This is a genomic window from Lysinibacillus sp. A4 (genome assembly GCF_024919535.1).
Classification (GTDB): domain Bacteria; phylum Bacillota; class Bacilli; order Bacillales_A; family Planococcaceae; genus Lysinibacillus; species Lysinibacillus capsici.
Window position 1 is genome coordinate 1 of the sequence record NZ_JANWTB010000002.1, and the last position, 57671, is coordinate 57671.

Below are 57671 nucleotides of genomic sequence, written 5' to 3' on the forward strand. Positions count from 1 at the left end.
AAACCTTCTATCCACCATTTCAACCATAAAAATAGCGAGGATACAATTATGCATCCTCGCTTTATACATTATTTAAAGTTTTTTAGTTTATCGCCAATCACATCACCAAATGAGAAGCCTGTATTCTCTTCAGGTAATTCATAGTCGATTACTTCTTCTGCTTCAGGATTTTCTAGTAATTCTTTAATACTAAGGGCTAGACGACCTTCGTCAGCATTGACATCAAGGACCTTCACCTGTACTTCTTGTCCCTCTTTTAATGCTTCATGAGGCGTGTTAATGTGCTTATGCGCAATTTGCGATATATGCACTAAACCTTCAACGCCTGGGAATACTTCCACAAATGCACCGAATGAAGTAAGTCGCTTCACTCTACCGTCTAAAATAGTGCCTTTCGCGGCACGTTCTTCTATATTAGACCATGGTCCAGGAATAGTTTCCTTAATAGATAAAGAAATACGTTCATTTTCTGGGTCCACTGATAGAACTTTTACTTTTACATCTTGTCCTTCAGCTAAAACCTCACTCACATCACTCACATGCTCATGTGATACTTGCGAGATGTGTACAAGACCATCAATACCACCTAGGTCGATAAATGCACCAAATGCCGCGAGACGCTGTACTTTACCATCCAATACATCGCCAGCTTTTATTTGATTAATCACATTTTTCTTTTGTGAAGCTTTCTCTGCTTCAACCACTGCTCGGTGAGATAAAATAAGGCGATTCTTATCCTTATCAAGCTCAACAATTTTAAAGCTTAATGTTTGCCCTTTATAGCCTTCAAAATCATCAACAAAATAGTCCTCTACAAGCGATGCTGGTACAAAGCCACGTACACCTAAATCTACGACAAGACCACCTTTAACAATATCCTTTACTTCCGCTTCAAAAATTTCCTCAGCGGCAAATTGTTGCTCTAGTGTATCCCATGCTTTTAGAGCATCCACTTTACGTTTTGATAGGACAAAGTTTTCTTCTTCAACCTTTGTAATCATCAATTCTAATTCATCTCCAACTGAGATGACATCAGACGCTTTCTCAATGTGTAAGCTTGATAATTCACTAATCGGTACAATACCATCAAACGGTGCACCTGGAATTGATACAGATACTGCCTTTTCATCAACTTGCGCGGCAATGCCTTTGACGATATCACCCTCGTTAAACGTTTGTTCTGCATAGTTCATTTCTTCAGACATATGTAACCCTCCTTCGCATCTTCCCTTACTATTTTATTCGATATTGAAGACAAAGACAAAAATAAATCCTTTAAATTCAAAAAATGTCTGAAATTTTAGGATTTATAGCATTTTTTCTTCTGCTAATTTTAAAATAGCTTGTGCTGCATCATCAATAGACAATGCTGTTGTATCTAAAAAGATCGCATCTTCAGCTTGAATCAGTGGCGATGCTTCACGCTCACTATCCTTTTTATCACGTAGTGCAATTTCTTCCTGAAGTTTTTCAAGAGATGAGTCAATGCCTCTTTTTTGATTATCAATCAAGCGTCGTCTAGCACGCTCCTCTACTGTTGCAGACATGAAAATCTTTAGTTCTGCATCCTTTAAGACATGTGTAGCAATATCGCGGCCATCCATGACAACACCGCCATTAGCTGCAAGTTTTTGCTGTTGGGCAACTAATAGCTCACGAACCTTCGCATGGGCAGCTACTTGTGAGACTGATGAAGTGACCTCATTAGAGCGTATTTCCGCAGACACATTGTGACCATCTAAAAAAACAAGCTGTCCCTGAGGTGATGGTTTTAATTCAATTGTGCTTACGTCAAGCATCTCTGCTAATTTTGCTTCATCATCTAAATGTATGTTTTGTTGCAACGCTTTATACGTAACTGCTCGATACATTGCGCCTGTGTCAATGTAAGTAAAGCCAAGTGCCTCAGCAACAATTTTCGCGATTGTGCTTTTGCCAGCACCAGCAGGCCCGTCTATCGCAATTTGAATGTTTTTCTTCATATTCTTCCCTACTTTCTGCACCTCTTATTGTATCATATAACCTCAAAAAAGCCCTCTCCTAGGAGAGGGCTTCATTAAAATATTCATTAAGAAATTAAACATGAAAAGGGTTCATTTCTTTACGACGATTGGCTAATTGACGTTCAAAGCAAAAACGGACAATATGCTGTTGATCGACATCATCTGTATCTGTTAGTTGGATTGTTGCAATGCGTTTATCCTCTTTTTCGAAAATACGTACGATCAGCGCTTCTGTAATGACATACTTGACATCTCCATTGGCAAATGGCAATACAATGGTTAGTTTTACTTCATCACCCTCAGTGAAAGCTACTTGACCTTTCAACATGACTGCTAGGCCTCCTGCACTAATATCCACAGTCACAAGCTGATATTTATAATCCTTCAACTGAATAGCAACGTCTACTTGTGTCTCCACACGAACGTATTCTCGTCGCTGAATTTTTATAAACTCCTCTGGTGTTGGACAATGCAACATAATCATTGGTATATTACCTGCTTTACGGCCAACTACCTCTGTATTAAAGGCAAAGGATTGCTTATCCTCAGTACGAAAAGTTGCTCTAAATTCTGAGCCATCTATTAAAAATGCCGTTTTCTTTGTTGCCATATTAACCGGATAATCAATATATAGAATATTATCTTTTTGCTCTACAACTTTACAGCGGAATTTCTCCAAACGCTCTGTATAAGTTGGTTCAAGTTGTAATTGTGTACCAATTTTTATTTCCATGAGCATCTCCCCGTGCGAAAAATATAGTTTAATTATCTCATGAGAAGCTTATTTTGGCTATAAAAATTGGTAGTATTTTCATGTCAAGTTGATACAGAGCGGAAGCATCATTGATTAAGTTAGATATTCCACTTTTAATACATTATGGTTTTCCGCATCAATAACAATTCTAAATGTTTCCTGCGTATTACCATCACGCAATGCAATGACCTCATAGCAAAGACGTTGCTCAAATTGTCCATTATCTGTGTAGATATTTTTTACCTCTTGTACTTGAATATCGTCTTGGAAGAACGTTTTCCAATCAATCGGCTTAGCTGTTTGCTTTTTAATATTTTCTTCTTGAATATATTCCATTGCATTTGCACCTAACAGCTCACCTGTATCTTTCGCCACTTTCAATTGAACACCATCAGCGTAGATTAACGCATTATCTCCAGGATGGACACGAGCAAATGTCACATGCCAAGCTTGATGATTTTCGCGTGATTCCACATAGGCTACATCTTTCATGCCTAATTTCTTCACATATTCCTGCGCTTTTTTCATGATTTCCTCTTGTGATAACTTGGCTTCATCCACAGGACGTTCTACTAAATAGGATAATAAATGTCCACCCTTTTCTGTTAAATCAACATAGCCTAATCGAATCCCTTGGTGGAATTGGATATGATAAAAAGGATATGGTGCTGTATCACTACTTTTTGTAACTGTAAATGTGGCATCTTTAATGACAGGGAATAAGTATTTCACTTTTTCTAGTGCTTCTTTTTCGGTAATAACGGCATCCTGTAATGCCTTTAACTCAATTTTTTTCTGCCAATCAGATTCAGATAAAGTTAACGGGAAATCCTTTTCGCCGTAGCCCTTTAATGTATCTTTTACAGTATCAAATTGGCTATTTGGATTTTTATTATCTACTTGCTGTAGCCAAACATCCATTTTCCCATCATGCTTATAGAAATCGACGGTTGCTGCTGTCCATTCATCGGAAAGAGATTGTAAATTCGTTGAAACCTGGGGCATTTTTTCACGCCAAGCTTCATAATCCCCTGTTTTCGCTGTCCTTTTTGCTTCATCGCCAAGTCGCCCTAGATAGTTCATCCATTCACTTGATAGTTCTTGTCCTATTGGAATATTCGCAATTGAAGAACGAACTTCTGAGCTTAAACGCCAAACCGAATCTAGTTCATTGTGAATCGCCTGCTCATCTTGAAACAACAGGGATTGTGATACTGAGCGTTGAAGATGGGAAAGTTTTTCAGATGCATCCGTTAACTTATCTGTATATTGTGCTAGCACGGTACGTTGTAATTCTTCTTTATCTCCATGTAAATCAATGCTGTATGCCCCTAACCCAATAACGGCAATCGTTAAGACCACGAGCCAAGTTTTCATCTAGGTTCCTCCTTTCTATGAACAGAAAATATGCTCTCCAATTTGTTTAATTTGTGGACGTGACCAAATCCATTTGCTCGTTGCAGTTTTTGGATTGAAATAATACAATGCATTTTCAGAAGGGTCCCAGCCGTTCATGGCATCAATAACCGCTTCTTTCGCTCGCTCATTTGGCTCAAGCCAAATTTGCCCATCTGCAACAGCTGTAAATGCTAACGGTTGGAAAATGATACCTGAAATAGTATTCGGGAAATCTGGGCTTTCCAAACGATTTAAAATAACTGCAGCAACTGCTACTTGTCCTTCATATGGTTCTCCTCTTGCCTCTCCATATACCGCATTCGCCATTAGCTGCAAATCACGCTCTGTATATTTGGGAGGAACTTGTGTCTGTGTTCCATTATTATTACTACTTCCACTACTATTGCTACTGCCACCACTAGTATTCTTTTTCACTTGCTGATCAAGTGGCTTGCCACCATAATAAGTAAATTGATTTCCTGCATTTAATTGAGCTTTCACCCATTTTTCATCATAATCTGAATTGCCCGTTAACGCTTTCTTTGTCTTAGCGCCTGCAATTCCGTCTACCGGTAACCCATAATTTTCTTGGAAATTACGTAAAGCCCAGTATGTGTTATAGCCAAATTTACCATCAATTTTACTCTTATAAAAACCTAAGTATTGTAGCCTCGCTTGCAATTCAACGACATCATCTCCATAGGCACCCCGAGTAATTTGCTGATCGCTAAATGCATTCGCATCATTTTGAGGAATCGCAATTATACTAATTCCTAATATCAAAGCAAAAAGTATGCTTACTAAACGCACTTTTATCACTCCTTTTTTTTATAGCTTGAAACAAAAGGAGTAATTTATACATGATAAAAATGAAATAAAGCGTAGAAATCTTTGACGATTTCTACGCTTTATATTTTCTTTTGCATGTGAAGATGCTGCACCAGATGATAATGTGCAAGCTTCACTTTGCGCAAGCCAAACCACCATAAAAACAACATAAAAGGAATCATTAAATAAACCCAGTGACCTTTGAATGATAATATTGTATTGTATAGAATGTGAAGTACGACTGGTGCACAAAGTGCCATAGCAATCATCTCTTTTGTCTTAACAAGTTTCGAAAACTTAGCCCGTCCATAATAATAGCCCATTACGACACCGAACAAAGCATGACTCGATACTGGTAATAAGGCTCGCATAAATGCCGTGTCTAAGCCAAATGAAAGTAAATAAAGAACATTTTCAATCGTAGCAAAGCCAAGTGAAATGCTTGCCCCATACAATATACCATCGTAAGGGTCATCAAATTCTATATGATTATAGATGGCAATTAATAGTACAAACCATTTAAAAAATTCTTCAATGACACTTGAAAATAGTACGTCTTGAAGATAAAGATATCGAAAAACCCCTTCTTCTGTTAATACATACTGTAAAAACATGATTGGGAACGTTAAAAATGCGCCGTATAAAAACGTTTGTAGTAAAGTTCTTCTTGGCTCCGTAGCCATCTGATTGCGCAAATAGAAATAACTAAAAAGCGCTAGACCGGGAGCAATGGCAGCAGATAATAAAATGATCATGATGCCGGCTCCTTTCAACAATAGACTGCTATTATTATACCATGTAATGACAAAAAAACTTTTTAAAAGGAGATTTATTTTTTATGAAAAAAACAATTTTATTAATTCATACTGGCGGCACAATCTCCATGGCGATGAGTGCTGAAGGAGCGGTCATGCCTAATAAGGAAAATCCTCTAATGAAGGAAAGTAATAAACTGGCTTCATTAGCAAGCATTATCGAAATAGAAGCTTTTAACCTTCCTTCTCCACATATTACACCGAAAGAGATGCTTTTATTGCGTAACTTGATTTTGGAACAAATTGACGCACAGCCAATTGACGGTGTGGTCATCACACACGGTACGGATACATTGGAAGAAACCGCCTATTTCTTAGAGCTAACTACGAACTTAGCCATTCCGATTGTGCTAACAGGAGCAATGCGTTCATCTAACGAACTTGGCGCAGATGGGATTTATAATTTAGTAGAGGCAGTCCGAGTTGCTGTTGATGAAGAAGCACGTGATAAAGGTGTGCTTGTTGTGATGAATGATGAGGTTCATCTTGCTGTAAATACAACAAAAACAAGCACAAGTTCTGTAAATACTTTCCAATCTCCGCAATATGGACCGATTGGCCTTATTACAAAATCCAGAATCTTATTCCATCACGCACCAATTCGTCGACAATATGTAGATGTTAACAATTTACCTAAGCGTGTCGCAATGCTAAAAGTGTACGCTGGAATGGAAGAAGATTTATTGGATGTCGTGCTTGCATGTAAATATGATGGTGTTGTCCTAGAAGGACTAGGTCAAGGGAATGTCCCACCATCTGTTGTAAAAGGAATTGAAAGCCTTATACAGCGAGACATCCCAGTTGTACTTGTTTCCCGCTGCTTTAATGGAATTGCAGAAGGTGTTTATGGCTATATGGGCGGCGGTAAAATGCTAGAAGACTTAGGGGCCATATTCGCCACAGGTATTAATGGTCAAAAGGCACGCTTAAAATTATTAATAGGCCTTAACACAACTGGCTCGCCTTTAAATTTAAAGGACTTTTTCCTGTAACGTTAAAGTCTCGATCACCTGTTCATAATAGCCCAGTATCTCGCTAAGTCGAGCCAAAGCTTCATCAAAATCTGGTTGTATCACAGAAAATTGAATGAAATTCTTTTGGCGTAAATACTGGCTTTCACCATGAACAAATAGCCCGTTTAATGCTAAATCAATAGGTAGGTTGGCATAATTATTAGGCAATTGAACCGTTATCAGCATCGGATATTGAATTGTTGGATATTGAAATTGCATGATTGGTAGCTGCAGCAGTGATTGAAAGCGTTGCTGTAGCTGCTCATAACGTGCTGGATAAGCTTGCAATGCCATCTCCACATTGCTCAGTAATACAGCAGGTAATGTAAATGGTATGGCACCTTGCTGATAATTTGCTAAATCAAGATAAGCGGGTAGATCGGCAGATGAGGGTGCAAGTGATTGCGAAAATACAAATGCTAGCCCACTTAACGCACCAATAGCCTTACCACTCACAGCCGTAGCTAAATAGCAGTCCTGTAAAGAAAACGGCATGGCACCGAACGAACTAATACAATCTATACATAACTTTACATTGTATTGTTTAGCAAGCTTTTTAAGAATATCTAAGTTATTACAAGTTCCCGTGGAAGTCTCACCATGTACTGCCAACATCCACTGATAAGATCCCGTCTCAAGCTGTGAAGCCAGTTCTTTGTCATCAAATACCGTTCCCCATTCTTTTTCTACCACATCATAATGTAATGACCAACGAGCGGCTTGCTTCTGTAAACGCTCACCGAATTCTCCATTTGTGAGAATAAGCCCTTTTCCTAATTGCTGTGCCTTTAGTTGTGCAAGCATTACTTCATTTGCTAGCGTTCCCGTCCCTACGATTACACCAACATGATTGGACTTCGATAAATGCAGCAACTTTTTATGCACTCGTTCATAAAGCGCATAAAAAGGTAATGAACGATGTGATAAATCTGAATGAGCAATTGTCTCTAATTGCTTCACCGGCCCAGGATAAAATGTAGAGGGTTCCGTCGTTAGTCTATGTTGTAATGATTGTTCAAATTCATGTCTAGTGAGCACCATCGGTAAAAACATCGCACCCTCTTCCCCGACAGCTGGTGCAAACTGCTTAAAACCCATCTGCTTATATAGTTTTTCCTCTCTCGTTGTACCTGAAATCACTGCCGCAGTATAGCCTTTTTCGTAGGCAAATGTAGTTAAGGCCTGAGTAAGCTTCAATAGAACTCGACCCGTTCGATAACCTTTCTTCACGGAAAGCAAACGAATTTCACAAAGCTTCTCACAATTTTCCTTCGATAAATACTGCTCGACCTTACCAATCTTTTCATCAATAGAAAATGGTCGTTGATCTCTAAACGCCACCATGCCAATTAATTCTGTTTGCTTATAAACAACAACATAGGTATTCTCCTGATGAAATCGGTCTACTTTTTTTCGCGATGCATTCACCTCATGCTGAGGAATTTCTTCTACAAATGTTTCATAATTCAATCGAGCAATCGCCTCAAATTCTTCATTTGTCTTGGCAATTTTACACCAATACATTTCCTTCACTTCCCTCTTTTCAATGATTCCTGAATATTAGACATATGCTTAATAAGCATACACACGATTGCCATGATTAAAAGTCCATATGGCTCTAATTTCCCTGCTTGTATAATTGCGGCTATATAAAAAACAAAGCCCCCAACCATGCCAAGTGTCAGACTTCTAGTAAATGCACATATAAGTGCTGTACCAATAATCATCCATAAAAAAAGACTTGGCGATAAGGCGAGACCCACACCAATAAAAGTAGCCACACCTTTCCCTCCATTCCATTTCAGCCAAATCGGAAATAGATGGCCTATTATCACCCATGCAGCTCCGCCAATAACGACCCATTCATCCAATTGCCACATGCGTCCTAATCCGACAACAAGTACACCTTTTAATGAATCGCCAAGAAGAGTCAAAATAAACGCTGTTTTCCCAATCACACTTCCCGCATTACGCGCGCCTAAATTTTTACTACGCTCTTCCTGCAAATTGACACCGTATATCTTACCAACGAAATAAGCCGTCAAGATGTTTCCTATTAAATAACTCAAGAGCCAATACAAGCCAATCATTGAGTTGCCTCCTTGCTAAAAAGGCTGTATAAGCTACATGCCTATACAGCCTCGATCGTTATTTTTTTCTCTGCTCAATAGTTCGAGCGATACATTCGCCATGGAAACGACCATTTTCAATAAAAATTTCATTGGCATTATTTCCTGCTGCAATAACACCTGCAATGAATAGTCCTTCAACATTGGTTTCCATCGTTTCAGGCGTAACATAAGGACGACCCGTTTCTTCCTCTATGTCCACTCCCATCGCTTTAATAAAGGAGTGATCAGGATGATAGCCAGTCATAGCAAAAACGAAATCATTTTTTACTATTTTCTCTTGACCCTCTACTTCTAAAACAACTTCGTGCTCTCGTATTTCCAATACATTGGTATTAAAAAGCATGTCAACTTCTCCAGTTTTGACTACCCCTTCAAATTCGGGCAATACCCATGGCTTGATGCTTGGAGAGTATTCGCTGCCACGATAGGCTACGGTTACACGAGCACCGGCTTTATTTAATTCTAACGCGGCATCTATCGCTGAATTTTTGCCGCCTATAACTAGAACATCCGTATCAAAAAATTCATGGCCCTCTTTAAAGTAATGGAAAACTTTAGGTAACTGCTCACCATGGATATTTAAATAATTCGGATGATCATAATAACCTGTTGCAATGACAACATAGGGCGTTTCATATATTTCCTTATCGGAGGTAACCGTGAACAAATCATTATTTTTTACAACACTTTGTACTTTTTCGAAGCGATTAACTTGTATATTTTTTAAACGGACGACCTCTCGATAATAGACAAGGGCTTGATTGCGTTTCGGCTTACGTCCTTCAATGATAAATGGTACATCACCAATGGCTATCCGTTCACTCGTACTAAAAAATGTTTGATGTGTAGGGTAATGATAGATGGCATTGACGATATTTCCTTTTTCAATCACAATAGGTTGTAAACCAATATTTTGCAAAGCTATTGCTGCTGCTAAGCCGCATGGGCCTCCTCCAACAATAATTGCATCTGCTTGCTGCATTTCTTGACACTCCAATCGAATTTGAACAGCAAAAATTGCTGCTCCATGCTTTCACATTATCATAGAATAGACGATACTTTTTTATTATACGCCTTCTCACACGTTTTGGTTGTTTATTTACTCGAAATATCAATGTCAATTATATGACATTGGGGCTTTGCACCAAATCGAAAAGGTACTAATGTCGTCCCATAGCCATTGCTTACTAAAGTCATGACACCATCACGCCGACGATAGGAACCATTTGGATGGACACCATATGGGCCGAATCGAATTTGCCCTCCATGTAAATGTCCCCCCATCATTAAATCCGCACGGAACTTAGCCCGAACTTTCGCAAAAACCTCTGGATTATGGGCGATGAAAACAACTAAATCCTGCTCTCCTATCTTTGCAAAAGCTTTTTCAAAACTATATTCTTTAACGGTTGTATCCTCAATAGCACTTAACCAAAAGCTATTTTTAAGCGGAAGTTGTATAGCGTCATTGACAATAATTTGAACATGGTATGCCTGTAAAATGTCCTTCAGTCTTTCTTCCCCAATTTCTCTGTCATTATTGCCCCAAATAAAATAGGTTGGTCCAAGGGACGTTAATAATGATAAATTTTCATGAATACGATCAATTGGTGTACGGCTATCCGCAAAATCACCGCCAATAATTACTGCATCAAAATGATGTCCCTGTAACTGTGCAATCATTTTCTTACTTATTTTACGTAAATGAACATCTGAAATAAAAAATAATCGTACCTTCTCCTGTTCACCCTGTAATGAAAGCTGGTGAGACAATACATTATTTTCATGTGCCACCTTCCACATATAAAGTAGAGGGGCGATGACTACCAGAAGACATAGCCCTAAATATAGCATTTTCTCACTTCTCCTTACGACAGCAAAAAGGCGATTCTTCTTAAAAAACGAATCGCCTTTTTGCTAAATCAGACGTACGTTTTGGTGTGAACGTTTGTCTGTAATTTTATACTAGAAAAACTATATAACGATAAAAAAATTCTATTAAGGTAACTTAATGACTTGCCCAACCATTACAGTATTAGAGGACATCCCATTAGCAGCACGAATTTTAGCTAAAGTCGCTTCACTGCCATCGCCATAGTGATTTAATGCAATTCGGTATAAGTTCTCATTTGCTTTTACAGTATGTGTCGTTGCTTTAGCATTTTGTTTTGCTTCTTCCGCTTTTCTAGCCTCTTCTGCTTTTCTTGCTGCCTCTGCTTGTTGTTGAGCTATTCTTGCTTCTTCAGCTTTTCGAGCTTCTTCGGCTTTTTTTGCTTCCTCTGCCTTTTTCGCCTCTTGAGCCTTTTTCGCTTCTTCAGCAGCTTTTTGCTCCGCTGCTAATTTATCAGCATCTTTTTGAGATTGCTCTTGAGCCTTCTTATCTCCCTGAGCGTCTTGACCCTTATCATCTTTTTCCTTATCTTTATCTGACGCAGATGCTTCTGAAGGATCTAATTCGACAACCTGTTCAGCTGTATCCTTTTCGGCTTGTTCAATCGTTTTTCCTGGTTCATAAAATTTCCAAAAATAAATAAGAATTGTTAATGGTATCAAAATAAAAATAACAAACAGAATCGTCATTAACGGTGTCTTACGTTTCGAATTTTTTGGCTTTTTGTTTTTATTACCGTTTTTATTCATTCTGGAAACTCTTGATAAGGCTTGCTGTTCTTTTTGCTCATCTTCAAATGATTGACGATGCTCTTCTATTTTATCGCGATAATCTTCTTTATTCATTCGCCTTTCCCCCAACCTTACTACGCTTTCTATCATCTCTATTATGACGAATATTACGAAAAAAGTAAATGACCGTCAGTTTTAGTCTAATTACCCATTAATAGTTGTTGCAATCGACTTTCCCACGTTGCCATTTCTACTTTCTTTTTCTCTTTTAAGCGTACTTTCTTGATTACATCATAATGGATTCCACAATTTTCACAACAGTTTTCCGGCTTTTTCTGCAATTTTTGCCCAAAATACCCGACTAAATGTTCACGAATACAGTCTTTTGTCTGTATGATTTGAAGCATTTCATTCACTGCATTGTATTTCTCTAGTGCTAAATGATTTAATCGGACCTTCACTTGTTCCGAAGACTCTCGTTGCAGCCAATAGTCTAACACACGGAAGGCTGTCTCACTTAACTCCCCATTTTTCAGCATTTGGATGGGCTGTATTTGCTGAGATAGCAGCTCCTGGTAGCGGTCAACATGATGTAAAGTTGGTAAATCGCCTGTCACAACAAATTTAGCCAGCTCCTCATCACCTTCAGCATACAGTAATATAGCAAGTGCAGAGTGTCCATCCCGCCCTGCACGTCCAATCTCCTGCATATAATTCGCTATATTGGCAGGCATTGATTCATGAATGACCTGCCGTATATCAAGCTTATTAATGCCCATACCAAAAGCGTTTGTTGCTACAATCCAATCAAGTTCACCAGCTATAAATTGCTGTTGAATAAATTGACGGTCCTCTACCCCATAGCCAGCATGATAGGCAGCAACACGAACGCCCTCTTGTAATAAGGCTTCGCTATATTGTTGCGCACGTTTACGTGAGGAAACATACAAAATACCAGGTCCTGCCGTTTGCGTAACGTGATGCATGAGCCATCTAGCTTTATCAGCCTTATCCTCCACTACTACACGACCTAAATGAATATTCGAGCGGTCAACATTATACATAAACTCGAATGGCGCTTTGAGAGATAAAGTTTCCTGTATATCTCGTACAACCTTCTTTGTTGCCGTAGCAGATAATGCCAAAATGGGGGGACGATTTTCCCTCGATAGCCAGTCACCTATTCGTAAATAATCTGGTCGAAAATCAAAGCCCCATTGTGAGATACAATGCGCTTCATCTACTACGATTAAACCTAGCTTCATCTGCGCCAGTTTCTCTTGTACCTGTTGCTGGAGCAGCATCTCTGGGGAAGTAAAAATAAAACGATATTGCTCTAAATAATGTAATACATAACGTTTCTCTGTTAGTGATAAAAAGGAATTTAAAGCTACCACCCTCTTTTCCCCAAAACGCTTCAGCTCTTCTACTTGATCCTGCATTAATGAGAGTAATGGTGAAACAATTAGTACAGGTTTCTCTAATGTATAGGCTGGTAGCTGGTAGCAGAGTGATTTTCCCATTCCTGTTGGCAATAAGGCAATCACATCTTGTTCTTGTAGTAATGCCTCAATGACTTCTTTCTGTCCTGGTCGAAATGATGAATAACCAAAATGCTTATGCAATAATTGTTCAAGTTCCATTTATACTTCTCCTTTCGCAAGGACAAGCCTTAATTGAAAATAACTCATATCGTTTAAAGCTTCATGTAATATTTTCAATTTTTTTGTTTGATACTGCTTCGATGCCTGCCACACTTTTTGAGCTTCATCATAGGAGACGAATGGGCCAATAGAAAAGTTCGGTTCATACATAGCTAATTCCACAAAATGATCCTCAATTGTACTTTGTTTTAGTTTTCTCATTTGAACAATTTGCTCCATCGAATAACCTTGTTCATATAATTGTGCGGTTTGTTGTGCAGAATCTGTTAGCAATATTTTAACTTTTAATCCTTCTGCCACATGCCCTAGTAATGGGTAATCATCTATTTTTTGATGCACTTCATTTAATAATATATGTAGGGTTTCAATAAAAGCTAATTGACTATCCAGTACAGTTTCCTTCCGTTCATCTGCAAGCTGTTGCCACGTCCATCCTGGTAATTGATAACCACTTAAACGATACAGAACAAGCTGTTTGCTTGCATCTGACACAGGGAGAATAGTTAGCACATGATTACATTCTGTCAATAATTGCTGCTGTAAATGACCTTCCTTATAATGACGTGCCTGTAAAAAAGTTCGCACCCACGCTTGAATCATTGTATCTCTACTAATCGGTGAAAAGGTACGAACGGCTGCGGCTTGATGTGACAAACTTTGTACAATGAGAGAAAGCCTCGCAAAAAACACATGCTCATTTCCCCGATAGTGCCAACCATCAAAGAAAAAGGTTGGCGTTTGTTGTGCGCGTTGTAATCCTAGCGTTTCCATGTAAAAATGACCAGATTCCTGCACATTTAACCAACTATTCTGCACAAATAAGTTTACAGCCTCATCAAATGTAGTACGAGATAATTTTGGCAAGAGGCCAAAATATTGATGTAGTTGAAAAAGACCAATATCTTGAATCGTCTGGCCTGAACGCTTCCCTCTTAGGACATGATAGGCAGCCGAAATCGTCCGCTCTTTATTGAGTTTTTGAAAGATTTGCAATAAAATTTGATGAAACATTGACGCAAATTCCTCCAATTTAATAGTATTTAAGTTGAAATGTAAGATAAACATCTTTAAAATGAGTATGAAGCTTTGTAGGAACATCGTTAAAGGAGAGAATAAAATGGCTAAATACACAATAGTTGATAAAGATACATGCATCGCTTGTGGCGCATGTGGAGCCGCAGCGCCAGACATTTATGATTATGATGATGAAGGCATTGCCTTCGTTATTTTAGATGATAACATGGGAACTGCTGAAGTTCCAGAGGATCTATTGGAAGATATGCAAGACGCTTTTGAAGGTTGTCCAACAGACTCTATCAAAGTAGCAGATGAAACATTCGATGGTGACTCATTAAAATTTGAATAGGCTTCCGTTGATGTATATCTTAAAAGGCATCCTTCAGGGGATGCCTTCTTATTGATTAAAATATTGGCTATCTTTTGCATCAAGATAATAGGCATATGGTCCATTGCTATACATACCAATCTATTGGAGGAATGTGAATGTTTGAGCAGTTACAAGTTGAGCATAGTTTATTTTATATTGATCAAGACCATATGAATAGTTTTAAAAACCTTGCTGCAAAGTGGCAATCAATATTTCCAGATGTTTGTGCGAAATGTTTGAATACTGTGGACGCATGGGCAAACGTGTTAAATAACTGGGTTTTCTTAAAATCGCAGCAGACCGATGAGCTCATTCTCAATCCTTCTAAAGCGATCTATTATTCCATCAATACATTTTTATTAGATGAGCTCCAAAAAATTCAGATAATTCAAAAAATAAAAGAGTGTGAGAATGATGATTTTCAGTATTTTGCGGCCTTCCACTTAGGAAATGCCATCGATTTATGGGTGTACAATACACTTGAAAAAAGTGCAGAATCTGATTTGTTACAACCACAAAATCGTATACCTTATTATCTTGCCTTTTTAGACGATGATTTTCAAACAGACAATGCTTTATTCCATAAAAATCAAACAAGAGCAATCAAAATATTGGCACAGGTCATTCGGTCACAAAATTGCTTTAGAATCACTATCAGTAGTGCTGTTAATCGAGCAGTAGATATGTATGATCATTATGTAACAAAATAAAATAGCACACTTTTCAATTCGTCTCTACTGTAAAGAGATGAATTTTTTTGCTCTCTCAACTACTTCTCTTTTCATCTTGTTATTGCAACGATATTTTATGTATGATAAGATTTTAGTAGTTGGTACTAATAACAGATATTATCTCACAAAGGAGTTCTTCATAATGATGGATAATTTATTACAATTAAAAGATAAGAACATTGTTGTCATGGGCGTAGCGAATGATCGCAGTATTGCTTGGGGCATTGCAAAACGTTTATTTGATGTTGGTGCAAATGTTATCTTCACGTATCGTCAAGAACGTTCATTAAAAAAATTACAAAAACAATTAGAAAATATCGGACAATCCGATTCTCTTGTCGTTCAATGTGATGTGAATAGTGATGACAGCACAAAAGCAGCTTTTGAAGAAATCGGCTCAAAAGTTGGCGTTATTCATGGGATTGTACATTCAGTGGCTTTTGCGCATGCAGAAGATTTACACAACCGCTTCCTTGAAACAACTCGAGAAGGCTATGCATTCGCACAAGATACAAGTGCCTATTCACTTATTTCCACAGCAAAAGCAGCTCATCCGTACATGACAGAGGGCGGCTCTATCGTTACGATGAGTTACTTAGGTGCAGAACGAGTACTTGATGGCTACAATGTGATGGGCGTAGCAAAAGCTGCATTAGAGGCTTCTATGCGCTATCTTGCTGCTGATATTGGCCAAGATAATATTCGCGTCAATGCTATCTCAGCTGGTGCTATTCGCACACTTGCTGCAAAAGGTGTCCCTTCCTTTAACACAATTTTACACAAGATTGAAGAAACAGCTCCTTTAAAACGTAATGTTCAACAAGACGAAGTAGCAGATATGACGATTGTTATGCTATCTCACCTATCACGGGGTGTGACTGGTGAGACGATCTACATCGACGCTGGCTACAATATTATGGGTTAACAATAAAGAAGTATGGGAGGATGTATTATCCTTCCATACTTCTTTTTGTTGTTTATAGCATTGTCCATAAACTTTGGATTAACAAAATTAAGCCTGCTGCTACTAATAGAAAATAAATTAAGATTTTAAACAATTTTTGATTTAATCGAGTAAATAGCATTTGTCCAAAAATAAGTCCTAAGAAAACAATTGGCAAGGCATATATACTATATACCCAAACCATTTTACTTGTACCCTCAAAAATGACTTGAGAAAGTAAGCTAATAAGATAGATAAATATATAGTAGGCTAGTGAAACAGCTCTAATGGTTTCTTTATTTCTATGTGTGCTTGCAAAATAGAGTAACAGTGGTGGTCCAGCCATCCCAATACTCGTTGTAAACATACCTGATATAAAGCCAACGCCATAATCTCTACTCCTTGTTTGTTGAATAGAGAGATTTTTAATCAACAGAATCGTAAGCCCTATAAGCAGGATGGCGATGAGCAGCTTAAATGTCGTCACATCGACTAAGGCAAAGAGTATACTACCAAAAGGAGCACCCACAACACTACCGATCATCACCTTTTTAAGCAACGCTACATCAATATCATGTCTCACCTTCCATATGAGAGAAAACGAAATAACAAGGGACAGTATTATATTTATTTGCATCGCCTCTTGTGGTGTGAAAAGCAACAGTAAAAAAGGCGTAGCCATAACGGAAAAACCAAATCCTGTACTGGTTTGTAAAATAGAAGCTGCTAGGATAATGAAAAAATAGAAAAGTAATTCCTGCAAAATGACACCTCACATCATGTTGTGATACGTTGTCTAACAATGAATCTTTTTAACAAAAATGATAGGACACAAGCAATGAATAAAAACAGAGCGATCATCACGATAACACCCATCCACCCATATTTCATCCAAAAAACGCCTCCTACTGTTCCTCCAACACTTGAACCAAAATAATAGAAAAATAAATAGAGAGAAGATGCTTGTGCTTTATTGTGGGATGCTCGTTTGCTCACCCAACCACTTGCGATTGAATGAGCTGCAAAAAAGCCAAAGGTAAAAACTGTTATTCCTATAATCTTTAAGGTAAGGAGCCCGTTAAGCGTTACTATAGCTCCAGCTAACATAATGGCAATAGCCAGTAAGAGCATTCGTTGGCGACCATAACGATCAGCTAAACTGCCAAACCATGCCGAGCTAAATGTTCCAACTAAATAAATGACAAATATCCAACCTACAATTGTAGCACTTAAATTATAGGGAGGAGCCATTAGTTTAAAGCCAATATAATTATAAAGGGTGACAAAGCTTCCCATTAAAAGAAACCCCATCCCATAAAGACACAGCATAGAAGGATCTCTTAAATGTTGCAGTAGGGTTTTGGTCAATGCTTTTAATTGTAAAGGTCGCGCGCTGAAATGTTTGGAGCTTGGTAACATCCAGACAAACACTAAACTAACTAGCAGGCTGATTCCTCCTAGCACCATCATGCCTGTATGCCAGTTATAATGGTCCGTTAAGGTGCCAATAATAACTCGTCCACTAAGTCCCCCTACTGAATTACCGCTAATATATAAGCCCATGGCAACCCCTAAGCTTGCTGGTTCCATTTCTTCTCCCAAATAAGCCATAGCGATGGCAGGTAAACCCGCAAAAACGATGCCTTGTACAACACGCAACACTAAAATTGTTTCAAAGTTAGGTGAAAATGCAAGAGCTAGGGTCAGGACAGAAGCTGCAAAAATAGAAATCGTCATCAATGATTTTCTTCCCCATGCTTCTGATAACGAACTGACAATTATTAAACTCACCGCTAATGCAAAGGTGGTTACTGAAAGAGATAAACTTGCTACAGCTGGTGAGACGTGAAATGCTTCTGAAAATGTTGGTAGTAATGGCTGCGTTACATAAAGGTTAGCAAACGTAATAAAGCCTGCTAAAAATAACGCCCAATTCGCTTTATGAAACGCCCTCGTACCCTTTTGTATATAGTCCATGAAACTCTCTCCTTCACATGCTACTATTATTCTAATACAATATTTCGCAAAACACACGTCCCTTTGTCAAAAAATAGACATAAAGACCTTCGCTTTCACAGGTAAAAAAAAATAATAATTGACAAATAAAAAGCCTTTCAGATTTGGATGATTTTCTTTTCATAAAAAATAAATAGCTATTTTGACTTGGCAAATATTGTGCTACAGTAAAAGTAATCATCTAGAACCATTGTCACAATGCAGACAGATGATACAACCATTTTCATTGACGAGACTTGGAGGAATTTTTATGAAAATTATTGAAGCTTTAACCCTTGCAACACCTTATATTCATTTAGCATTAAAGCAAGAAGCCATTGTAGCTGTTGTTGAAAAGGAAAGTGAAACAGTCGTTAAATATTTAGCAGGTAAACGTGTGGATTCTGGCTACCATGATGGACAAAAAGTTAACGCCAATGACCAAAATGTTTTCATCGCCTTTAATGGACAAAATGCAGATGTGGTGATACCAGAGGATGTTTATGGTGTAGCAATCAATGCTTTTTCATTCCCCATTCGTGAAAATGGTCAAGTAGTAGGTGCATTAGCTTTTGGCTTACCAATAGATAATGAGCTCAAACTTGAAGATTATATGGCTACGATGGATAAGATCGTCAATAGTCTACAGGATAAAGTACATACAATCGCTTCCCATTCTGAGGAATTAGCGGCCACTAGTGAGGAAATTAATAAGCAGGCACAGCATGCCCTAGAGGACTCTGAAAAAACAAATGCCGTGACAGATTTAATTAAAAGTATATCTCGCCAAACGAATTTATTAGGTTTAAATGCATCCATCGAGGCTGCACGTGCTGGACAGCACGGCGCTGGCTTTAATATTGTGGCACAGGAAGTTCGAAAACTGTCCTTTGAGACATCTAGTGCTACTGAAAATATAGAATCGTCATTACGAAATATCAATAGAAATCTAGATAATTTAAAGCAAAATATGGGACAAATCAATGATGCAACAAATGAGCAAGCACAGCTCGTACAGGATTTCAGCGAAATTATAGAAGAATTAACTTTACTTAGCCGAGAAATGAAAGACTTTATGCACAATGCATTAAAATAATCATGAGGTGAACAATAATGCAAATTACCATTAACCATGATTTAGTTCTACGGATGATTACACCTGAGGATGCAGAGAAGGTTTTTGCATTAACGGATGCCTCGAGGGAATATCTGAAAGAATGGCTACCATGGCTAGATTTTACAAAAGAACTGGCGGATACAAAAGTCTATATTGAGAGCTGTATTAAGGGACATGAAGCGAACAGTAGCCTCTCCCTAGTCATTCTCTTTAAAAATGAGATTGTTGGCATTGCAGGCTTTAACGCGATTAACCCGAGCAATAAAATCGGCACTATTGGTTATTGGTTGAGCGAAGGAGCACAAGGGCATGGCATCATGACGAAAACAGTAAAAGCTTTATTGCAATATGCCTTTGAAATATTGAAGCTTCATAAAGTTGAAATTCGTGTTGCTGAAGCGAATCACAAAAGTCGCGCAATCCCAGAACGTCTTGGTTTTATGCAAGAAGGAACCATTCGAGCTGCAGAATGGCTCTACGATCATTATGTAAATCATGTTATTTATGGCATGCTTGTAAGTGAGTGGCAGCAATAACCATAAAAAAACGACCTGATGAGATCATCAGGTCGTTTTTTGTTAGGATTGTTCTACCGCTTCTTTTGTTTCTTCAGGAGCTTGCTTTTCTTCAGGAGCTTGCTTTTTTTCAAGCCCTAAAGCAATCTGCTCTAATTCTGGACGCAATGTGTGCTTCCCAGCATAGCTCTCGATCAGCTCTTTTACATCGAGACCAGAAGTTTCTTTTAATGTTTCTTGAAGTGTAGACATTAAATTGGTTGCGTAAGATGTCACCTTATTCGCACCACTTCCCTCTCCACCACCAGTATCGACTACTGTAATCTTATCGATATTGCCAAGTGGACTTGCAAGCTCTTTTGCATACTCTGGCATCATGCGTACAACCATATCCAGTACAGCTGCTTGACCATAGTATTCAAAGGCTTCGGCAATCTTACGTTTAGCTTCAGCTTCAGCCAGACCACGTAGACGAATGATATCAGCCTCCGTCTCCCCTTGTGCTCGCTCTGCATCAGCTTTGGCAAGACCATCCAAACGAATTTTCTCTGCCTCTGCTTTTGCTAATGATTCAATACGATATTTTTCCGCATCAGCCTGTGCAAGCTCACGCATTTTTTCGGCTGCGGCATTTTGCTCCACTGCATAGCGATCTGCATCTGCTTTCTTTTTAACCTCAGAGTCATATTGCTTTTCTCTACGTAAAATCTCTTTTTCTTCTAATTCAATTTGCTTTTGACGCTCGATAATGCGAATTTGCATTTCTTGCTCCGTTACTTCCTGCTTAGCACGAGCCGTTTCAAGCTCATACGCTTGGTCAGCACGCGCTTTGGCAATATCCTGCTCACGTCGGAACTCAGCTACTTTTAATTGATTTTCTTTTTCTGCTTCTGCAATTTCCGTCGCACGCTCTAGTTCTGCCTTTTGTGCTTCCTTAGACGCTTCTGCACGTTTAATACGTGTTTCTTTTTCTGCATCTGCTGTCGCAATATCAGCATCTCGTTTTACCTGTGCGATTCTCGGTTTCCCTAGTGAGTCTAAATAGCCATTTTTATCTCGTACATCCTTGATCGTGAAGGATACAATGACAAGACCCATCTTTGCTAAATCTTGTGAAGCAACACGTTGAACTTCCTGTGAGAATTTATCGCGGTTTTTGTAGATTTCTTCAACCGTCATAGACCCTAAAATGGAACGTAAATGACCTTCTAATACTTCACGTGCTTCCCCTTCGCGCTCTGCTTTTTGCTTGCCTAAAAACTGCTCTGCTGCTGTCGCAATTTCTGAAATGGAGCCACCAATTTTAATAATAGCCGTACCATCTGCCATAACAGGAACACCTTGCTCTGTATACACCTCAGGCGTTGTCACTTCTAGTTTACTAGAAAGTAAGCTTAACGGCTGTGCTTGCTGGAAAATAGGGAATACAAATGTACCGCCCCCACGAATGATTTTAATGCGATTCCCCGACTCATCCTTATGTACATTTTTGGAGCCGAGATAGCTACCTGTCACAATCAGTGCTTCATCAGGACCCGCCGTACGATACTTTGTCACATATAAGCCGACTAGGGCAATTAATACAAATGCTACAATTCCTAAAACAATTAAGATATCGGTTGACATAGACATATCTCTCCTTTAAACAAATTTTTTCTCGTACGTTCTAACAAAAAGTGTTCCGTCCTTCACATCCACAACAAGTACGGTTTCATCATAGTCAATGGCTTCATTATCATAGCCCGTTGCCCGTTTTGAAATCATGCCACTTGTCGTTTCGATAACAACCTCGCCAAAACCATCTACTGGAATTGGCACAATAACTCTTCCTAATTGCCCGCCTAGCGATTCCTCTGTGTAAGCTAAAGAAACATCAGCGGAACGTAGCGGAACGAGAACAAATAAATAAAAGATGGAACTTAAAATAGCACCGATGATACATGCAGCAATGATGTTCCAAACGCTAGAGAACCAGGCTAGTTTTTCTAAAATAAAACCTGCTGCTGACATCAACGTAATGAAAGATAGAATGACACTCGGATTAAAAATGGGCAGTCCTTCCCCAATACCTTCGACTGCATCACCAAAAAACATAACCAATACTGTGGCAAGGCCAGCGAAAATCAAAACCACCAAAAAGATCTGCTCGAGTGAATAGCCAAATAGCGTCAAGTTGCTCACCCCTTTTCATCATATTACCTACTATACGGATGTACCTCAGGAAAAGTTTCAAAATTTTTCAAACTCTTCTTTAAAGTATTATTTTTTGCTTTCATTAGAACCATGTTACAATAGAAAAGTATTCTGACAACTAAGGAGAAATGGCATGAAGCTTTCGACAATCTTAAATTTTGTTATTTTAATATTTTTCACGTTATTATTCGTTAATGATTTCTTCCCTGATACAGCTATTGCTGCGATGCTGACTAAAAAAATAATATTGCTTATATTAGTTGGGCTTGTCATCATTCAGCTAGCCTTCGACAAGGGTAGATATAAAAGATTATCAAAAAAGGCTTATATCGGATTAACTTTGTATACAGTTGGATTATGGATTGTTTTAACATTGCTTGGCGGTCAGTCACAAATTGGCCTATCGTTCACAAGTCCTCTATTCTATATTATTGTTGTGCTGCTTGGATTGGATTTACTGCGCCTTTCACGCCAAACTAAGCGGGATCAAACAGAGGAGAAAGCGAAGTAAAGCACAGCTATCTGTCAATCTTACGAAGCTATCTACCACTTTCGCACTGCTAACCGTCACTTTTGTCCTTCTATCCGACGACAACAACAAAAGCATGTCTCCGATTTTGACGGAGACATGCTTTTCTTATGATTCTAATACATTTAAAATGGCGTCCAGTTCATGGACAGCTAGATCTAAGCGTTCCTTTGCTTCGATATTTTGCTGTTTTAAGTGACCAAACTCTAGTAAATTTTTCTCATGCTTTAACTTGATAGAAGATAGACGTTCGATTCGTGCTTCTGCTTTTTCTATCGCTTGCTCACAGACTGTTGTCCAGAGCTTTTCTGATTGCTGCATTTCCGTTGTCGATGGGTTGTGCTGACGCATAATTCGTGCATAAACCATTTCTATTTGTTCAATTAGCTCCGAATAAAAATGGCGCTCAACGCGTGTTGTTTGGAATGTTGGATGCTCTACCTCTTTGGCATATGGCGTTATTTGACGAAGTAGTTTGCCAGCATTTTCTCCAAAAGCATGGGATAAATTCAAGACATTCATTAATTGCAATAATAAGCGTATTTCTTCTAGATTAATAAGTTGGGAATCGATGCTTTCCTTTAACTTTAATGACTCCATGTAGCGTCGATCAAAATGTTCAATTTCACCGTTGCGCTGCTCTACTAAATGGACACTTGCATTGTCTTTCAAGCTTTTAATATAGCGAATGGCATGGTTTTTTAGCTCTTCTTTTGACAGCAAGTTATCATTGTCTTGTTGTGGTTTTTCTCGTTGAACATACGCAAATGCATCCATTTTTTTGGGCCATTGTGCTGCTTGGGTTTCATCTGAGACATTATAGCGTATATAAATTCCGTGCATTTCATATCCTCCAAGTCCATTAAACAAGTATCTCTAAAGACAATAAATCGAATACGACATTTTTTCAAGTAAAAAACTTTTAATAATTGAAAATCCTTCTTTTTAACAATAAAACAAAAATCCCGAATAGTCGATACTATTCAGGATTTTACTAGTTTTCATTCATTCCTACTTATCCTTTAACAAGTTTCATTCGCAAACAATTAGACATATACTACACGATTAAAATAAGTAACAGAAGCTCCAATAAAACAGCTCCCACCTCCATTTATAGGCATTCATCGCAAAAATGAATGGTCCACCAGCTCCTGCTAAGCAGGTATAGTTCCATCTCGCAAATTCATATCAAAGCGATAGCTGACAATGGATACTGTTAACTGAGGCCTGAGGAATTTGATGTCGTAATGAGCAGCTATCTTGCTACAGGGGCAGGAAATAATTTTTGCTGATTATATTTTAAAGCATCCCTTCATCAAAGCACTTGTAATCAAAATTGCCAAGTACAGTTCTAAAAAATTGCCAAATTCCTTGTAAGCACTACAGGAATTTGGCAATCTTTATGAGTAGCTATTTAAGCCTGCTGGCGGATGTCTTGAATGCTCTTCCCTTCAGTAAACGCATGAATCGATGCAATGGAGCCCACCGATTTAAAATTTGCCTTCTCATAGACTTTGGCAACCTGTTCACTAATTGGTAATATCCAAAGATCGTTCAATCCCAGCTTGACTGATTGCTGTTGGATATGCTGCAGCATATAGCCGATTAAACCTCGACCACGATAGCTTTCAGTTGTTGCAACACTTTCAATCCTACCTTGATTTTCTGACACAAAAATAGTTGCTGAGCAGCACGCCACCCCATCTAGTCTTAGTAGATAATACGTAAAATGTGAAGAATGGTAGGTTTCCTCAAATGCCTTTTTTATTAATGAAGGCTCCCCAAATGCAGAAATGCTCATTTCTACTGCTAATGCTTCCTCCTTATTTGCATCCGTTACACGCTCAATTTGAATGGCAGGATTAGGTGGAAGTATTGCATATTCACCGTCCCAGTACTGAATTTCATTAACAAAATGCTCATATTGAAAGCCGTGCGTCTCTAATGCCTCTATACATAGCTGATTTTCTTCTAGATTATATAAATAAATCCGCGGGATCAGAGACTTTGATTGGTAGAAGTCTTTGATGTCTTGTAAAAATAAATCAGGTTGTTCAATCTTTCGCCAAATCTGTGCATGATTTGCATCATAATAGGTTGGGATAGCCTGATTGTAAAATAGGACCCCCTCCTTACAAACCTCCACTTCACTGAAACTCTTCACATACTCTATATCAAGCTGCATAATGCGTTCTAAATTAAACATGCTCTGTGCCCCCTTCTAACCATCTTTCATATAAATTTTCTAATTGAAGTTCAAGCTTCTGCCGTTGTTCTTTAGCAAGCGATGGTTGTTGTAGTTTTGTCTCTAATTTTTCAATTTGCTGTTCAATCGGTAATTCCTTTTTAGGTGACTGCGTTTTATTTACTGGTTGTTTATCAATCGTTTTCATTGCAAGTTCCTGTCGTTTTCCTCTAGCCCACTCATAATCTCCCTCAAAAACCTGAATAGCCTGGTTTTCAATCCACGCCGTTTTCGTAAAAATTTTCTGTAAGAAATAACGGTCATGTGACACCCCAATAATCGTACCTTCAAAGGATTCTAGTGTCTCTTCCAATACTTCCCTTGCTTCAATATCTAAATGGTTTGTTGGCTCATCTAAGATTAAAACATTGATATCCTCATGCATTAATTGTGCTAAACGAAGACGCATTTTTTCTCCACCACTTAGGTCCTTCACTTTTTTAAAGACATCATAGCCATAGAACAAAAATCGTGCGAGTATATGGCGAGCTTCCGCCTCTGACACGGCGACACTTTCACGAAAGGCATCAATTAATCGTATAGCAGGATTTGGATGTTCAAATTGCTGGGAAAGGTAGCCAAATTTCACATTGCTTCCAATTTGACACACTCCCTGATTAGGAATGATTTCACCTAACATCATTTTTAATAATGTTGATTTTCCACTACCATTGCTCCCAACAATCGCTAATCTTTCGCCAAAATAAATAGCTAGATTGCTGTCCTTCAATAAAGGCTTATCAAAGCTATGATCAATGGCTTGCAATAGCACGACCTCTTTACCACTGCGTTCAGCCATCGTTAACGCTAAATTCATTTTCTTTTTAGTAAGGGGCTTCTTTACTCGCTCGATACGTGCTAATGCTTTTTCCATACTCTTAGCACGTCGATGCATCGATGCGTTTGGTGGATTCGCCTCATTTGCCCACTGCTTTAATCGTTTAATTGTTTCTTGCATCTTTTTAATTTTCTTTTGCTGCTCTTCATAATTTGCAAACTGTTGCTCAATTTTTGCTTCTTTTTGTGCTATAAAAGCATCATAATGGCCGTTATACGTAAAAGCCTCCCCATCCTCAATTTCAATAATCTTTTGGGCTACTTGATTCATGAATTGACGATCATGAGATACGACAATGACAATCCCCTCAAAGTTTCGCACATAATGTTCAAGCCACTCAATAGCTTGCATATCCAGATGGTTCGTTGGTTCATCCAATAACAAAATAGAGGGCTTTTTCAATAAAATTTGTCCAAGCATAACCTTTGTTTTTTCACCACCACTTAAACTACTAAATGGCTGCTCTAGCATATCTGAAATACCCAGTCCATTTGCAATCATTGCTAGCTGTGCATCTACTTCATAGCCCCCTAATAGCATAAATTGCTCCTGCAATTGCCCATATTGCAGTAATATTTTATCCGTGACCGTCGACTGCATCTCTTGCTCAAGTGCTGTCATTTTTGCCTTTATTGCATAAATATCCGCAAATGCTTCCTCTAGCACTTCTTTTACGGCATGGAGTGGATAATGTGGAATCTGATGTAAATAGCCAATCGTTGCTTCTTTACTTTTAATTATTCGTCCCTTGTCAGGTATCTCTACCCCTGCAAGCAGTTGTAATAAAGTCGTTTTTCCACTGCCATTTACACCAACAATCGCCACATGTTCACCACTATTTACCTCTAGCTGTAAGTTCTCGAATAATATATTGCCACCCATAATTTTTTGGATTTGTTCAGCTTTCATTTGCATCGTTTTTTCCTCCAATGAAACGTGCGAAAACATCTTTTGAACACAAAAAAGACTGCTCATTAACAAGCAGTCCTCTTCTCAATTAAATGTGTGAAAAAGAATGGTTAATTCGCTACGTTTGTTATTTGATTTTGCTTAAAAATGGACAGACCTATCCCGTTGTTCGCAAAATCGAAAGTAATTACACGTGCAAAATACATAGCCGTATCCACTTTTACACATGTTTTCGTAGCGTTTTTATTCATTCCTTCTCACCTCCGTTCATAGTAGTTATGGCTATCATAACATTTTTCGGATTATTTGGAAAGGGAAAATTTAACGTTCATTTATCATTATTCAAAAGTTCTATTTAATGGAAATTTGCACAAAGAAAAACATGAGAGGTTGATTCATAGCCCCCTCATGTTTTCACTTTTTTCACAAATATTTTTACCACAGGCACAAGAAAAATCGAGACAACTAGTACACGAAAAAGCTGAAAGGCCGTGACAATCGTGACATTTGCATGGACCGAAGCGGCAATAATCCCCATTTGATCAAGACCACCAGGAACAATACTTAAAAAGCTCGTCCTAAAATCAAGGCTGTACAACGCTGCCATCACAAATGTTAAACCATAGGCTGCCCCAATAAAAATGCCCGCTGAAACAAACGCATAAAAGATATGCTTCTTCGATAAATGTAAATCCTCTTTTTTCAATAATAATCCGATATAAATTCCTAGCATGAGTTGGGCAATATGCAGAAGTGATAATGGTAATTTTGGTACATCTATCCCTGCCATATTAACGCCCATTAGTAAAAACACTGGGCCTAGCATATAGCCTGTTGGAATTTTTAGCTTTTGTGCTAGCCACCCTGCGCCACCACATACCACAAGTATGCTAACAAGGTTCCATGTGTATGTTCCATCAATCATAGAACTATTGCCACCTGCCCCTGCCACCATTAAAGGAACAAAGCCAACGATTAAAAGAACGCGAAGGATTTGAAAGAATGTGATGACCACCATATCCATCTCTTGTTGCTCTTCCGCAAATGCCACAACCTGCGACATGCCCCCAGGAACACAGCACGTTAAGGCAGTCGCAAAATCTAAATCTGTACGCTTGGCAACAAGGAAACTTACCGCAAAAAACAACAAAATAAATATGATATTTAACACGACCATGCTTCCTAAAAAAAGCTTGATGTCCTGTACAGCTTCTGGTGTAAAGGCATAGCCGATAGAATAACCTGCTACGACTAAACCAAAATTGCGGAAAGCATGATGCCATTTTAATTGGACGTTGGTGGATAGCTGCACGATGAGCACCGCTGTAATCGCTCCTAACAGCCAAGGCATCGGTATATGGAAAAATTGAAAAACTACAGCACCTATTAAACCAATGCATAATGTGATGAACATATGCTTATCAAAAATAAACATGGTAGCAACCCCTTCAACTCGATAAGCCTATTATGACCTTTATAAACCGCTTTTTCTACTGGACCGACTTTTGAGCTGTTTGCTATCGCTGAAAAAGAACCTGTTATCCAGCAAATAAAACCTCTTATCGAACAATTTATCCCTGTGAAAATTTTCTATGCTACATTAGTAATACCTGATTCAGCGTTTTTAAAGGAGGCCTCCTATGAAAATTCATTTAACCATCAATCATGAGCTTGAGGAAACTGAGGTTCATATTCATGCCAAGGACTATAATGAGCAAATTGAAAGATTGATGAGACAGCTTCAAGCATCGCAAACTACGATGCTAGATGGGTATGACCAACAAGAAATTCATCTCTTAAAAATTTCGGATATTTATTCCATTTACGCAGAGGATGCCAAGGTTTTTTTACAGACAGATGAGCAAGAGTTTGAGTCCAAGCGAAAATTATATGAGCTTGAGGCTCAGCTAGCCAAAGATTTTGTGCGCGTAAGTAAGTCTACACTCGTCAATATCCATAAAATATCCTCTATTCAAATGGGCAAAATCGGCACTACACAGCTATTACTTGAAAATGACGTAGCCATTCATGTCAGCCGAAAATATTTAAAAGAATTAAAGAGACACCTAGGTATTGGGAGGGATTCATAGCATGAAGTATGTACGCATGATGATTATCGGTCTACTCATTTCCCTTAGCTCCTCTTATGTCTTAGTGACACTTAGCGTCCTATCAAATAATGCGGTGGCGTCAGGAACAGAATTATTGGAGCAAATTGTGATCGCGAGCATTCTTGGTATTGCCATTGGTTTGCTATCCGTCATTTTTGATTTGGAGCAATTGCCTTTTACAGTTCAGCTTCTTCTACACTTAGTAGCGGTGACAGCATGTGTGCTAACCGCAGGCTATTTTGGTAATTGGTTTGATTCAGGTATATGGTACGTACTTATTGCGGAAGCCATTATTTACTTGATTGTTTGGTGTATTCTATATGTTTTTCAATTAAATGATATTGAAAAAATCAATAAAGAAATTCAAAAGAGAAGGGATTAACCACCTATGACTTTTGCGATAAAAGTTGAAAATTTATGTAAACAATATGGAAAACAGCAAGCTGTCAAAGGCATTTCTTTTACAGTCGAACAAGGCACCCTATTCGCTTTTTTAGGTGAAAACGGTGCAGGTAAATCTACAACGATTGAAATACTTTGTACTTTACTAAAAAAATCGAGTGGTCAAGTAACTATTAATGGTTTCACACTCGACGCAAGCAATGATAACGCGGATATCCGTAAATCTATTGGTGTCGTTTTCCAGCAAAGTCTATTAGATGAGCGCTTAACTGTACGTGAAAATATCCTACATCGAGGGAAAACATATGGTTTATCGAAAGCACAGCTTACCGATAACTATCAATTTGTTTCCACCTATTTGCATCTAGAGGATATTGAAAAGAAAAAATATGGCACATTATCAGGGGGACAAAAAAGGCGAGCAGATATTGCTCGTGCACTCATTCATCGTCCAAGTATTTTATTTTTGGATGAGCCTACAACGGGTTTAGATCCACAAACACGTCAATTTGTTTGGCAGGCGATTAAGCAACTTCAACTGGAAACCAATATGACAGTTTTTTTAACGACCCATTATATGGAGGAAGCGGCAGTCGCTCACCAAGTCACTGTCTTAAAGCAAGGTAAAATTGTCGCACAGGGAACACCCGATGCACTAAAAACAAAATATGCCTATGATTCAATGGCTCTCGTTTTTCAAAATGCACAGGAGGGTGTAAAGTTTCTTGAGGAAAATGCGATCTCCTACACGGAGAATCAAGGGATATACACCATCCGTTTAACGTCTACCTTACAAGCACTTCCCCTTTTAAAAAAAGCTGAGCCACTTATCGCCTCCTTCGAAGTCATTAAAGGATCAATGGATGATGTCTTTCTTCATATTATGGCAGAGGAGGAGGTTGCGTAGTGGAAGCATTAATTAGCTTAGTTCTGCGTAATAATAAAATATTTAGACGGGATAAAACACAGGTGTTCTTCTCCCTGCTGTCAGTCATTATTGTCATTGTGTTGTACGCTGTCTTTCTCCAAAAAATGCAGGTAGATGCCATTGAACAACTAACAGAAGCTACACCTGAATTGATCACCATGGTCAATGAGTGGCTAGTAGCAGGTTTACTATCCATGATTGCTGTTTCGACAACACTTGGTGCCTATGGTATCGCTGTTAAAGACCAAGAATCCAAAGTACAAGCCGACTTTTTAACAGCTCCCCTTTCTCGTGCAACTATTCAGTTGAGCTATGTGCTCAATGCATTTATTATCGGCTGTATTTTTTCCTTTATTGCGCTCCTTGGCTGTGAAATCTTTATTGTCACAACGGGAGGTAAGCTTCTAAGTTTTGGGGATTTTATTCAGGTATTGAGCATACTGTTTTTATCTGTCTTGCTTGCGAGTGTTTTTAATTTATTTCTTTCGTTATTTGTGTCGACCCAAAATGCTTTCTCAACACTCGGCACAATTGTTGGTACATTACTTGGATTTTTATGTGGTGTTTATGTACCTCTTGGAGCTCTACCAAGCTTTGCACAACATATAATCATGTACTTTCCAATTAGCCATACAACACTATTATTACGCAATGCATTTATGGAGAGCTCTATTGCAAATGTCTTTGATGGTGTGCCCGCTTCTTATGTGGAAGATTATAAAATGAATTATGGCATTGTTTATGAACTAAATGGACATATACTTAGCTCCACAACAAGTCTAATTGTGATTGTCTGTACAATTGTAGTTCTTTCTCTAGCATCTATGATCTTATTTAAGAGAAAGTATAACTAAATATGAGCCAGCAATTTTACACATCGTTTAGAATACGATGTGTTTTTTATTGCATTAAAACAAACATTTTGTTATTTTAAATATTAAATAGCAAACAAATCATAAATTCGTTTGTTTTATCAAGGAGGGGTTGCAATGGATGTAAATGAATTATTTTGGCAAGCTCCTATCGATGATCTAAAAAAGGGATATATCGATCAAGCGGCACACTTCACCTGCCTACTATGCGGTGAAAAAGTAGAAAAAGGCATTATTTATCCTCAAGAGGGCTTATTATATGAAGCAGAGAAAATGATGCAACATCATATTACATCGGCTCATCATTCTGTTTTTCATTATTTAAACGGTCTCAATAAAAAAATGACAGGCTTAACAGAACATCAAAGTCATATTTTACGCTTATTTTATGAGGGAAAATCAGATCAGGAGATAAAAGAAGAATTAGAGATTGGCAGTGCCACAACGATTCGCCATCACCGTTTTGCTTTGAAAGAAAAGGAACGCCAAGCCAAAACATTGATGGTGATGATGGAGTTACTAAAAGAACAAGATCAGAAGGAGGAACCATTTGTGCCTATTCATAAAACAGCTACTATGGTTGACGATCGCTATAACGTAACCCTCACAGAAGAACAGCAATTATTAGAGAAGCTATTTCCAAACGGTGTTGGCAAGGAACTGATACGCTTTCCAAAGCGGGAAAAACAGAAAATTGTAGTGCTGCGTGCAATAGCAAATCTTTTTGACGAGGAAAAGCATTATACTGAAAAAGAATTAAATGAAGTGATTAAACCGATATATGAGGACTATGTTCATATTCGTCGTTACTTAATTGAATACGGTTTTCTTGACCGCAAAGCAGATGGCAGTGCCTATTGGGTAAAAAAATAAGAAAGTAGGTTAATAAAAATGGATCATAAAAAAGAGTTAAAAGAAATGTATAAAGAGATGAAAATTGAAGCTGGTGTTTTTACAATGACCAATACACAAACAGGCAAAGTATTTGTGGGGAGCTTTAATAATTTAAAGCGTTTAAATGGCTTTCAATTTATGCTAAAAACCAATACACATACGAACAAGAAACTTCAGGCAGATTACAATTTATATGGTCAAGAAGCTTTTGACGTAGAAATCGTTGAATATTTAAAGAAAAAAGAAGAAGGCTATTTCGATGAAAAAAAAGAGCTCGAAAAGCTGGAGCAAAAATGGCTTGACACACTAAAGCCTTATGGTGAGCGTGGTTATAATTAGTCATTCGCGCATTTGCCAAAAAGGTAAATGCGCTATTCATTACTTGTTTGATGAGTTGCCAATTAATTGAATTTCCTGCTGTGCTTTCTTCGTTAGTTTATTGAAAACAAGCTCATAGGAATGTTGGATAAGATTCTCTACCAAATCCCTTGGGACATCCTCAGCACCCATATAAATGGAATTCCAATGGGTTTTATTCATATAGTAACCAGGTATAATGCTTGCATAGGCTTCTCGTAATTCCTCCGCTCGAGCAGGCTCACATTTCAATGTAAGAACAGGCTTACCTGTTCTATTTCCCCCAAGCATGGCATACATTTTTCCACCGATATGATAGCGATCTGCTTGCCACTCCTCTTGATAGTCATACGTTGTTCCATGAAGCTGTATACAGTAAGCATGAATTATTTCTTTTTCCATCTTTACAATCCCCGTCCCCTCAAATAAAAACACACGTTCGATTATGGTAAGTATCACCTAAAACGTGTGTAGAGAATAGCATTATTTAGTTGTACCACGATCAAACATCCCAATTACTTCCGTCGTCTGTAAAATATTCACAAACGACTTTGGATCAGTCTCCTTAATCGTGCTTTTCACATCAGCTAGTTGGTAACGCGTAATAACAGTAATTAATACTTTCCGACCCTCGCCTGAATATGCTCCCTTTGCATCGATAATCGTTACCCCACGATGTAGCTTTTCTAATAGTTGCTGTTTGACCTCGTCCCCTTTACTCGTAATAATCATCAGCGTTAATTTAATATGGCTCGTATGAATTGTATCCACTACTTTTCCAGTTGCATAAATGGACACAAGGGTTAACAACGCCGCATCCCAGCTAAAGACAAAGCCAGAAGCAGCCACTACGATTCCATTCATAGCGGCAATTAACGTACCGAGCGGAAAATCACGTTTCCGACTAAGTAGCATAGCAATTATATCAAAGCCCCCTGAGGAGCCAGCTGCTCGAAAAATCATGCCCATTGCAAACCCTACAATAACACCACCAAATAAGGACGCGAGGATTGGCTCTTGTGTCGCTTTGTGTATTGGAATAATATATAAACTCACTGACAACACAGCCACCGAAAGAATGGTGTAGCTAATAAATCGCTTGCCGAGCTTCATCACACCTAAAATCAGTAAAGGCAGGTTAAGCAGTAAATTTAACACGCCTGTATTTAAAGGGGTAATAATCCCAAGCATGATGGCAATACCACTCAACCCACCACTCAAGATTTCATGGGGAATCAATAAATAATTATAGGCAAAGGCCACTAAAATGGAAGAAAGTGTAATTATAATCACATTTCGCATAATACTATCCCCTATCAATCAACGACCAATTTTTGATACATCTTTGTCATAGACTACCCAATTTACGCTCCTGAAAAACCTATCCTCTTACTTTTTCTTCTGTTCTTCCTTTAAAGGCATATTTTGTTTATGTTCCCCTGTATCCGCAACTTTATAGATTCGCTCAAGCATCGGTGGATGTGTATAACGGAACCACTTCACTAAGAGTGGCGGGTTCACTTCACTTAAGCCTGAAATCGTTAGCTTTTGAAATGCTGTTACAGCCGCTTCTCGATCATTCATAAGGCTAATCGCATATTGATCGGCTCTCGTTTCTTGATATCTCGATATAAAATTGGATACTGGATTGGAAGCAAATAGTAAAATAGAAGTAATGAGTAAAAATAATGGATAGGAACGAATGCTACTGATTTTATTAATTTTTAAAACCTGTCCATATCGTGAAATCAGGCGACGCATAATTTTCGCTGTTAGCCATAGCCCTATTAACATTAAGAATAAATAGCCTGCAATGCCAAAATAAATATGCTTTTCTACATAATGTCCCATTTCATGTGCCATGATAAATAAAATTTCATTGTCTGTTAGTCTATTTAATGTAGTATCCCATAGCACAATTCTCGAATTACTCCCAATCCCTGTCACATAAGCGTTTAAGGCATTAGTCTTTTCTGCCATGTTGACCTCATAAACATGCTCTGCAGGAATATTCGCCTGTGTAGCAAGTGTAAGTATCTTTGTTTCCAGCTCTTTATTTTTTAGTGGATAAAAATCATTGTATAAAGGATCAATGACAACAGGCTGAATGAACATCACAAAGATTGTAAAAGGGATGGTTAAAAGCCAAGCATAGAGCCACCATCTTTTTTCGCTCTTTTTAATGAGCCAATAAATCACCGTAACAATAATCAAGCTAGTGCCAAAATTCACCCAAAAATCAATGACACCATCCTTCATCCAAGATGCAAATGCTTGTGTACTAATGCCATAGCTTTTGCTTAGATGATAGCGATAATAATCAAGTGGGAATAGCACAATATAGAGCAATAAAGATAATAGGAATAAGTAACCCGCATTTTGCAATAGCTTCCACTTCGTTTGGGAGGTCGTCACTTTTTCAAAATAACGAGATACGCCCAATAGTAAAATCAAGAAGTAAATAAGCCATTCTAAAGGTGTGGCTACAAAGAATACAAAGTTCCTTATTTTTGAATATTCACCACTTAAAAAAAGCTCCTTGCCAGACATAAACATCACTGGATCTGCCGCCGTTCCTTGTAAGGCACTTGGTATTTTACCACCACCGCTGTGGAATATATACCAGTACATACAAAGCACATAAACACCGAAAAGTAGCAGTGTAACAATGCCCATTTTTTTTGCTATGTTATTTCCCCCTCATATCACCCAAAGTTCGTCCTATAGTAAGTGTAAGCGAAATTATCAAAGTTAGAACAAACATGGACCTACTTTTTTAATCTCTCTGTTGCCAAAGAAAAATTTCGCCTCATTTCTATATGAGGCGAAATCATTATCGTCCTATTCATTTATCCATAACAAATGCCGTTTTACCACGTTGATCCCCGCTTAGATAGCCAGTGGATAATAGCTGCTCATACCATTGCCTTTCTATAGTAGCTGCTTGAGCCGCATCATCTACCATCGTAGAAAGTTCAACCATAATGTCTCCTTTGTACTGCCATACCTCTATATCCGCTTCATGTCCTAAAAAGCTTCCTTTAAAGGTCGTAGCATTAGCAGGCCCATATACCACAACTTGAGACAACGTATTTTTATACCATGCTTCGGAGTTCCAATTTACAATTTTCTTTGGCGCATTTTCAAGAATGAATTTTTTCGCAACATTTGTAGCAACTGAATCATAAGAGACCTCAGCAGAAGTCTTCAAAGATTCCTTTCGGCTTATCGTAAATGTACGATGATCTCCCTTAATATCTAGCTCAAACTTATAATTTGACTCAGAACCAGTAAAACCATGATTCATTGTTTCTGCCATTGCTTCACTTAAAGGTGTGTTTAAAAAACGCTTTTTGTAGGTTATATCCATTTTATTACTACCCTTATATACACGTAAGCGGTGTATATAGTCATGACGTAGAAACAATTGGTCAAGCGTATCATAAAAATAAACTTTTACGTCATCCTTTTTAGTTGCTTGAAAAGCCTGGACAATAGTTGATTCATTAAAAATCTCAGGTTTAATATTGAATTTAATTTCATGTCCTGGCTCAATGGCTGCTTTCGCTTGTGTTGTATTCACACCCATCATACAAATCACTATTAAGCCCAAGACACACAGATAAAATGCCCATTTTTTTAGTTTAGTCACGCTTTAATTCCTCCTTCGGAAATGTTGTTGTTAAATTTGTATGTGTACTGTGAAAATAGATCGTTTGTCGTGCCCGAAGTCTCTGTGACAGTGCCACTAAATCCCAATAGTCTGGATGTGTTTTATAGAAGAACTCCTCAGAGATATGCTTTAAGCTAGCTGGATTGTAAGCATGACGAGAATAGCCTGTATGAACAAAAATTGCCGTCGGATAATCCTTTGCAAGCTCCTCCACTTGAGCCACATCCTGCTCTGAGACAAAATACAGTACATGGTGACTGTCCTGTTTTTGCTTGAGTCGTTCTAAAAGCATCACTTTATTCGGCCAAATATTTTCATGTTCTTCATCATAATGCGCCAATAAAGGTTGTAGCTTGGCATCTACCCTAATCGCTCGAGTTGTATGTTCGGAAAGATACGTCATAATATCGACTGTTTTGCCCGAAAAAGAGGAGGGGAATATAAATGAATGATTGGGATGAGCCTTTACATACATAGCCATTTGCTCTAACACCTCAAGATTTCGAATGCATTTTTCCGCATGTCCACTATCAATAAACGCTACATCATAAACCGTTCCATCCTCCTCTGGCAAGGTCGCCTTTAATAAATACGAATCGACTACATAATCACCAGAGAAAAAAATCATTTCATCAAAGAAACGAATTTTGTACCACACGCTTCCAATTAAATGCCCGCTATATCCCCATTGAAAGGCAAGATATTCATTGACCTCTATCCATTTTCCAATCGTATCTGGATAGAAAGTTCTGACTTGTGGGATAAGCAGTGGAAGCTGCTGAGCAGTTGTATGACTCATTAGTATCGGTCCCGTATAGCCCATGTTCTGTAGTATTGGCAATGCCCCTACATGATCAATATGCGAATGAGAAATAAAGACAGCAGCTAGCTTTTCAATATGATTAAATGTAATATTTGGTGGCGTTTTTTGTGTATTTTTCATAATGCCACAATCCAATAAAATGGCCTGCCTCTGATTTTCTATATAAAAACAATTGCGCCCATATTCGCCTACACCACCTAAAATTTCAACACTAAGCATTGGCCTGCCCTCCTCGTTTTTGCAGCCAACCCAATAGGAACATAAAAATAACAGTCATAAGGACGGTTATAACAGCTACTGCCATTCCAACCCCTACATTACCTTGCTCAAATTGACTATAGATAAAGGTTGCCCCTGTCTCTACGGATGGTGGCAAAATTAAAAGGCCAGCTACAAGCTCTCGCATTGAAATAATAAAAGTCATCATCATTCCTGTTAAAATACCCTGCATCAAAAGTGGTAGGATGATGCGACGATAAACCGCAATGTTACTACGTCCAAAAATAGCAGCTGATTGAAAAATAGAGGCATCTAATTGTGAAAACGAAGACTTTATATACTGCACCGAATAAGGTAAAAACAGTACACAGTATGTGACTACTACCATTGCCTTTGTGTTATAAATTGTTGCAGGAAGCCAGGGAGCATTCCAAAACATAATTAAACCTACAACAAAGACAATCCCCGGAATAATATTAGGCATTAAACTAAAGAAGTCTAATATTTGCTGCTTTCTGGTTTCTCCTTTTTTAATATAAAGAGCGATGAATAAACCTATTATGGCGGTTATCAAGGCCGTCATGATAGAAAAAACAATGCTATTTAAAAATGCTGTCAATCCTGCACTTCCACTAGTGAAGACCTCTTGATAAGAAGCCAAACTGAAATTCCCTGCCTGTAAACCATCTCCCCGTACCTTTTGCAAAGAGGTCACGATAATAGAGAAATAAGGAATGCCGATAGATAGCAATAAAACAAGCCCTACAAAAGTCCACGAAGCTGTTCTTATATACCACTTGTCCTTGATCTCACGTCTAGCAGGTGTTTTTCCTGATAGCACACCATATGTATATTTGCGTCCAATGAGATTTTGGAAATACCAAATGACTAAGCAAACTGACAATAAGAATAAGGATAGCGAGGTTGCCATGCGAATATCAACTGGCCATCTTGATAAATAGGAATGAATTTCGGTTGTAAACACTTGAAACCCAATCCGACTGCCGAATGTAGCTGGCGTTCCAAATTCAGCAAGCGTCTTAATAAAAATAAGGAGACTTCCCAAAACATAGCTCGAAAGCAAAAGAGGTAACACAACCTTTAGCCAATTTTGCGAAGAACTTCGCCCAAAAATCAGCGCTGCATCTAAAAATGAGCCATTTATGCGAAGCAATGTATTTTTCAGCATTAAATACAAAAATGGAAACAGGTGTAGGCTCATGATCACTACCATGCCAAATAAGGAAAAGAAGGAATCTGTCATCCAAGCAGCACTTGGAATAAGCTGCTGTAAAAAACCATTGTGCTGCATAAACAAAATCCAGCCCATTGAACCAATATAGGGAGGTGTCATAAATGGAATCGTTAACACTATATCGAGCCATTCATATTGATATAAACTTGTTTTCGTGCGAATGAAAGCCATAGGTAATGCGATAATTGTTGTCCCAATAATCACGAAAATCCCTAAAACCATCGAATTTCCAAGCGTTTTCCATATTCTATCGTGTGCAAACATTCGACTAAACTGTGATATATCAACATGTCCCTCTTTAATAAAGGTATAAAATAAAATGGCCATCAACGGTGCGATAGCAAATATGATGACAATTGTCAGTAAAAATCCAAAAGCTCGTCTTCCTTCCATTATCATGGCATGTCAACCCTTCTCTATGAAAACTAGAAGGAGGTATATCAACCTCCCTTTATTTATCGAAATAAATCCGTAAACTTTGTTAGTACTTCCAGCTGTTTCGCTTCCGCACCCATCCAATCAACTGTTAACTGTGGAATTTCATCTAATGCTGCACGATTTTTCACAGCAATATCTTTATTCCCTGGTAATAAGTAAGCATCTGCTACTAGCTTTTGCCCTTCATCTGACAATAAAAAATCAACATAGGCTTGTGCAGATTCTACATGTTGTGCATCCTTTAAAATACCTACTGCTCTTGGACTAACTACTGTCCCACTCGTCGGATAGATAATTTCCACTGGCTCACCGTCTGCTTTTGCTTTATAAGCCATATAGTCTACACCTGCAATCGTGGCATTTTTCTCGCCTGTAATAACCGCATCCAAGGCTTCTTTATTCGCACCATTGACTTGTAAGCCATTTTTCTTCCAACTATCAATCGTGCTCCAAGCTGTTTTTTCTGCTGCTGTGTAGCCAAATAAGAAATCAACAGCAGAGCCTGACAGACTTGGATCTGGTATATTCATTTTATTTTGCCAATCAGCTTTTGCTAAATCAGACCAATCCGTAGGCGCCTGTGTCGTATTTTTCGTATTATAGGCAATACCTAAAGCAGAGGCACTGTAGCCATAAAAATATCCATCTTGATCCGACCAATCACTGTTAATTTTGTCCTTGTTTTTAGCCGCTTCGTAGCTTTGCAATTGATCTGTTGCTTTTAACCCATCCATTGAGGCAACAGAGGCAAGTACAACAATGTCAGCTACAGGATTATTTTTTTCCGCTTCTAAACGAGAGAGAATTTTACCCGTAGTTCCTTGAAACATTTCCACTTTAATCCCTGTTTTTTCTTCAAATGCTTGCTGAATATTTGCAGCTAAACCATCTGGCCCAGCAGAATACACTGTCAGAACTTTCTCCTCCTGTGTCTTTGCACTTGCTTCATTCGTCTCTTTTGCCTCTTTATTACCACAGCCAGCTAATGCTAAGACCAATAAAATGCCAGCAGTTGCCCATAATTTAAAATGTCGTTTCTTCAATGTAAACCCTCCAATTGATAGATTTGTTTTTCATCAATAAAAACTTGCAATCTTTTTCCATGCTCTAATGGCTGCTTCTCATAAAAGCTCCAATACTGTCCTTCTACCTGTGCTTGTACTAGATAACGATCGCCAACAAATGTACTTTTCACAATCTGCGCTTGTTTGGCAATCGTACCAGGACGCGATACTCTAGAAACACCCTCAGGTCGCACAATTGATTGTCGATTGTGAAGCCAATTCACTTTGCCAATAAAATCTGCCACATAGGGCGTTGCTGGTGCACGATAAATTTCCTCAGGCGAGCCAATTTGAGCAATCCTCCCTGCCTCCATAACGATAATTTGATCAGACATTGTCATTGCCTCTGTTTGATCATGTGTTACGAAAATGGCTTGGCAATTAAGCTCATGAATGAGGTGCATGATTTCATCTTGCATTTGCTCTCTTAAAACAGCATCGAGAGCGGATAAAGGTTCATCAAATAAAATTAATTGCGGTTTGGTCGCTAAAGCTCTAGCTAATGCCACTCGCTGCTGTTGTCCACCCGATAATTCACCTGGCTTTCGTTTCTCATAGCCTTGCATTTTTACCAATCGCATCACATGCTCGACTCGTTCAGGAATAGCTGATTTAGGAATAATGCCCTTTAAGCCAAAGGCAATATTTTGGAAGATGGTCATATGTGGCCATAGAGCAAAATCTTGAAAAACCATAGCAATATTACGCTTATTTGGTTTGACATTTTTACGAGACCCCGAAGAATAAATGACGGTGTCATCAAATCGTATTTCTCCTTTTGATGGCTGTTCAAGGCCAGCTATCAACTTTAATAAGGTTGTTTTGCCACAGCCTGATTGTCCGAGAATCGTAATAAATTGCTGATCTAACTCCACATCAATCGGCCACAATGCTTGAGACTGCCCATATTTTTTCTCGATATTTTTTAATGAGATTTTCATAAGTATCCTCCTCGTTACTTACAACTATAAATTCCAGATATTTAGAAAATATTAATCTACTATTAATAACACGTTAAAAAAAATCTAATAAACTAAAGCAAATACAAGATTTTTTCTAATTTCCTTTAGGAGGATAAAATGAACAATAGTAAATTACAGGCATTTTGCTTACTTGTAGAATTAAAAAAATTAGCCCCTGTCGCCAAAGCACTTGGCATTACAGCCCCCACCGTATCATTTCATATTCGCTCTATAGAGGAGGAATACGGTATTCATTTATTTCGAACAAATGCTGGAGGATACCGTTTAACAGAAGCGGGCGAAGGTGTGTATCATTACGCTCGTCAAATGGTTCAACTTCAAAAGGATATGGATCGTTTTATTGAAAATCTTTTAGCAGGCCATATCGGTTCATTACGACTAGGAGCGAGTGGTTTACCTGCCCATATTTTTATGCCAGATTTAATTCATCAAGTTTCAACGACCTATCCTGAGATTCGCATTTCATTAGAAGTAAAAACAGCACCTGAAATTGAAAAAAAGGTAGCACTACAAGAATTAGATTTCGGGCTCATCATGGAGACTAAGCAGGAAAATCCTTTACTTCATTACGAAACAATCGGTGAAGATGCACTTGTATTGGCATTCAGCCCATCTCACGAGCTAGCAGCACAAAAAGACATCACCAAAGAAGATATTCTTAAATACAAGCTAGTGTTGCATACATCCTCTAGCTCCACGAATCACTTCATTGAAAAGTGGTTGGACCCATTTCAGCCTTCTATTTACACAATTGAGCTGGATTCTGTGAGCACGATTAAAAAGATGCTGACCTTTGGCAAAAACTTGGCGTTTCTATCTGTTTCCTTAATAGAAGAAGAATTAAAATCAGGTGTACTGCTCAAGAAAGATCTACATGATGTAACACTAAATAGAAAAATTCAATTGATTTATCCGAAAACGCGCTTAGATCATAAAATGGATGAATTTGTCAAAATGTCGGTTTATGAAATAGCAAAGCAATTAAAAATGTCTTCTACGATGACATAATTCCACATACAGTCGTAATAACATGGAATGGGAAGATATTTTTATGAAAGGAGGGTTGTCCTTGCTAACCAAGCTGTTGACAAAAGATTGTATACAGCTTGCAAACTTTGTCCGATCATGGGAAGAAGCAATTCATTTAGCGGCTAGCCCATTAGTACAACAACACAAAATTGAACAGCGCTATGTCGAAGCCATGATTCAATCTATTGAACACTATGGTCCTTACGTTGTCATCACACCCAAAGTAGCCATTCCTCATGCACGGCCATCTGATGGGGTTCTTGAACTAGCCATAAGCTTGCTACGATTACAAAAGCCTGTTTTTTTCAGCCCTAATCAGCCTGTCTACCTACTGATTGTGCTAGCTGCCATTGACAATGCTTCACATCTACAGGTGTTGGCTGATTTGGCATTAGTCTTACAAGAACCCGATCAGATTGATGACCTAATCGCCTGTCAACATGCGGACATGATATGGGAGAAAATCAAACAATATACGACAAAGGAGTCAACAGAATGAAAATTTTAGTCGTGTGTGGGAGCGGTTTAGGAAGTAGCTTTATTTTAGAATTGAATGTTAAAAAAGCATTAGAAGTATTGGGGAAAGATGCAGAGGTAACGCATACAGATTTAACGTCTGCCAAGGCGGAGAAAGCAGATATTTATTTAGGGGCAGCAGATATCGTGAATGAATTAGCGAAAGACAAAGGAATCATTGTGAGCATCGTAAATATGATGAGTATTTCAGAAATAAAAGAAAAGCTTGAACCGTTGCTTTAAGCATTAAAAATTTGGATAGGATGAGGTGTTGGTATGTTAGATGTTATCATGCATGACATTTTAGGAACACCAGCTATATTAGTCGGCCTATTCGCTTTTATTGGTTTACTTATTCAAAAAAAATCAAGTTCCACTGTTCTGTCAGGTACATTAAAAACGATAATGGGCTTTGTCATCCTCGGAGCTGGTGCCACTGTCTTAATTGGCTCTTTAGATCATTTTAGTAAAATGTTCGATCATGCCTTTCAAGTACAAGGAGTCATTCCCAACAATGAGGCCATCGTGGCAGCTGCTCAGACTAATTTTGGTACAGCTACTGCACTAATCATGGTATTTGGTATGATTATGAATCTACTATTTGCGCGATTTACGCCATTAAAATATATCTTTTTAACTGGACATCATACATTATTTATGGCTTGTTTAATCGCCGCTTCATTATCAGTTGGAGGGATGAGTGGTACACCTCTTATTCTTGTTGGGTCTATCATTCTTGGACTTTGTATGGTCGTGTTCCCTGCCATTTTACAGCCGACAGTTCGACAAATAACAGGGAGTGATGACTTTGCTGTTGGTCACTTTGGCAGTGTTGGCTATTATGTTTCTGCAAAGATTGGTAAGCTCTTCGGTAATAAAATGAAATCCACAGAAGATATACAGGTTCCGAAAGCATTAGGCTTTTTACGAGATACCTCAGTTGCTATTTCTTTAACAATGAGTGTGTTCTTTGTAATTGTTGCCCTTTTTGCTGGCCCTTCCTATATTGAGTCACAATTATCTGCTGGCTCAAATTTTATTATTTTCGCTATTATGCAAGCGATTACATTTGCAGCGGGTGTTTATATTATTTTAGCAGGTGTACGGATGTTAATTGCTGAAATTATTCCAGCCTTCAAAGGCATTGCAGATAAACTTGTACCAAACACAAAACCAGCACTTGATTGTCCAACCATCTTTCCTTTTGCACCAAATGCCGTTATTATTGGTTTCATTTTTAGTTTTATAGCAGGGCTGGTTTCCATGTTTATACTCCCCTTCATCGGACTAAAAGTCATCGTACCAGGTCTTGTTCCACATTTCTTCACAGGTGCTGCGGCGGGTGTCTTTGGAAATGCTACTGGCGGTAGAATTGGTGCGATGTCCGGAGCCTTTGCCAATGGTTTATTAATTAGCTTTATTCCAGCCATACTCCTTATCTTTATGGGAGACATTGGCTATGAGGGCACAACCTTCGGTGATTCAGACTTTGGGGTAATCGGCATTATTATTATTAATTTATTAAAATTATTCGGCGCTGTTTAGAACATATAAAGCCTGACGCTATTTGCGTTAGGCTTTTATAGTGCTGTACATACAAGAAGTGCTACGAAAACCTTTATAAATCAATTACTTTATTAGTAATCTAGCTTTATATTATTAACTTATTATGTATATAGAAATGATTCATTATTCTTAGACATCCTAAAAATTTTTTGCACGGATGTCTGACATCAGACTAAAAATATTAAGTTTTTGCCGATATATATTTTATACACAACAGGAGGTACACAAAATTTGAAGAAATTATTCACTAGTTTTCTTTTGATCACTCTGTTGATAGCAGGCTGTTCCTCAGCATCGACAGAAACATCAACTGAAGGATATAAGATAGGAATTTTACTATCAGATGCAGGACTAGGCGATGAATCATTTAATGATTCCGCTTTTAAAGGCTTAGAAAAAGCGCGCGATGAGCTAGGCATTTTGTTTGATTACAAAGAGGCTCCTGATGGTAAATACGAGGAAAAGCTGAATGAACTTGTAGCAGAAAAATATGATATCATCATTGGTCTCGGGTTCTCTGTACAAGAAGCACTAGAAAAGACTGCAAAACAAAATCCCTCTCAGCAATTTATACTGATTGACGGGCAATCTGATATTAACAACATCATTTCGATTACCTTTAAAGAACAAGAAGGTAGCTTTTTAGTTGGCATGATTGCTGCTATGACAAGTAAAACAGGAAAAGTTGGCTTTATTGGTGGAGCAGATGCTCCTGTTATCCATCACTTTGAAAATGGTTTTATCGAAGGGGCACGTTATGTACAGCCATCGATTGAAATTATGAGTGACTATGCTGGTACCTTTGACGATACCCAGGCTGGTGCAGCAATAGCAGAAAGGTATATCAAAAATAACGTTGATTTTATTTACCATGCAGCAGGCTTTACTGGCTTTGGGGCGATAAAAAAGGCAGAGGAAATGGGGATCTATGCAGCAGGTGTTGATATCGATCAGTTTTTTGTTGCCGAAAAAACAGTTGTCACATCCATGCTTAAAAATGTTGATCTAGCCGTCTATCAACTCGCTAAGACATTAGTGGAAAATGGTAAAATTACAGAAAAATCCTTTGCATTAGGTTTAGCGGATCAGGGTGTGGGACTAGCAGATATTCGTGTAATTCAACTGACAGCTGAGCAACAGACTGCTATCGAAAAAGCCAAAGAAGCCATTATTTCAGGTACGATAAAAGTTACTGCGGAAAAGAGGAATGACCAGTGACACTACGTAAGAAATTATTTATGAACACATTGATTCCAATCGTATTGGCTATGGCTATGATTGGCTTTATTATCCTACAAACATTCACGATCCAAACAACAGCACAGGATGATACGAAACTTTTACTTGCAGTGAAAGAACTAGAGCAAAGTTTAGTTGTTGCCAGCCAATCTTTAAATAATTTTACCTACCTGGATAGTGAAGCCAATAAAAACGAAGCGCTCGCTATTTTACAAGAAACAAAAAGTAATTTAGAGGCATTAGCTTCCCTAACGAGAATACCTGAACATCAGACAATCGTCGAAAAAATAGCTAGTAAATTTGAAAATCTAGAAAAAGCGACTGAAAGCGGGTTTCAAGAAAACAATCGCTCTGAAATTAAAAAGCAGTCCATCAGAATTAAAGGAATTTTAAACGATATGTATTTGCTCAAAAAAGAAACGAACGAATGGTATCAAGAAATGATCCAAGTAACGAAGCAAAAAATAGGTTTCATTACAACCTCTACCATCATAGGTAGTGTGCTATTAATTATTGCTACGATACTTTATTCCTATGTAGCTGCGAAAAGAATTACCAAACCCATTAATCAGATTGTAGATTGTGCACAGGCTGCAGCAACAGGAAACTTAACAATGGATACTTCTACCCTTTCCTATCAAGCAAACAGTCGATATGAGATTGATCAATTAACAAAAAGCTTTGCAGACATGATGAATAATTTAAAAAATACTGTACAATCCATTGATAATATTGGAAAGGATGTTAATTTGTTTACACAAGAAGTGACGAGCCATATGAACAATATTCATGAAAGTAGTAATCAAGTCGCTACCTCAACCGACGAATTAGCAAAAGGCAGCTATACGATGTCAGAAGACATTCAATCAGTGGCACTCCAAATGAATAATATGGCAGATCAATTTAGGGATGTAATGCGTACAAGTGAGCAATCGGCTGACACTGGTAAACAAGCTCTGGAGGCTGTTCAAAATGGTCAATATTCATTAGAAAAACAATCTTCCATTGCAAAGGATATATCAACCACATCACTTGATATTAAGGAAGCTGTAGCTCAATTTTCTCAATTCACTTCGGAAATTGAAGGCGCAGCCAATGCTGTCCATACGATTGCTAGCCAAACAAATTTATTAGCCCTAAATGCTGCTATCGAGGCTGCAAGAGCTGGAGAAGCAGGCAAAGGGTTTGCCATTGTTGCCGAGGAGGTTAAAAAGCTCTCTTCTGAAACGGAGAATGCTACGAATTTAATCACTTCAATGGTCTCGCATATTCAAGATGGCATTACGCACATCCTTACTACGGCTGAACGAGGTTATCTGCTGTCAAATGAGCAATCTCAATCCATGGTAGAGACAGAACAATCATTCTCTGTTATTACCATGCACATAACAAATATCCATCGCGATTTACAAAACCTCACAAGAGAAATGGCACAAACGAATCAAATGAGCCAGCAAGTAAATAGTACCATTGAAAATATTTCTGCTATTACAGAAGAAACGGCTGCTGGCACAGAAGAAATATCGGCATCAACGCAAGAACAGCTACTTTCCTTCCAAAAAATTAGTGCTAAGATAGACGATCTTGAAGCTATGACTAATACGTTGATGAATGAGCTCAAAAAATTCACCCTATAGTGATTCGATTCATTACCGCAAAAAATCCAGTGAAATGATTTACTGGATTTTTTCTTAGGGTTGAAAAACAAAACAGTCAATTTAAAGGTAGAAATGGTTTTCCGTTGCAGGCTACTTGCTTTCTTTTGGGCGAGCGCCGAGCCGTTTTTCTCCGCTACCGCTCCGATTAGTGGCTCCCCTGTTTCGCTATCACAAGGGAGTCAAGTAGCCTTCCATTTGAACCTCCAAAAGTGTTACCTTTTTCGCGAAGGTTCTCTACTCTTTATGAAGAGGTGTTGTCACTCATCGCTTCTCCACGTTGAATTGAAAATATGAGCTTATCCCCTCTAAGAATACAGATAATAGGCTATTTGATCGCTATGCTACTAGTTGATTGGATTGGAGCCAGCGTCACGCCTAGGGGATTTAGCGTCACAGGTGAGACCCTGGAGCGAACGCAAGTGAGTGAAGCGGCTCATCAGACGCCCCCTGGAAAGGACGCTGGCGGAACGGAAATCAACCTCTCACCTTGCAAAGTTCCTTTTTCTACCTTTGACATCATCTTTTTCAACAACAAGAAGAAATCCAGTGAAATGATTCACTGGATTTCTTCTTTTATTATAAAGTTAAACCGCCATCTACTAACACAATAGAGCCTGTCATATAGCTTGCTTTGTCCGATGCTAGGAACACAACCATTTCTGCTAATTCCTCTGGTTTTGCATAGCGTCCCATTCTCATATTTGGAATCTCCTCTGGCACATAGCCACCTGTTTCAAACATCGCAGTTACACTGTTTGTTAATGCCGTTTCTACTCCCCCTGGACAGATACCATTGATCCGAATACCTTTTTTTACATACTCCAAAGAAGCTGATTTTGTTAAACCCACTACTGCATGCTTACTTGCAGAATAGACAGCCATACTGTGCTCACTGCGAACTCCTGCTGTAGAAGCTGTATTTATAATTGAACCGCTTCCTTGTCCCTCCATTACTTTTAAAACATATTTTAAGCCAAGGAATACACCCTTCACATTGATCGACATAATACGGTCATATTCTGCATCTTCAATCTCTGTTAGTGGAGAAATTTTCTGAATAACCCCAGCATTATTGAAAAATACATCAATACGTCCGTACGTATCAACAGCAGTATTGACATATTTCTGAACGTCTTCACTTTTTGAAACGTCTGCCTGAACGAAAATACCTTCCCCGCCTTGTTCTCTAATCAAGCTTACTGTTTCTTCCCCTGTTTCTTTGTTGAAATCCACTACTACCACTTTTGCACCATTGCTAGCAAGTTTCAAGCTGCTAGCTCTTCCAATTCCGCTTCCTGCGCCTGTTACAACTGCAATTTTATTCAAAAGATCCATCTTCTATTCCTCCCTAACATTTTAAAGTCACTGTCTATTTTATTGCTACTTCTCCTTTATTTATTGTATTATTCTACACAAAATAGTACTTTCTCAATGTCTATCCAATAAAAATGTAAATGCTTTCATTTTAATAGAATTATTACGAACTGGAGTGTAGGAACATGAAAATTAACACTATTGATCTTCAATACATCAGCCAATTAATCTATGAAACACATCATCTTCCAGTCACTTATATTAATTCATTAGGAAAAATAATCTTTGACTATTCATCAACAAATAATCCATCTTACATTTCTTTAAAGGAACAGTTGAAAACACATCCTTACCATAAAGATTCTAATGCCTATCCAATTTTTTTCTCTTATGCTGAGTTTAATTTTTTCTATATTAATGTGCAGCAAGAGGATCAATATTTAGGTGCAATTGTAGTTGGCCCTTCCCTTTCGCCAGAAGTGGAAGACATAAAGACAAGTGTTAATCAAGAGCTGATTCCTATTCTTCATTATCAACAAAGTTTAGCCATTAGTTTATTTGTGTATTACGCCATCTATCAAAAGACATTAAATAAATCTGCTGTCATTTATCACAACCAAGCATTAAGACCTCTCATTCGTCATGAGGAAAATACTACGCTTGAACTCTCCTATGCAAGAAGAAATGATATTGTTCATACAAATCTTTACTATGAAAAAATATTGTTAGACAATGTGAAAAATGGGCGTATAGAGAAACTAAATGAAGTTTTGAATTATTCCATTGTTGAGCAAGCAGAACTTGGAATACTATCAAAACGCAATAATTTAAGAAGTGTTCAATATTTGATGATTACAGGAATTGCACTTATTTGCCGTGCAGCAATTGAGGGTGGTTTAAATGAAGAAACAGCCTTTACATTAAATGATTTTTACATTCAAAAGCTAGAGGATCAAAACAGTTTAATCGAAATTCTTTCGTTAATGGAGGAAGCTATTTACGACTATACAAGCCGTGTATCACAGGCAAATACAAGGAAGTATTCTGGACCCATTACTACCTGTATCCATTTTATTGAAAATGAGTTGTATGGGGATCTAACACTCGACCAACTTTCAGCAATTTGCCACCTAAGCCCCAATTATCTTTCCTCCTTATTTAAAAAGGAAGTAGGTACTTCCTTTAGTGAATATATTCAGCAGCAAAGGATTGATGAGGCGAAAAAACTCTTAACATTTACCAACTATCCAATCCTAGACATCGGTTCATTACTTAATTTCACAGATCAAAGCTATTTCATTAAAGTTTTCAAAAAATTTACAGGGATTACCCCTAAACAATATAGAACTAAGTATTCTCATAAATAATTCGATATAGAGGGAAAGTAAAAAGATGGTAGAAATCAATTTTTACTTTCTCTTTCCTTTTTTTGAAGTACTAACAATATCATCTATGTCATATCTTGAATTAAAACGTAACCATTACACTTTAAGGAGGTCTATGTGGAACGTCTCCATTTTTCTAAATATGTATTGAATTTTTGGTTGCTCTTCATTTTATTCCTAGGCATGCTACCACTACTGTTATTCAACGTCTCAGCTCTAAACGACCTTAGTTCCTCTCTACTCAATTTAAATACGATATTTTTAAGTATTTTAATTGAAGCATTACCATTTGTCTTAATTGGAATACTGATTGCTGGCTTTATACAGATTTTTATAACAGAGGAACATATCCAAAGGTGGATTCCTCGAAACCCTGTGATGGCAGTTATCATGAGTTGTCTTGTAGGTGCATTATTTCCAGCCTGTGAATGTGGGATTGTTCCGATTGTTAGAAGATTGATTGTCAAAGGCGTACCTATACATGCAGCTATAGGCTTTATGTTAACTGGTCCACTTATTAATCCCGTTGTTATTCTTTCTACTTATATGGCATTTGGAAATGATTTAAGAATAGCGAGCCTTCGAATGCTTGTTGGCTTTGTCATCGCTATTGTAGTAGCATTACTTATCAGCTTATTTTTTAAAGGCTCCCAATTTAAGAGCTCTTTACAGCCCTACTCATTAACATTCCCTAGTCAACAAACATCCTTCTTCACCAAATTATTAAATATGGTCAAACATGCCATCGATGAATTTTTTGATATGGGTAAATACTTAATTATCGGAGCATTTTTAGCTGCCTTTGTACAAACCTATATATCTACCAAAACACTCGTAGCCATTGGAGAAGGTGAACCCTCCTCCATTCTAGTTATGATGGGCTTAGCCTTCATTCTGTCACTTTGCTCTGAGGCAGATGCCTTTATTGGCGCATCCTTTAGTGCTATTTTCTCCACTCCATCCATTCTGGCCTTTCTTATTTTTGGCCCTATGATCGATTTGAAAAATACCATTATGTTGATGAGCGTATTTCGTTTAAAATTTGTTTTTTGGTTAATCGCCTTAGTGGCTACAGTTGTCTACATTAGTATATGGATTCTTTCAGCGTATCTCTAAGGGGGAAAACCATGGAATTTCACGTTCAACAAGCGCTAAGAGCCTTCATGTTACTCGCCTTTTCGGCTATGATTGCCAACCTGCATTGGACCGGAGAACTAACAAAATTTATCAACCCTAAATATGAAGGGCTGAGTAAAACAGCCGCCATTTTATTTTTTATACTATTTCTTGTTCAAGTGACAAGAATTATATCTTTTTCAAAGGTTCCCCATTCATGTGATCAAACGGGACAAGCATGCTGCTCCCATCACGACCATGGTCACACAGCCTTTACCCGAAAAAAAATGATAGCCTACCTCATTATCATGACACCAATAATGACAGGCTTCTTCGTGCCAGCAAAAATTTTAGATGCATCCATCGCTGATAAAAAAGGTGGTGCATTTATTCTCACCCAGCAAAATCAATCATCTAAAATAGAGGATTACCTCACTTCAAATGAAACGATTGATGAAAACATCTATGATGAACATGAAGCTGATCCCCGACTGACGGAGGAAAAACAGGAAATGACAAAAAAACAATATGAGCAATTAAAGCAACAACTATCCCAACAATCCATGCTAAAAATGACCGATGAGGACTACACGATTTATTATGAAGAAATTAATCAAAATTTGGCTAACTATTTGGGGAAGAAAATACAGTTGAAGGGCTTTGTTTTAAAAGAAGAAAGTTTTACAGAAAAGCAACTAGTGATTTCAAGATTTCTTATTACGCATTGCGTCGCCGATGCCAGTATCGTCGGCTTTCTGACAGAGTTTCCTGAGGTCCCTAGACTCACAGAAGATACATGGATTGAAGTGGTCGGTACAATTAGTCAAACAACATATGAAGGTGCAAGCTTACCTGTTATCCATATTGATGATTGGGTAACAATCGAACAACCTGAATCACCTTATCTTTATCCTATTAATATTCGAATGAGCTTCTAGCAATAAAAGGGCAAAGCTTATGGCTTGCCCTTTTTCAGCTATTAATGGGGGATCGCACATCTAAGCCTAAATGGGAACGTAATGTGCTGCCTTCATATTCAGCTCTGAATAAACCCCGCTCTACTAACATGGGAATAACGTCGCTAAAGAACAAATCCAAAGATTTCGCAGGTCCGCCTGGTATGGCAATAAAGCCATCCAATGCACCCTCTTCATAAAAAGTAACGATTTGATCGACAATATCCTGTGGTGTACCGATTGCTACAAGGTGAGCTGAGCCAATTACCTCTGGACGTGCTAACAATACTGCGACAGTTGGTTCATTGTTTACAATATAACGACGTACCAAATCTGCATGTGTTTTACTACGTACTTGTTGATCTTTTGATGGCAGCATATCAACCGTTACCTGATCTTCAAGTGCCAAATGACGAACATCCATGCCAATCACAGATTCTAAAGCACTGTAGCGCCGCTCAAGTGTTAAATGTGCATGTGCTTGTCGGTGCATTTCGAGTGCTTCTTCATATGTATCCCCTATAAAGAAATAGAGTCCAGGTAATAAGCGAATATCGTCGGCTGAACGACCTACTTCTATAGCCTGCTGACGCAAATCATTACGCATCTCAATACCCACCTCCATGGCTGGTGTAGCCGCAAAAATCGCATTGGAAACAGTAGCCGCAAATTGCCGCCCAACATCAGACGCTCCTGCTTGGAAGAGTGGAATCTCTCCTGCTGGATGCATTGGGAGATTTAAGGGACCTTTTATATGGAAAAATTCGCCTTTATGCTCCATTGGCTTAACAAGCTCTTTTATTTTCTCTAAATTCCCATCCATTTCTAATGTTTCATAGGGATAACTATGCCATAATTGCTTGACCACCGCTGTACATTCTGCAGCTTTAGCATAACGCTCCTCGGAAGAAGGCATGGGCTCATTGCTGAAATTATGAGCGCCATCTATAGAGGTTACGATATTCCATCCAACTCGTCCTTCGCTAATCCAATTTAAGGACTGCAATTGACGCGCAATCAGATAAGGTGGCGTAAAGGATGTGGAAATCGTTGTTACTAAGCCAATCTGTTTCGTTTCTCTTGCCACCATCGCCATTAAAAAGTTAGGGTCTAAGCCAACTGTTCCTTTCATTTTAGCCATTAATTCTGGATGAGCTGTTAAATAATCCGCCTTAAATACAAAATCTAATTTCGCTGCTTCAGCACGCTGCGCAAATGCAATATGTTCTTCTATCAAGGCACCCTGTTTGCCATGATTACCGTAAACAGCTAAATGCATTCCAATAATAAGGTGTCTTTTCATGGCTACTCTCCTTCTTTTTAATTGATAACGATTATCATTTTCATAATAATCATTCATGGCAGAGATTGCAATGAAATACTATTAAGTTTTTGAAGGTCCTCTACAAATGAAAAATAAGCAACCAAACTAATATTTACTATAAAGTTAAATAAAGGTATCATTGAGATAATTCAAATATATTTAAGCGGAGGAATCATGAGAAAATTTCCCTCTTTATTTATAGTTACTCTTTTTATATTTCCAATTGGTGGAGCATCTTTTATAGAAGATCCTATACTCCAACCATCTATTCCGCCGAACCTAGGTGCTTCTGGTGAGGAATCTTATTCTACCCCCACAGCTGAAAAAAGTGATGATTCCCTTCTTACAACGTCTTCTACCTTTCCCACTGGTCAGGGTTCGATGAGCTTTAATTTTAAAGCACCTAGTAATGGCACTGATACAATTCAAATTTATGTGAAAAATAACAGCTCACAATCTATTAGATTTATATTAACTGCACCTAATGGAACGGTTTGGATTGAGGGAGAAATCATTAAATCTGGACAATCATTTACTTCAACTTACGAGTTGGATGCAAGCCAAGCTGGTCAATGGTTCATGAAATTTGATAATAATGATGGTTCTTCAATTACAGTAGATATAAATACAAGTTACGAAATTTAATATGGAGCTTCACCCTTTAGCTTTTTTCTATTCAAATAGGTGATGCAAAAATTTGTTTTTCCGTTGGGTCCCAGAGAACAATTCCAACATCCTGCTTCTGATCGATTACCCGAATGGTGATGGGGATATAGTCAAATAAAATTGTATTTATTTTTGTACTAGTGAGCTGTAACAAGCCAATTAATTCAATATCATTAACCAGTGGTACATGTATTTCTAGATTAATATCTGTTAATTTGCCATCTTCATAACGAAGTTTTCCCATGATTTTAGGATTTAAATGTTTAAATCCACCTTGAATATCCTCTTTAAAAATTAATAATTTATTATACATATTTTGGTCCAAACTATATAAAGCATCTGATGGGAATATATAATGCTTTTTATCTATATCAAACCATTTTGTTATGGTATCTGCATCTTTAGGAATAAAAGTTTCAGCTAAAAATATGCCTGGAATAATATCGTTGATATTAGATTCTTGATATAAAGTTAAATAAATAGGGACTCTGGGATATTTTTCATTTTTTCTAATATCCTCAAGAATCCTTTTAGCTACTTCCTTCCCATAATTTTTAACATCGTTGATATCATCATCATTTTGGTCTACTTTCACTTGGCCTGTGTAAATTAAACCATTGGCATCGGAAACTCGTATATCATAAAATTCATTTAACGAGATCGCGATCGATAGTCCCTCTACTTTGTTATTTTCTTTATTAATAAAATTTTGTTCTAACACATGTGAGAGAATCAAAGGATACTTTTTTTCATCCTCTAGCACATTGTCACTTCTAGTTTCAATGGCTGGATTTAACCCAATACCTTCATCTGTTTTTCTACTTAACCATTGGCTGATCATTTTCTCTTCAAGATATTGACCTTCCTGCATATAAAACTTGTCAGTTGAGAAATGATTCACCGATAAATTCATGAGTCCTCTTTCAATTTCATTAATATTTAAAGCATTATTCATATTATTGATGATTGAACCTCTAGCAATATTTACTTTTGCAGGCTGTTGAATCTCATAGACCTCCTTTTTCTGTATCGATGAAATATACTTTTTCTCATTAGCAGTAACACTTTCGTCCTCACTACTACAAGATGCTAAAATCAATATTGGTGCGAATAAAAATAACATAAAGCTTCTTTTTTTCATTGCTATTTCTCCTTGCATACTATGTATCATTTGATAAATTACCTCATTCAACGATACCAAATTTACCAAAATAAAACATTATATATTTACAAATCTCCCCATTTACCTATCAGATAATCAAAAAAGACCTATGCTCGTTTTCTCGAACATAGGTCTTACTGCTTTCAACTGCTAATGAGTGGGTTTTTCACTACATTGGAGCGGCTCTCACACTTTTAAGAGCGGGTTTTCGCTTCTTTAGGAGCGGGTTCCCTCCTTCTTAGAGCGATTTATCCTCAATACTATTTGGCATTTTTATCGGGCTGGTGAATACCAAATACATTGCCTTCCGTATCAATATAATAGCCTTGCCATGCCATTCCTGGTAATGCGTACTTTGGCATGGCTACTTTGCCCCCGTTTTCAAGAATTTTTGCTTCCGTTACATCATAACTTTCAACACCCATTGTACAAGCAAAGCCATTCAACGCTTGGTTTGTTTCTGGTGGAGGCCCTTGGCGTTGCATTAAAGCACCGTTAATGCCAAGTTCACCATCTTCACCTGTCACGGCACCGAAGTAAGGCATGCCTGCATATTCACTCCAGTCCTGAAATGACCATCCAAAAACTTCCCCATAAAAATCTTTAGCCCGATCCATATCACTTACATGAATTTCAAAATGAACTAATCTCCCCATAGTAACCTCCTTAAAGATGAATGTATTTGATCATATTTACTATATATCATTTTTCTGAAAATTAAAATTAATAAATTATTTCTGCCATACCAACAACACGTTGGTTTATAGAGACTTATATGGAATCTCCCATCTATTATTCAATTCTATTATTTTTACAACTACAAAAAAGTGTGACTAGAAAATGAATTATTCTCTAATCACACACTATTAGGGCTAGTTATAATTGACTATATACCGAAATGGCATCGGTAATATTATATTGCTCCGTTCTAGGGCTGCCGTCCGCTCCTACTGTCACTAGCACATATTCTTGTCCATTTATAAGAGCTAAGCTTGCTAAACATAAGCCTGCATCTTCTGTATAGCCAGTTTTTCCACCTAAAATTTCCCCTCCTGGCAATGCACTTGACGTCATATGCTGAAACATTCGACTGGTAAAAGTAATGCCTTCCGGATGAAGGTTTGTTGATTTTATAGAATATCTTTCTGCTGTATAAACATTTCGAAAATCATCGTTTGTTAAGGCGTATTGTAAAAGTAAAGACATATCCTTTACAGTTGTATAATGATCTGAATGGTGGAGTCCAGTTGTATTCACAAAGTGCGTATTTTTCATGCCTAGCTGCTGCGCCTTTTCGTTCATCAGTTTCACGAATCCACGTTCTGACCCCGCAACATATTCAGCTAAACCTAGTGATGCCTCTGCACCTGATGGTAACATAGAGCCATACAACAAATCTTCTACTGTCAGCTTTTCATTTGGGAGAAAGCCCGCCACTGACGCATTTTCCTCTAATAAATCCCGAAAGATATGTTTAGGTAAAATGATTTCTTCTTGTAAATTGGAAATCTGCTCAATCGCAACTAAAACCGTCATCATTTTTGTCAAAGAAGCAGGATAAATCTTTTCCTCACTTTTTTTATCTAAAACAATTTGATTTTCATCCAAATTCACTAAAATTGCATTCGAACTGTACATATCAAGATCGAGCATATGCTGACTGGCTGTTTGTACTACTTTTGGTGCATGATCTATTTCCTGACGTAAAGTCATTGGCGATTCTTTCAATAGTAAATAAACGAAAATCAGTATGGATAAGAACAATAAACTCAATATACCTTTTCTCTTGAACATAAAAACAACTCCTTCTCTTTATGCTTTTATTCAACCATAAAAAAAGGAGCTTATTTTTAATTTACTATTAGTGAATTCTTAAGGTTTCTTAAGAATTGGTTGGAATCATCACCGTGAATACGGTTGTATCATTACTAGAAGTTGCGGTAATGGTTCCGCCATGGGCCTGTACAATTTCATTAGAAATGGCTAAACCAAGCCCAGCACCTCCTGTTTGGGTAGACCTTGCACTATCTAAGCGGTAAAACTTTTCAAATATCATTTTTAATTTTTCAGGAGGGATCGTCTTCCCTGTATTCGTAAACGAAATAAATGTCTGATTATTTTCGCATTGCGCACTAATTTCAATTGTACTATTTGGATCACTGTAGGCAATTGCATTTTTTAAAATATTATTAAATACCCTTGCTATCTTATTACCGTTTGCATAGATAGTAATATCTTCATCTAATTTGACGATGGCTTTTTGACCCTTTGGTGCCAGTAATGGATAAAACTCGTCGGCCACTTGCATTAACATATGTTGTAAAGAAATAGAATCTTTCTCTAAAATGATGGATTGTAAATTAAACCTGGTTATTTCAAAAAATTCATTGATTAGTTGTTCCAGTCTATAAGATTTATCTAATGTAATCGTCACATATTTTTCTTTCTGCTCTACCGGCATATCCCTCGCTTCATCTAAAAGACTTAAGTAGCCAATAATGGATGTTAAAGGTGTTTTAATATCATGCGCTAAATAGACAACTAAATCATTCTTTCGTTGCTCAGCTTCTTGTGCATCCCTTGCACGCTTTTCTAATTTATATTTCACGTTATTTAATTTTTTCTCCAAAAAATCGAGTTCAGCTGGGAGCTCAATTTCCTTCCCTGACTCATCAGCAAGCATGGTAATACTTGAACTAATTTGATGAAAATATCGGGTAAATCGAGACAAGGCGATATAGAAAATAATCAATAATAATAAAATAAATCCTATCGCAAGCCAAAGCGATTTATTTTGTCGAAATAACACATGATAGGCATTGCTTGCAGCATAATAATCAAGCTGCAAGACATTTTCACAAAAAGCAATAAAAGCATCTGCAAAGGGAGCTTGTAAGACTCCATCAATAAATGCAAAATTAATAAAAAAGCCTATGATGCTAGCGATGACAAGTATCGAAATAATTTGTAGAACCATTTTCCTTTTCAGTTTGCCAAACTCATTTTTCAATGGTATACCCCACTCCCCAAACCGTTTTAATATACTTTGGGTTCTCCGCAGCATCCTTCATTTTTTCCCGTAAATGTCGA

At 37.9% G+C, this 57671-nt stretch carries 60 protein-coding genes (1 of these 60 running past the window's edge); 23 read left to right on the forward strand and 37 right to left on the reverse strand.

The genetic code is table 11. The features are described from left to right. Positions 1-68 precede the first annotated feature (68 nt). The 6 genes from rpsA to prsW form a co-directional block, all read right to left on the reverse strand. Positions 69-1205, reverse strand: coding sequence for a 30S ribosomal protein S1 (gene rpsA / locus NY607_RS04020; RefSeq protein ID WP_237900047.1), 1137 nt, complete (start codon positions 1203-1205; stop codon positions 69-71). Between the two features lie 102 nt (positions 1206-1307). Continuing rightward, positions 1308-1982: a (d)CMP kinase gene (gene cmk, locus NY607_RS04025; protein ID WP_237900045.1), complete on the reverse strand. Its 675-nt coding sequence runs from the start codon at positions 1980-1982 to the stop codon at positions 1308-1310. 94 nt (positions 1983-2076) lie between these two features. Then, positions 2077-2736, reverse strand: a complete 660-nt coding sequence (locus NY607_RS04030) for a flagellar brake protein (RefSeq protein WP_259419192.1) — start codon at positions 2734-2736, stop codon at positions 2077-2079. Positions 2737-2850: 114 nt separating this feature from the next. Then, positions 2851-4134 carry a PepSY1/2 domain-containing protein gene (locus NY607_RS04035; RefSeq protein WP_259419193.1) on the reverse strand — a complete coding sequence of 428 codons (1284 nt, stop codon included), beginning with the start codon at positions 4132-4134 and terminating at the stop codon, positions 2851-2853. 15 nt (positions 4135-4149) lie between these two features. Next, complete coding sequence (sleB, locus tag NY607_RS04040) at positions 4150-4965, reverse strand: spore cortex-lytic enzyme (protein WP_259419194.1); 816 nt, start codon at positions 4963-4965, stop codon at positions 4150-4152. 98 nt (positions 4966-5063) lie between these two features. After that, positions 5064-5738, reverse strand: a complete 675-nt coding sequence (prsW, locus tag NY607_RS04045) for a glutamic-type intramembrane protease PrsW (protein WP_004232588.1) — start codon at positions 5736-5738, stop codon at positions 5064-5066. A gap of 83 nt (positions 5739-5821) precedes the next feature. Here prsW and NY607_RS04050 point away from each other — a divergent pair, with 83 nt between their 5' ends. Continuing rightward, a complete protein-coding gene (locus NY607_RS04050) occupies positions 5822-6790 on the forward strand; it encodes an asparaginase (RefSeq protein WP_048389794.1) in 969 nt (322 codons plus the stop codon). Here NY607_RS04050 and NY607_RS04055 read toward each other — a convergent pair. The 7 genes from NY607_RS04055 to NY607_RS04085 form a co-directional block, all read right to left on the reverse strand. Then, entirely contained in the window at positions 6770-8335 is a 1566-nt protein-coding gene (locus NY607_RS04055) for an aminotransferase class V-fold PLP-dependent enzyme (RefSeq protein ID WP_259419195.1), read from the reverse strand. The two genes, NY607_RS04050 and NY607_RS04055, sit on opposite strands and share 21 nt — an antisense overlap. 5 nt (positions 8336-8340) lie before the next feature. Then, positions 8341-8901 carry a glycerol-3-phosphate acyltransferase gene (locus tag NY607_RS04060; RefSeq protein WP_237900010.1) on the reverse strand — a complete coding sequence of 187 codons (561 nt, stop codon included), beginning with the start codon at positions 8899-8901 and terminating at the stop codon, positions 8341-8343. Between the two features lie 58 nt (positions 8902-8959). After that, on the reverse strand, positions 8960-9925 hold the full coding sequence (locus NY607_RS04065) for a YpdA family putative bacillithiol disulfide reductase (protein WP_259419196.1): 966 nt from the start codon (positions 9923-9925) through the stop codon (positions 8960-8962). Between the two features lie 113 nt (positions 9926-10038). After that, on the reverse strand, positions 10039-10797 hold the full coding sequence (locus NY607_RS04070; RefSeq protein WP_259419197.1) for a metallophosphoesterase: 759 nt from the start codon (positions 10795-10797) through the stop codon (positions 10039-10041). Positions 10798-10941: 144 nt separating this feature from the next. Next, entirely contained in the window at positions 10942-11679 is a 738-nt protein-coding gene (locus tag NY607_RS04075) for a LysM peptidoglycan-binding domain-containing protein (protein ID WP_237899987.1), read from the reverse strand. An 86-nt stretch (positions 11680-11765) separates the two neighbouring features. Next, entirely contained in the window at positions 11766-13208 is a 1443-nt protein-coding gene (locus tag NY607_RS04080; protein ID WP_237899980.1) for a RecQ family ATP-dependent DNA helicase, read from the reverse strand. Further along, positions 13209-14240 (reverse strand): YpbB family protein, encoded by a 1032-nt coding sequence (locus tag NY607_RS04085; protein ID WP_237899978.1) that lies wholly within the window; start codon positions 14238-14240, stop codon positions 13209-13211. 106 nt (positions 14241-14346) lie between these two features. On the opposite strand from NY607_RS04085, the gene NY607_RS04090 reads away from it, so the two are divergent. The 3 genes from NY607_RS04090 to NY607_RS04100 all read left to right on the forward strand — a co-directional run bounded on the left by NY607_RS04090 (position 14347) and on the right by NY607_RS04100 (position 16272). Then, positions 14347-14595, forward strand: a complete 249-nt coding sequence (locus NY607_RS04090; RefSeq protein WP_004232564.1) for a ferredoxin — start codon at positions 14347-14349, stop codon at positions 14593-14595. A 137-nt stretch (positions 14596-14732) separates the two neighbouring features. Next, on the forward strand, positions 14733-15326 hold the full coding sequence (locus NY607_RS04095; RefSeq protein ID WP_237899970.1) for a hypothetical protein: 594 nt from the start codon (positions 14733-14735) through the stop codon (positions 15324-15326). A 163-nt stretch (positions 15327-15489) separates the two neighbouring features. Then, positions 15490-16272 carry an enoyl-ACP reductase FabI gene (locus NY607_RS04100; protein WP_004232559.1) on the forward strand — a complete coding sequence of 261 codons (783 nt, stop codon included), beginning with the start codon at positions 15490-15492 and terminating at the stop codon, positions 16270-16272. A 52-nt stretch (positions 16273-16324) separates the two neighbouring features. Here the strand turns inward: NY607_RS04100 and NY607_RS04105 are convergent, their stop codons facing one another. Beyond that, entirely contained in the window at positions 16325-17053 is a 729-nt protein-coding gene (locus NY607_RS04105; protein ID WP_259419198.1) for a sulfite exporter TauE/SafE family protein, read from the reverse strand. A gap of 14 nt (positions 17054-17067) precedes the next feature. Then, a complete protein-coding gene (locus NY607_RS04110) occupies positions 17068-18267 on the reverse strand; it encodes an MFS transporter (protein WP_237899966.1) in 1200 nt (399 codons plus the stop codon). A 289-nt stretch (positions 18268-18556) separates the two neighbouring features. Between NY607_RS04110 and NY607_RS04115 the strand changes: the two genes are divergently transcribed. After that, complete coding sequence (locus NY607_RS04115) at positions 18557-19381, forward strand: methyl-accepting chemotaxis protein (protein WP_237899964.1); 825 nt, start codon at positions 18557-18559, stop codon at positions 19379-19381. Between the two features lie 17 nt (positions 19382-19398). Beyond that, positions 19399-19938, forward strand: a complete 540-nt coding sequence (locus tag NY607_RS04120) for a GNAT family N-acetyltransferase (RefSeq protein WP_237899957.1) — start codon at positions 19399-19401, stop codon at positions 19936-19938. Positions 19939-19980: 42 nt separating this feature from the next. Here the strand turns inward: NY607_RS04120 and NY607_RS04125 are convergent, their stop codons facing one another. Together NY607_RS04125 and NY607_RS04130 are read right to left on the reverse strand one after the other, a co-directional pair. Beyond that, positions 19981-21543: a flotillin lipid rafts scaffold protein FloT gene (locus NY607_RS04125; protein WP_237899955.1), complete on the reverse strand. Its 1563-nt coding sequence runs from the start codon at positions 21541-21543 to the stop codon at positions 19981-19983. A 15-nt stretch (positions 21544-21558) separates the two neighbouring features. Beyond that, positions 21559-22089 carry an NfeD family membrane protein gene (locus tag NY607_RS04130; protein WP_004232545.1) on the reverse strand — a complete coding sequence of 177 codons (531 nt, stop codon included), beginning with the start codon at positions 22087-22089 and terminating at the stop codon, positions 21559-21561. Positions 22090-22243: 154 nt separating this feature from the next. Here NY607_RS04130 and NY607_RS04135 point away from each other — a divergent pair, with 154 nt between their 5' ends. Further along, positions 22244-22621 carry a hypothetical protein gene (locus tag NY607_RS04135; RefSeq protein WP_131519651.1) on the forward strand — a complete coding sequence of 126 codons (378 nt, stop codon included), beginning with the start codon at positions 22244-22246 and terminating at the stop codon, positions 22619-22621. A 126-nt stretch (positions 22622-22747) separates the two neighbouring features. Here the strand turns inward: NY607_RS04135 and NY607_RS04140 are convergent, their stop codons facing one another. The 5 genes from NY607_RS04140 to NY607_RS04160 all read right to left on the reverse strand — a co-directional run bounded on the left by NY607_RS04140 (position 22748) and on the right by NY607_RS04160 (position 28066). Next, positions 22748-23482, reverse strand: a complete 735-nt coding sequence (locus NY607_RS04140) for a hypothetical protein (protein ID WP_131519650.1) — start codon at positions 23480-23482, stop codon at positions 22748-22750. A gap of 571 nt (positions 23483-24053) precedes the next feature. Continuing rightward, positions 24054-24845: a GNAT family N-acetyltransferase gene (locus NY607_RS04145; protein ID WP_237899953.1), complete on the reverse strand. Its 792-nt coding sequence runs from the start codon at positions 24843-24845 to the stop codon at positions 24054-24056. Further along, on the reverse strand, positions 24838-26637 hold the full coding sequence (gene abc-f / locus NY607_RS04150; protein ID WP_131519648.1) for a ribosomal protection-like ABC-F family protein: 1800 nt from the start codon (positions 26635-26637) through the stop codon (positions 24838-24840). Before abc-f ends, NY607_RS04145 begins: the two co-directional genes overlap by 8 nt. 104 nt (positions 26638-26741) lie before the next feature. Then, the gene (locus tag NY607_RS04155) at positions 26742-26882 is read right to left on the reverse strand and encodes an RAxF-45 family protein (protein WP_004232534.1); all 141 of its coding nucleotides are present in this window, start codon (positions 26880-26882) and stop codon (positions 26742-26744) included. Between the two features lie 155 nt (positions 26883-27037). After that, entirely contained in the window at positions 27038-28066 is a 1029-nt protein-coding gene (locus tag NY607_RS04160) for an AbrB family transcriptional regulator (RefSeq protein ID WP_131519647.1), read from the reverse strand. Positions 28067-28271: 205 nt separating this feature from the next. On the opposite strand from NY607_RS04160, the gene NY607_RS04165 reads away from it, so the two are divergent. From NY607_RS04165 to NY607_RS04190, 6 genes are all read left to right on the forward strand, one after another. Next, complete coding sequence (locus NY607_RS04165; RefSeq protein ID WP_131519646.1) at positions 28272-28721, forward strand: LytTR family DNA-binding domain-containing protein; 450 nt, start codon at positions 28272-28274, stop codon at positions 28719-28721. Position 28722: 1 nt separating this feature from the next. Then, positions 28723-29124, forward strand: a complete 402-nt coding sequence (locus NY607_RS04170; RefSeq protein WP_131519645.1) for a DUF3021 domain-containing protein — start codon at positions 28723-28725, stop codon at positions 29122-29124. A 6-nt stretch (positions 29125-29130) separates the two neighbouring features. Further along, the gene (locus NY607_RS04175) at positions 29131-30051 is read left to right on the forward strand and encodes an ABC transporter ATP-binding protein (RefSeq protein WP_259419199.1); all 921 of its coding nucleotides are present in this window, start codon (positions 29131-29133) and stop codon (positions 30049-30051) included. Continuing rightward, on the forward strand, positions 30051-30926 hold the full coding sequence (locus NY607_RS04180; RefSeq protein ID WP_131519643.1) for an ABC transporter permease: 876 nt from the start codon (positions 30051-30053) through the stop codon (positions 30924-30926). Before NY607_RS04175 ends, NY607_RS04180 begins: the two co-directional genes overlap by 1 nt. Before the next feature lie 135 nt (positions 30927-31061). Further along, positions 31062-31817 carry a DUF2087 domain-containing protein gene (locus NY607_RS04185; RefSeq protein WP_131519642.1) on the forward strand — a complete coding sequence of 252 codons (756 nt, stop codon included), beginning with the start codon at positions 31062-31064 and terminating at the stop codon, positions 31815-31817. An 18-nt stretch (positions 31818-31835) separates the two neighbouring features. Beyond that, a complete protein-coding gene (locus NY607_RS04190; RefSeq protein ID WP_131519641.1) occupies positions 31836-32177 on the forward strand; it encodes a GIY-YIG nuclease family protein in 342 nt (113 codons plus the stop codon). A gap of 39 nt (positions 32178-32216) precedes the next feature. Here the strand turns inward: NY607_RS04190 and NY607_RS04195 are convergent, their stop codons facing one another. From NY607_RS04195 to NY607_RS04230, 8 genes are all read right to left on the reverse strand, one after another. After that, positions 32217-32597 (reverse strand): MmcQ/YjbR family DNA-binding protein, encoded by a 381-nt coding sequence (locus tag NY607_RS04195; RefSeq protein WP_237899948.1) that lies wholly within the window; start codon positions 32595-32597, stop codon positions 32217-32219. Between the two features lie 81 nt (positions 32598-32678). After that, the gene (locus NY607_RS04200) at positions 32679-33497 is read right to left on the reverse strand and encodes a YitT family protein (RefSeq protein ID WP_004232517.1); all 819 of its coding nucleotides are present in this window, start codon (positions 33495-33497) and stop codon (positions 32679-32681) included. An 87-nt stretch (positions 33498-33584) separates the two neighbouring features. Continuing rightward, the gene (locus tag NY607_RS04205) at positions 33585-34883 is read right to left on the reverse strand and encodes a M48 family metallopeptidase (protein ID WP_305036168.1); all 1299 of its coding nucleotides are present in this window, start codon (positions 34881-34883) and stop codon (positions 33585-33587) included. 157 nt (positions 34884-35040) lie between these two features. Beyond that, positions 35041-35847 carry a hypothetical protein gene (locus NY607_RS04210; protein ID WP_259419200.1) on the reverse strand — a complete coding sequence of 269 codons (807 nt, stop codon included), beginning with the start codon at positions 35845-35847 and terminating at the stop codon, positions 35041-35043. Then, a complete protein-coding gene (locus tag NY607_RS04215; protein WP_259419201.1) occupies positions 35840-36910 on the reverse strand; it encodes an MBL fold metallo-hydrolase in 1071 nt (356 codons plus the stop codon). Before NY607_RS04215 ends, NY607_RS04210 begins: the two co-directional genes overlap by 8 nt. Continuing rightward, positions 36903-38564, reverse strand: a complete 1662-nt coding sequence (locus NY607_RS04220) for an ABC transporter permease (protein ID WP_259419202.1) — start codon at positions 38562-38564, stop codon at positions 36903-36905. Before NY607_RS04220 ends, NY607_RS04215 begins: the two co-directional genes overlap by 8 nt. Before the next feature lie 56 nt (positions 38565-38620). Beyond that, positions 38621-39646: an ABC transporter substrate-binding protein gene (locus NY607_RS04225; protein WP_048389694.1), complete on the reverse strand. Its 1026-nt coding sequence runs from the start codon at positions 39644-39646 to the stop codon at positions 38621-38623. Next, positions 39643-40608, reverse strand: coding sequence for an ABC transporter ATP-binding protein (locus NY607_RS04230; RefSeq protein WP_259419203.1), 966 nt, complete (start codon positions 40606-40608; stop codon positions 39643-39645). The genes NY607_RS04225 and NY607_RS04230 overlap by 4 nt, the downstream gene beginning before the upstream one ends. A 138-nt stretch (positions 40609-40746) precedes the next feature. Between NY607_RS04230 and NY607_RS04235 the strand changes: the two genes are divergently transcribed. The 6 genes from NY607_RS04235 to NY607_RS04260 all read left to right on the forward strand — a co-directional run bounded on the left by NY607_RS04235 (position 40747) and on the right by NY607_RS04260 (position 46637). Further along, the gene (locus NY607_RS04235; protein ID WP_259419204.1) at positions 40747-41658 is read left to right on the forward strand and encodes a LysR family transcriptional regulator; all 912 of its coding nucleotides are present in this window, start codon (positions 40747-40749) and stop codon (positions 41656-41658) included. A gap of 61 nt (positions 41659-41719) precedes the next feature. Next, a complete protein-coding gene (locus NY607_RS04240) occupies positions 41720-42178 on the forward strand; it encodes a PTS sugar transporter subunit IIA (RefSeq protein ID WP_259419205.1) in 459 nt (152 codons plus the stop codon). Then, the gene (locus NY607_RS04245) at positions 42175-42438 is read left to right on the forward strand and encodes a PTS sugar transporter subunit IIB (protein WP_259419206.1); all 264 of its coding nucleotides are present in this window, start codon (positions 42175-42177) and stop codon (positions 42436-42438) included. Before NY607_RS04240 ends, NY607_RS04245 begins: the two co-directional genes overlap by 4 nt. A gap of 33 nt (positions 42439-42471) precedes the next feature. Continuing rightward, positions 42472-43740: a PTS ascorbate transporter subunit IIC gene (locus tag NY607_RS04250; RefSeq protein WP_066037585.1), complete on the forward strand. Its 1269-nt coding sequence runs from the start codon at positions 42472-42474 to the stop codon at positions 43738-43740. Between the two features lie 252 nt (positions 43741-43992). Beyond that, the gene (locus NY607_RS04255; protein ID WP_259419207.1) at positions 43993-44979 is read left to right on the forward strand and encodes a BMP family lipoprotein; all 987 of its coding nucleotides are present in this window, start codon (positions 43993-43995) and stop codon (positions 44977-44979) included. After that, on the forward strand, positions 44976-46637 hold the full coding sequence (locus NY607_RS04260; protein WP_259419208.1) for a methyl-accepting chemotaxis protein: 1662 nt from the start codon (positions 44976-44978) through the stop codon (positions 46635-46637). The genes NY607_RS04255 and NY607_RS04260 overlap by 4 nt, the downstream gene beginning before the upstream one ends. A 597-nt stretch (positions 46638-47234) precedes the next feature. Here the strand turns inward: NY607_RS04260 and NY607_RS04265 are convergent. Then, on the reverse strand, positions 47235-47993 hold the full coding sequence (locus NY607_RS04265) for an SDR family NAD(P)-dependent oxidoreductase (protein ID WP_103117696.1): 759 nt from the start codon (positions 47991-47993) through the stop codon (positions 47235-47237). Between the two features lie 164 nt (positions 47994-48157). On the opposite strand from NY607_RS04265, the gene NY607_RS04270 reads away from it, so the two are divergent. The 3 genes from NY607_RS04270 (at position 48158) to NY607_RS04280 (ending at position 51411) form a co-directional block, all read left to right on the forward strand. After that, a complete protein-coding gene (locus NY607_RS04270) occupies positions 48158-49339 on the forward strand; it encodes an AraC family transcriptional regulator (RefSeq protein ID WP_048389681.1) in 1182 nt (393 codons plus the stop codon). A gap of 135 nt (positions 49340-49474) precedes the next feature. Beyond that, positions 49475-50473: a permease gene (locus tag NY607_RS04275; RefSeq protein ID WP_259419209.1), complete on the forward strand. Its 999-nt coding sequence runs from the start codon at positions 49475-49477 to the stop codon at positions 50471-50473. Between the two features lie 11 nt (positions 50474-50484). Further along, on the forward strand, positions 50485-51411 hold the full coding sequence (locus NY607_RS04280) for a TIGR03943 family putative permease subunit (protein ID WP_259419210.1): 927 nt from the start codon (positions 50485-50487) through the stop codon (positions 51409-51411). A 34-nt stretch (positions 51412-51445) separates the two neighbouring features. Here NY607_RS04280 and NY607_RS04285 read toward each other — a convergent pair whose 3' ends face one another. Then, positions 51446-52708, reverse strand: a complete 1263-nt coding sequence (locus tag NY607_RS04285) for an NtaA/DmoA family FMN-dependent monooxygenase (protein WP_259419284.1) — start codon at positions 52706-52708, stop codon at positions 51446-51448. A gap of 219 nt (positions 52709-52927) precedes the next feature. Here NY607_RS04285 and NY607_RS04290 point away from each other — a divergent pair, with 219 nt between their 5' ends. Next, positions 52928-53398, forward strand: coding sequence for a hypothetical protein (locus NY607_RS04290; RefSeq protein ID WP_259419211.1), 471 nt, complete (start codon positions 52928-52930; stop codon positions 53396-53398). 31 nt (positions 53399-53429) lie between these two features. On the opposite strand, the gene NY607_RS04295 is transcribed toward NY607_RS04290, so the two are convergent. From NY607_RS04295 to vanR, 5 genes are all read right to left on the reverse strand, one after another. Next, positions 53430-54560: a CamS family sex pheromone protein gene (locus tag NY607_RS04295; protein ID WP_131519625.1), complete on the reverse strand. Its 1131-nt coding sequence runs from the start codon at positions 54558-54560 to the stop codon at positions 53430-53432. Between the two features lie 281 nt (positions 54561-54841). Next, positions 54842-55237: a VOC family protein gene (locus NY607_RS04300; RefSeq protein WP_048389675.1), complete on the reverse strand. Its 396-nt coding sequence runs from the start codon at positions 55235-55237 to the stop codon at positions 54842-54844. 220 nt (positions 55238-55457) lie between these two features. Further along, positions 55458-56375 carry a D-alanyl-D-alanine carboxypeptidase family protein gene (locus tag NY607_RS04305; protein ID WP_131519623.1) on the reverse strand — a complete coding sequence of 306 codons (918 nt, stop codon included), beginning with the start codon at positions 56373-56375 and terminating at the stop codon, positions 55458-55460. Between the two features lie 88 nt (positions 56376-56463). Continuing rightward, positions 56464-57558 carry a sensor histidine kinase gene (locus tag NY607_RS04310; RefSeq protein WP_259419285.1) on the reverse strand — a complete coding sequence of 365 codons (1095 nt, stop codon included), beginning with the start codon at positions 57556-57558 and terminating at the stop codon, positions 56464-56466. Positions 57559-57580: 22 nt separating this feature from the next. Beyond that, positions 57581-57671: the final stretch of a VanR-ABDEGLN family response regulator transcription factor gene (gene vanR, locus NY607_RS04315; RefSeq protein WP_237900936.1), read on the reverse strand. The gene runs 602 nt beyond the window's last position; only the last 91 of its 693 coding nucleotides appear in the window; the start codon falls outside the window, past its right edge; it ends in the stop codon at positions 57581-57583.

What these genes read in the sequence shown, in the direction of transcription:
- rpsA (WP_237900047.1), bottom strand. Translation starts at nt 1,205, where the DNA reads ATGTCTGAAGAAATGAACTATGCAGAACAAACGTTTAACGAGGGTGAT.
- cmk (WP_237900045.1), bottom strand. Translation starts at nt 1,982, where the DNA reads ATGAAGAAAAACATTCAAATTGCGATAGACGGGCCTGCTGGTGCTGGC.
- NY607_RS04030 (WP_259419192.1), bottom strand. Translation starts at nt 2,736, where the DNA reads ATGGAAATAAAAATTGGTACACAATTACAACTTGAACCAACTTATACA.
- NY607_RS04035 (WP_259419193.1), bottom strand. Translation starts at nt 4,134, where the DNA reads ATGAAAACTTGGCTCGTGGTCTTAACGATTGCCGTTATTGGGTTAGGG.
- prsW (WP_004232588.1), bottom strand. Translation starts at nt 5,738, where the DNA reads ATGATCATTTTATTATCTGCTGCCATTGCTCCCGGTCTAGCGCTTTTT.
- NY607_RS04050 (WP_048389794.1), top strand. Translation starts at nt 5,822, where the DNA reads ATGAAAAAAACAATTTTATTAATTCATACTGGCGGCACAATCTCCATG.
- NY607_RS04055 (WP_259419195.1), bottom strand. Translation starts at nt 8,335, where the DNA reads ATGTATTGGTGTAAAATTGCCAAGACAAATGAAGAATTTGAGGCGATT.
- NY607_RS04060 (WP_237900010.1), bottom strand. Translation starts at nt 8,901, where the DNA reads ATGATTGGCTTGTATTGGCTCTTGAGTTATTTAATAGGAAACATCTTG.
- NY607_RS04065 (WP_259419196.1), bottom strand. Translation starts at nt 9,925, where the DNA reads ATGCAGCAAGCAGATGCAATTATTGTTGGAGGAGGCCCATGCGGCTTA.
- NY607_RS04070 (WP_259419197.1), bottom strand. Translation starts at nt 10,797, where the DNA reads ATGCTATATTTAGGGCTATGTCTTCTGGTAGTCATCGCCCCTCTACTT.
- NY607_RS04075 (WP_237899987.1), bottom strand. Translation starts at nt 11,679, where the DNA reads ATGAATAAAGAAGATTATCGCGATAAAATAGAAGAGCATCGTCAATCA.
- NY607_RS04080 (WP_237899980.1), bottom strand. Translation starts at nt 13,208, where the DNA reads ATGGAACTTGAACAATTATTGCATAAGCATTTTGGTTATTCATCATTT.
- NY607_RS04085 (WP_237899978.1), bottom strand. Translation starts at nt 14,240, where the DNA reads ATGTTTCATCAAATTTTATTGCAAATCTTTCAAAAACTCAATAAAGAG.
- NY607_RS04090 (WP_004232564.1), top strand. Translation starts at nt 14,347, where the DNA reads ATGGCTAAATACACAATAGTTGATAAAGATACATGCATCGCTTGTGGC.
- NY607_RS04095 (WP_237899970.1), top strand. Translation starts at nt 14,733, where the DNA reads ATGTTTGAGCAGTTACAAGTTGAGCATAGTTTATTTTATATTGATCAA.
- NY607_RS04100 (WP_004232559.1), top strand. Translation starts at nt 15,490, where the DNA reads ATGATGGATAATTTATTACAATTAAAAGATAAGAACATTGTTGTCATG.
- NY607_RS04110 (WP_237899966.1), bottom strand. Translation starts at nt 18,267, where the DNA reads ATGGACTATATACAAAAGGGTACGAGGGCGTTTCATAAAGCGAATTGG.
- NY607_RS04115 (WP_237899964.1), top strand. Translation starts at nt 18,557, where the DNA reads ATGAAAATTATTGAAGCTTTAACCCTTGCAACACCTTATATTCATTTA.
- NY607_RS04120 (WP_237899957.1), top strand. Translation starts at nt 19,399, where the DNA reads ATGCAAATTACCATTAACCATGATTTAGTTCTACGGATGATTACACCT.
- NY607_RS04125 (WP_237899955.1), bottom strand. Translation starts at nt 21,543, where the DNA reads ATGTCAACCGATATCTTAATTGTTTTAGGAATTGTAGCATTTGTATTA.
- NY607_RS04135 (WP_131519651.1), top strand. Translation starts at nt 22,244, where the DNA reads ATGAAGCTTTCGACAATCTTAAATTTTGTTATTTTAATATTTTTCACG.
- NY607_RS04140 (WP_131519650.1), bottom strand. Translation starts at nt 23,482, where the DNA reads ATGCACGGAATTTATATACGCTATAATGTCTCAGATGAAACCCAAGCA.
- NY607_RS04145 (WP_237899953.1), bottom strand. Translation starts at nt 24,845, where the DNA reads ATGTTTAATTTAGAACGCATTATGCAGCTTGATATAGAGTATGTGAAG.
- abc-f (WP_131519648.1), bottom strand. Translation starts at nt 26,637, where the DNA reads ATGCAAATGAAAGCTGAACAAATCCAAAAAATTATGGGTGGCAATATA.
- NY607_RS04155 (WP_004232534.1), bottom strand. Translation starts at nt 26,882, where the DNA reads ATGAATAAAAACGCTACGAAAACATGTGTAAAAGTGGATACGGCTATG.
- NY607_RS04160 (WP_131519647.1), bottom strand. Translation starts at nt 28,066, where the DNA reads ATGTTTATTTTTGATAAGCATATGTTCATCACATTATGCATTGGTTTA.
- NY607_RS04165 (WP_131519646.1), top strand. Translation starts at nt 28,272, where the DNA reads ATGAAAATTCATTTAACCATCAATCATGAGCTTGAGGAAACTGAGGTT.
- NY607_RS04170 (WP_131519645.1), top strand. Translation starts at nt 28,723, where the DNA reads ATGAAGTATGTACGCATGATGATTATCGGTCTACTCATTTCCCTTAGC.
- NY607_RS04175 (WP_259419199.1), top strand. Translation starts at nt 29,131, where the DNA reads ATGACTTTTGCGATAAAAGTTGAAAATTTATGTAAACAATATGGAAAA.
- NY607_RS04185 (WP_131519642.1), top strand. Translation starts at nt 31,062, where the DNA reads ATGGATGTAAATGAATTATTTTGGCAAGCTCCTATCGATGATCTAAAA.
- NY607_RS04190 (WP_131519641.1), top strand. Translation starts at nt 31,836, where the DNA reads ATGGATCATAAAAAAGAGTTAAAAGAAATGTATAAAGAGATGAAAATT.
- NY607_RS04195 (WP_237899948.1), bottom strand. Translation starts at nt 32,597, where the DNA reads ATGGAAAAAGAAATAATTCATGCTTACTGTATACAGCTTCATGGAACA.
- NY607_RS04200 (WP_004232517.1), bottom strand. Translation starts at nt 33,497, where the DNA reads ATGCGAAATGTGATTATAATTACACTTTCTTCCATTTTAGTGGCCTTT.
- NY607_RS04215 (WP_259419201.1), bottom strand. Translation starts at nt 36,910, where the DNA reads ATGCTTAGTGTTGAAATTTTAGGTGGTGTAGGCGAATATGGGCGCAAT.
- NY607_RS04220 (WP_259419202.1), bottom strand. Translation starts at nt 38,564, where the DNA reads ATGATAATGGAAGGAAGACGAGCTTTTGGATTTTTACTGACAATTGTC.
- NY607_RS04230 (WP_259419203.1), bottom strand. Translation starts at nt 40,608, where the DNA reads ATGAAAATCTCATTAAAAAATATCGAGAAAAAATATGGGCAGTCTCAA.
- NY607_RS04235 (WP_259419204.1), top strand. Translation starts at nt 40,747, where the DNA reads ATGAACAATAGTAAATTACAGGCATTTTGCTTACTTGTAGAATTAAAA.
- NY607_RS04245 (WP_259419206.1), top strand. Translation starts at nt 42,175, where the DNA reads ATGAAAATTTTAGTCGTGTGTGGGAGCGGTTTAGGAAGTAGCTTTATT.
- NY607_RS04250 (WP_066037585.1), top strand. Translation starts at nt 42,472, where the DNA reads ATGTTAGATGTTATCATGCATGACATTTTAGGAACACCAGCTATATTA.
- NY607_RS04265 (WP_103117696.1), bottom strand. Translation starts at nt 47,993, where the DNA reads ATGGATCTTTTGAATAAAATTGCAGTTGTAACAGGCGCAGGAAGCGGA.
- NY607_RS04270 (WP_048389681.1), top strand. Translation starts at nt 48,158, where the DNA reads ATGAAAATTAACACTATTGATCTTCAATACATCAGCCAATTAATCTAT.
- NY607_RS04280 (WP_259419210.1), top strand. Translation starts at nt 50,485, where the DNA reads ATGGAATTTCACGTTCAACAAGCGCTAAGAGCCTTCATGTTACTCGCC.
- NY607_RS04285 (WP_259419284.1), bottom strand. Translation starts at nt 52,708, where the DNA reads ATGCATTTAGCTGTTTACGGTAATCATGGCAAACAGGGTGCCTTGATA.
- NY607_RS04290 (WP_259419211.1), top strand. Translation starts at nt 52,928, where the DNA reads ATGAGAAAATTTCCCTCTTTATTTATAGTTACTCTTTTTATATTTCCA.
- NY607_RS04295 (WP_131519625.1), bottom strand. Translation starts at nt 54,560, where the DNA reads ATGAAAAAAAGAAGCTTTATGTTATTTTTATTCGCACCAATATTGATT.
- NY607_RS04300 (WP_048389675.1), bottom strand. Translation starts at nt 55,237, where the DNA reads ATGGGGAGATTAGTTCATTTTGAAATTCATGTAAGTGATATGGATCGG.
- NY607_RS04305 (WP_131519623.1), bottom strand. Translation starts at nt 56,375, where the DNA reads ATGTTCAAGAGAAAAGGTATATTGAGTTTATTGTTCTTATCCATACTG.
- NY607_RS04310 (WP_259419285.1), bottom strand. Translation starts at nt 57,558, where the DNA reads ATGGTTCTACAAATTATTTCGATACTTGTCATCGCTAGCATCATAGGC.